We start from the raw sequence: 53,633 nt of genomic DNA, 5'->3' as shown, positions 1-53,633 counted from the left end.
GTTGCTCAGCTGCGCGGCCACCGCGGCCACCGCGGCCCAGACGATGCCGGCGGCGGCCAGCGCCGCACCCCAGGCCACCGACCCCGCGACCGGCAGGTCGGTGCCGAGCAGTGATGCGGTGCAGGCGATCCCGGCCACCGCCGACGCGCCGAAGGTCAGCAGCAGCGCACCGGTGAGCCCGGCGAACCGGCCGATGCTGGTGGCGCCCACGAGCTCCGCACGCCCGGTCTCCTCCTCGACCCTGGTGTGCCGGATGACCGTCAGCACGGCCGCGATGGCGATCATCGAATACATCGCCCCGGCCTTCCAGGTGCCGATGGATCCCAGCGAGGAGTTGAACACGGGGCCGTACATGGCCAGCAGCGCTGGACTTGCCGCGGTGGTCGCGGCGAAGCTGTCGAGCTGCTGCTGGGTGCTGTAGAGGTCCTTGATGGAGACGATCTGCAGCGCCGGCATCAGCCCGATCAGCAGCGACCACAGCGGTGCGATGATCCGGTCGCGACGCAGGTACAGCCGCAGCATCTGCCCGGTGCCCGCGAATTCCCCTGCGGTGCGGGTGGTTCCGAGGAACCCGGGGGAGGCGGCGATGGTGGTCATGCCCGCACCTTCTCTCCGGTGGCCGCGTCGTCGGCCTCGACGTGGTAGTGCCGCAGGAACAGGTCCTCGAGCGTCGGCGGTGCGCTGGTGAGGCTGCGCACGCCCGCGTCGCCCAGCACTTGGATCAGCCGGCCGAGGTGATCGGCGTCGACCTGGCAGCGCAGGGTCGACCCGTCGCGTTCCACGTCCTCGACGCCGGGCAGTGCGCCGACATCGCCCGGGTCGCCGATCAATTCGGCGGTGATCGCCGTGCGGCTCAGGTGCCGGAGCTGGTCGAGCGAACCGGATTCGACGGTGCGGCCGGCGCGGATGATGGTCACCCGATCGCAGAGATGCTCGACCTCGGACAGGATGTGACTCGACAGCAGTACCGTGGCCCCGCGGGCGGCGGCATCGCGGACGCAGCCCTGGAAGATCTGCTCCATCAGCGGGTCGAGGCCCGAGGTCGGCTCGTCGAGGATCAGCAGATCGGCATTCGCCGAAAAGGCCGACACCAGCGCGACTTTCTGCCGGTTGCCCTTGGAGTAGGTGCGGGCCTTCTTGGTCGGGTCCAGCTCGAACCGCTCGATCAGCTCGGCGCGGCGGGTCTCGTCGATGCCGCCGCGCATCCGGGCGAGCAGGTCGATCGTCTCGCCGCCCGACAGTGACGGCCAGAGCGTGACATCGCCTGGCACATAAGCGATCCGGTGGTGCAGGGCGACCGCGTCGGTCCACGGGTCGCGGCCGAACAGGGCCGCCTCGCCGCCGGAGGCGCGCAGGACGCCGAGCAGGACGCGAATGGTGGTGGATTTGCCCGCGCCGTTGGGGCCGAGGAAACCGTGGATCTCGCCGGGACCGACGTGCAGGTCCAGTCCGTCGAGCGCGGCGAATCGGCCGAAAGTCTTACGCAGGTCATGGACTTCGATGACCCGATCGGTGGTGGGGGAGGGCATCGTCTACTCCTCGATGAGGCTGTCGAGCAGAGTCGAATCGGTCAGCATGCCTTGGGTGTAGAGCTCGAGCGCCGGGAAGGTGGTCAGGTCCGACAGGTCCCGGATCGCCTTGCGGTAGTCGAGCTTTCCCTCGCGCTGCATTCGCATCTGCAGATAGAGGTTGGTGGCTCCGATGTGGCAGAGCACGACGTATCTGGCCCGGGCCGCGGGATCGCGGCTCGGTTTGAGCTGGCCCGCCTCGACGGCGGCCTGCATGTAGTCCTGCGCGTCGGCGACCATGTGTTCGAGCAGGGACTCGGCCAGCGCGCCGCCGGCTTGGAAGCTGCGCAGGATGTAGGCGAGCAGCGGGGCGTAGATCTCGATCTCGGCCAGGGCGCTGAGCATTCCGGCGGCACCCTGTGTGCGGATGACGCGCAGCTTCTCGTCGCGAATGAGCTCGAGCACGCGATCGTCGCAGGCGGCGCGCAGTCCGTCCTTGGAACCGAAGTGATGGTTCACCAGGCCGGGTGACACTCCGGCCGCCGCGGCGATCGCCCGGACGCCGACGCCGAAACCCTGTTCTCCGAACAGGTCGATCGCGGTGTCGCGAATGCGGGCCATGGTCGTCAGATCGGCGGAGGATCCTTGCGGTACGGGCTGTTGGCTGAACACATGTTCAATATACTAAACACTCGTTCAATCCACGAGCAAGGTTTCGCGGCGACCAGTTTTCCAATCAATGTTTGAAATAGTGATTGAAACGGTGATGGAAATCTGGTTGGCTGCCGGTATGGGATCACTCGGGACGAGGGCTCGCGACGCGCGCTCGGTGGAGACACGCGAGCGGCTGCTCGCCGCGGCGGAGGAACTGCTGCTGGCGCAGCCCTCGACGGAGGTCTCGGTGCGGGCGGTGTGCGCTGCGGCCGAGACCAATCCGGCGGCGGTGCACTATCACTTCGGGAGCAAGGACGCGCTGGTCGCCGCGTTGCTCGAGGCCCGGCTGGCGCCGCTGTGGACCGAACGACTCGGCGCGGCGGCCCAGCGCGAGGCCGAACTCGCCGAGGTGGTGGACGCGGTGATCGGACCGCTGACCGACCTGGCCGCCGATCCGCGCGGCCGGCTGTACCTGCGGCTGCTCGCGGAACTGGTGCTGGGCCGGCGCGACGTGGGCTGGACCGGGGACTGGTTCCAGCTCGACACCTGGGTGCGATTCCTTCCCGACCTCGACCCCGCCGAGGCGCAGCGGCGCTGGCTGCTCGCGTTCGAGGTGCTGATCATGCGCTTCGGCGCGGGACACCCACCGTCGCAGGGCAGCGTCGGCACCCTGCGCGATTTCGTGCTGGCCGGACTCGACGGGCCGGGTGCGCGATGACCGACATCTTCACCCCGGCGAAGCTGGGCCCGATCACCCTGCGCAACCGCGTGATCAAGGCCGCCACCTTCGAAGGCCGCACCCCGGACGCGCTGGTCACCGACGAACTGGTGGAATTTCATCGCCGCATCGCCGCGGGCGGTGTCGGCCTGTCCACGGTCGCCTACTGCGCGGTCGCGCCCGAGGGGCGCACCGACCGGCATCAGATCTGGATGCGACCCGACGCGGTGCCGGGACTGCGCCGGCTCACCGACGCGATCCACGCCGAGGGCGCCGCGGCGTCGGCCCAGATCGGGCACGCGGGGCCGGTGGCCAACGCCGCGTCCAATCGCTTGCCCGCGCTGTCGCCGAGCAGACTGTTCTCCCCCCTGGGGATGCGGATGACCCGGCGACCCGATGCCGAGGGCATCGCCGAACTGGTCGCCGCGCACGTGCGCAGCGCGCTGCTGGCCGAGGAGGCCGGGTTCGACGCCGTGGAAATCCATTTCGGCCACAACTATCTGGTGAGCGCCTTCCTGAGCCCGCTGCTCAACCGGCGCCGCGACGACTACGGCGGCAGCCTGGTCAACCGGGCACGGCTGGCCAGGCAGATCGCCGAGGGGGTGGCCGGCGCGGTCGGGGGCCGGCTGGCCGTGCTGGCCAAACTCAACATGGACGACGGGGTCGCCGGTGGGCTGCGCCCGGTCGAGTCCGTGCGGGTCGCACAGCTGCTGGAAGCCGACGGGACACTCGACGCGCTCGAACTGACCGCGGGCAGCTCGCTGCTCAACCCCATGCTCTACTTCCACGGCGACCCGCCCCGGCGGGCCTTCGCCCGCGCCTTCCGGCCGCCGCTGAGCTGGGGACTGCGCGTGGCCGGCCCGGTGTTCCTGCGCGAGTACCCCTACCGCAGTGCCTATCTGCTCGAGCGCGCCCGCCTGTTCCGGTCGGCCCTGCGCATGCCACTGGTCCTGCTCGGCGGCATCACCGACTACGACGGCATGCGCCTGGCCCGCACCGAGGGCTTCGAGTTCGTCGCGATGGGCCGCGCCCTGCTGTGCGAACCCGATCTCCCACGCCGGATCGCGGCCGAGACCACGACCACCGCCGCCTGCACCCACTGCAACGAGTGCATGCCGACCATCTTCACCGGCACCCGCTGTGTGCTGCCGATCGCCGAGGGAACCCTGTCGTGAGAATCGCCGTCACCGGTGGCACCGGGTATCTCGGCGCGCCCACGGTCGCCGCGCTGCTCGCGGACGGTCACGAGATCCAGCTGCTGGTCCACCCCGGCGAATCCCTGGACCGATGGTGGCCGGAATTCGCGCAGGACCGCGACCGCATCACCGTCCTGCGCGGCGACCTGCGCGACAGCGACACGATCACCACGCTGCTCGACGGCTGCGCGGCGGTGCTGCACGCGGCAGGCATCGTGGCCACCGACGACCGCCGCGAATCGCTGATGTGGCAGGTCAACGTCGATGCCACCGCGGAGATCCTGTGCCGCGCGGCCCTGGCCGGACTCGATCCCATCGTGCACGTGGCCAGCTACAGTGCGCTGTTCCCCTGCCCGGATCCGGTCATGACCCCGGACAGTCCCACCGCGACCGGGCGCAGCGCCTACGGTCGCACCAAGTCCGCCGCCGACCGGGTCGCGCGGGCACTCCAGCGCAGCGGTGCGCCGGTGGTGATCACCTACCCCTCGAGTGTGATCGGGCCGGGTTTGGCCGGCACCCGCGGCATCACCGAGCGCGGCTGGAACACCATGCTGCGCAGTGGATTCGCGCCCCGGCTCGACGGCGGAATGGCGATGATCGACGTCCGCGACGTAGCCGAGCTGCACGCGGTGGCGATGCTGCCGGGTCAGGGCCCGCGCCGGTATCTGTGTGGCGGGCACCAGGTCCCCTTCGACACGGCCATCGACCTGCTCGCCGCCGCGTCCGGACAGCGGATCCGCCGGATTCCGGTGCGCCCCGGCCTGTTCCGGGCGCTGGGCCGGGCCGCCGACGTCGCCTCGCGATTCGTCGAGGTCGACGCCGCGTTCGGCTACGAGGCGGCGTGGCTGCTCACCTCCGACACCCCGACCGACGACTCGGCCGCGCTGAGCGAGCTCGGCGTGAGCTGGCGGCCCACCGAAGTGTCGATGCGGGACATGTTCCTCGGCTGAGACGCGGCGTCGGCGCGATGTGAGGGAGAACGCGAATCCGTCGCCGGGCGCGATGCACGGATTATGGTCGAAGTATGGCTACCGGCATTTCGACGACGGCAGAACATCTCCGCGCAGCGCTGGACGGACCGTGGCGCGAGGTCAGAGACCAGGCGCGAGTCCAGCTCGCCGACGACCGCTTCACCGGCGATCCCGAACTCGACATCCACGCCGCGCGGGCCCGCGTGCTCGACCAGATGCGGGTCATCGCGACCATGGGCTATCCGGAGCGTGGCTTCCGCTCCGAGAACGGCGGCACCGGCGATCCGGGTGGTGCCGTGACCGGGTTGGAGATGCTGGCCTACGCCGATCTGTCCCTGTGGGTGAAATCCGGCGTGCAGTGGGGTCTGTTCGGTGGCGCCGTGGAGAACCTGGGCACCGAACGCCACCGCGAGTACATCAAGCGGCTGATCACCCTGGATCTACTCGGCTGCTTCGCGATGACCGAGTCCGGGCACGGCAGCGACGTCGCCAATCTCGAGACCACGGCCACCTACGACCCGGCCACCCAGGAATTCGTGATCCACACCCCGACCCCGTCGGCGCGCAAGGACTACATCGGCGGCGCGGCGGTACACGCGCGGATGGCCGCGGTGTTCGCCCAGCTGATCACGGGTGGCGAGAGCAAGGGCGTGCACTGCCTGCTCGTCCCGATCCGCGACGAGCTCGGCGCCGACCTGCCCGGCGTGACCACCTACGACGACGGGCTCAAGGGCGGCCTGCCCGGTGTGGACAACGGCCGCATCGTGTTCGACCACGTCCGGATCCCCCGGGAGAACCTGCTCAACCGCTACGCCGACGTCGAGCCCGACGGCACCTACACCTCCGAGATCGAGAACCCGAGCCGCCGCTTCTTCACCACCCTGGGCACCCTGGTGCGTGGCCGGGTGAGCGTCGGCGGCGCGGCCGCGGCGGGCGCGCGCGTGGCGCTGAGCATCGCGGTGCGCTACGCGCTGGCCCGGCGCCAGTTCGCCGATCCCGACACCGGCGCGGAAACGCTGCTGATGGATTACCGCAGCCACCAGCGCAGGCTGCTGCCGCTGGTCGCGAAGTCCTTCGCGCTGGCCTTCGCCCAGAACGACCTGGTGCGCCGGATGGACCTCGTACAGAGCGGCCGCGAGATCGAGCCGGGCGCCCAGCGCGCGCTGGAGAAGCGCGCCGCCGGCTTCAAGGTCGCCCAGACCCGGCACGCCACCCGGGCCATCCAGGAATGTCGCGAAGCCTGCGGCGGTGCGGGCTATCTCACCGAGAACCGGCTCGTCACCCTCAAGGCCGACACGGATGTGTTCACCACCTTCGAAGGCGACAATGTCGTCCTCACCCAGCTCGTCGCCAAGGAACTGCTCACCGCCTACTCCGACGAGGTCCGCGACCTCGACGCCATGGGCTGGGTGAAATTCGCCGCCACCATGGCCGGTGACGTGGTGCGCAAGCGATCCGGGGTGCGCCAGCTGATCCAGACCCTGCGCGATCGCTCCGACGAGTCCGTCGACGAGGGCGACCTGTCCAAGCGCTCGGTCCAGCTGCAGCTGTTTGCCGATCGCGAGGACTACCTGCTGCGGACAGCGGCGCACCGGCTGCGTGCCAGGGCGGCCGACACCGGCCCGTTCGAGGCGTTCAACAACGCCCAGGACCACATCCTCGCCGCCGGCGCCGCGCACATCGACCGGCTGGTGCTCGAGGAATTCGTCGACGGGATCGCCGAGATCGAGGACCCCGACGCCAAGGCGCTCGCCGAGACCGTCTGCGACCTCTACGTGTACTCGACGCTGGAGGAGAACCTGTCCTGGTACATCATGCACCGGTTCATGTCCGTGGAGCGGGCCAAGGCGGTGCGCCGCGGGGTGAACGAACTCGTCGACCGGCTGCGGCCGGACGCGCTGACCCTGGTCGAGGCGATGGGTGTGCCGGAGACCATGCTGCGCGCCGAGATGCTGCACGACGCCAGCGTTTTCGACCGGACCTAGCGCACCGCGGCGCGCAGCGCCTCGGCGAGCCAACACAGTGCCGCTACCAGCGCGGTCGCCGCGGCCGCCCCACCGAGGACATCGGTGGGGCGGTGATAGCCGAGGACGACCATGCCGGGCGTGATCGCGAGCAGGGCGAGCACGGTGAGCGCCGCGACCGTGATGCGCGCGGTGCGCGCTGTCACCAGACACGCGAACGTCGTTGCGACAGCGACCAAGTGGACCGTGTGGCCGCTCGGATAGGCGAGGTAGTCGTGCATCTGCCTGTCCCACAACGGTTTCAGCACCACCGTGTTGATCGCCAGGGCGAGCTCGGGCACCACGAGCATGGTCAGCGCCGCCCACCACCGGCGGCGCACCGCGAACCAGCCGACCGCCGCCAGCAGCACCGCGAGCACCACCGGGGCGTTGCTCGGCGCGACCAGCACCTCGGCCAGACCGGGGGAGACAGTCGCGGCGATCGGGTCGGCGACGGCCGCGTCCAGTCCGGACGGTCCGTCGTCGGCGGGGAAGGTCAGCGGGAGCGCGGCGGTGAGCGCGGTGCCCGCGCCGATGGCCGTCGCGCGGACGACGGTGGCGGTCCGGGCGGGAGCGGGGTCGATCACCGATGCGACGATAGCCGCCGCGCGGGGCTGTCTCAGGCGGGACCGTAGGTGAGCACCGCGGTCACCACGAACCACAGCACCCACACGATCGCCACGATCATGCCGATCGCCAGGGTGATCCGCAGGAACGCGCGGCCGAAGTCCAGGTCGCCGCCGACCCGCGGGTACAGCTTCCACGGGCTGTACCAGGGCGCCACCAACCCGCGCGAGGCCAGCTCCTGCTCGCGCTGGGCCTGTTCCTCGGCATACTGCTCGGCCTGGGCCTGGGTGGGGCCACCGTGCCACAGCGTGACGTCGATCGGGCCCAGGAAACCCTCGTTGAGCAGGTCCTGCGGGGCGGGCAGGAACGGCAGGATGCCCAGCCCGCGGAACGCGATGGCGATGTCGTTGGCCGTCCAGAGGTTGTGTTCCTTGGCGGCCAGCATCTCGAAGTACTGCTCGAGCCGGTGTGGATCGTCGGTGACGATGACATCGAAACTCGGATCGTTCCAGCCCTGGTGGATGTCGATCTGCGCGCCCGGCTGCGGCACGATCACGCCGAGCCCGTGCACCGCCCGCTGGCCGAGCCCGCGCGCGGCGAGATAGTCCTGCAGCGCGAAGGTGTGTTCCCGTGAGCGCTCCAGCGGCGTCGACTTCTCCCCGCCGGTGAACTGGGCGAGCTCGCCGGAGACCATCCACGGGCCGTTGAGCGGGATCTCCAGCACGCCGTCCTGCGCCACGGCGAAGGTCTCGGCCTCGATGATCACGCAGCTGGTCGGGGTCCACACCACCGCGTCGAGCTGGTGCAGCCGGTCGTTGTGGAACAGGCCGCAGTTGATCGTGGCGACGCCGTGCGGGCTGGACGGATCCTTCCACGTGCGCAGCCAATCGATCAGTGCCAGCTCGGCATCGGTGCCTGCCGCATTCTGCACGCGCACGAGCATGGAGTCCGCCCTTCTGGGTCGTTGGCGCCGCGGGCCGAGAACCGTTGGCGTACATCGTAGCTCGACAATCGATGGATGCCCGGCAGGATGCCGGTGGTGTTCAGCTCGGTTCGGCGGCGATCTTGCCCGCCGAAACGGCGGCGACCAGTTCGGCGTGATCGGCCTCGGTCCGGTCGGCATAACGTACCGCGTAGGCGGCCACCGCCTCGTCGAACGCCTCGCCGTCGTCGTCGAGATAGCCGGCCAGCGTGCGCGGGTCCAGCGACCGCGAGTGCGCCCTGGCCAGCAGCGCGCCCGCGAGCCTGCCGTAGTCGTCGAGATCGTCGGCCGAGAGCCCGGCCGGGTCGATGCTGCCCTTGAGATTGCGGAACTGACGGACGATGAACGGCAGCGGCTCGTCGAGCTCCACGGTGGTCCAGCCGAGCAGGATGTCGGTCTCGGACTGCACGCTGCGCGCGCCTGCGACGATCCGCTCGCCCTCGTGCCGCGGCGCGACCGGTGGCAGGAAGGGCGCCAGCGCGGACGGCCTGGCCTGCTTGACCTGCAGCACCAGCGACTCGCCGTCGTTACCGTGTAGCAGCGCCACGTAGCTGTGCAGGCCGACGCTGCCGGTGCCGACGATCCGGAAGGCCACATCCGAGACCGCGAAGCGCGCCAGCAGCGCACGCCGCGACTCGCGGATAGTGCCCGCGTAGCGCTGCAGCCCGTCGATCACGGCGTCGGCGACCGGCTCCTCGACCGGGGTCAGGATCGGCGGATCGCTGACGAAGCGGTGCTTGCTGATGCCGGTCTCGTGATCGTCGAGGTGCTCGGTCCACTTCGCCACCACCTTGGCACTGGTGTTCTTGCGGGCCTTCTTGGCGGCCTTCTTGAAGTCGTCGATCAGGTCGTCGGCCTTGGCCTTGCCCAGGATCGACTCGTCGGGCAGCGCGGTCCAGGACTGCATGAACGGCATCTCGGCGAGCTCGGCGGCGGTCTGCCGGTAGAAGCGGGCGGCGTCGCGCGCGGCGCGTACGCAGTCGTCCTCGTCGGCGCCGCTCTCCCGCCCGGCCAGCACCAGGCTGGCGGCCAGCCGCTCGAGATCCCACTCCCACGGGCCGAGCACGGTCTCGTCGAAATCGTTGATGTCCATCACGATCTCGCCGCGCTGGGTGCCGTAGAGGCCGAAGTTGGCGGCGTGGGCGTCACCGCAGATCTGGGCGGTCAGCCCGCTGTCGGGGCCTGCGGCCAGGTCGGCGGCCATCAACCCGGCGGCGCCGCGGAAGAAGGTGAACGGGGACGCGGTCATCCGGCCGATCCGCAGCGGGATCAGCCGCTCGATCCGGCCCTGGTTGCTCGCCTCGACGAACTCGAGCACCGTCGGCCGGTCGGGGCTTTCGACGGCCCGGTCGCGGGCGTCGACGGGCACGCGCTGCCGGGCTGCGCGGCCGCGCTCACGGGCGTCCTCGGCGGAGACGTAGGAGCGCAGATCTGGACCACTGTCGGACACAACTGCCCAGGCTAGCGGGTCGGCGGGCGGTGGGCATCGCGACCGCGCGGCAATCGGACACGCCCGACGATTTTCGGCGTGGCCGGATGGCGCGATCAGGGGTCGGTGCGGTATGCAGGGGCGTGGCAACCGAATCGGGAACGCCGGGCACCAACGACACCGAAACCGGTGGCGTGTTCAGCGACCGCATCCTGACCGTGCCCAATGTGCTCAGCCTGCTCCGGCTGATCGGAATCCCGATATTCCTGTGGTTGATGCTGGTCCGCCATGCCGACGGCTGGGCGTTCACATTGCTGATCGCCAGCGGTGTCACCGATTTCCTCGACGGCAAACTCGCCCGTCTGCTCGACCAGTCCTCCCGGCTGGGCGCGCTGCTCGATCCGCTCGTCGACCGGTTATACCTCGTGACGACACTCGTGGCGTTCGTCGCACGCGGGCTGATCCCGTGGTGGATCGCCGTGATCCTGATCGGTCGCGATCTGGTACTCACCGTGACCCTGTCGGTATACAAGCGCCGTGACCTGCCCGCGCCCGAGGTGATCTACCTGGGCAAGGCGGCGACCTTCGCGCTGATGTCGGCCCTGCCGTGGCTGCTCACGGGGGAGATGGACTGGGCAGGGGCGGGTTTCGGCTGGGCCTTCGGCTGGGCACTGCTGATCTGGGGCACCGCGCTCTACGTCTGGACGGGGGCGCTCTACGCGGGGCTGGCGGTCGCGGTCGCGCGATCGATACCGCCTGTGCCGCACCGTGGGAGCTAGTCGATACTGTTGCGTGCAACGTTGACGACGAAAGGACGTCCTGTGACCCGGACCCCTGAGGATCTGCGCTACACCGAAGAGCACGAGTGGGTGCGGCGGACCGGCCCCACGGCGGTTCGTGTGGGCATCACCGACTACGCCCAGTCACAGCTGGGTGACGTCGTGTTCGTCCAGCTGCCCGATGTCGACAAGGATGTGACCGCGGGGGAGAGCATCGCCGAGGTCGAGTCGACCAAGAGCGTCTCCGACATCTATGCCCCGCTGGGCGGGAAAGTCGTTGCGGTGAACGAGGATCTGGTCTCGGAGCCGGAGACGCTCAACAGCGATCCGTACGACGCGGGCTGGCTGTTCGAGCTCGCCTTCGACGATGCGGCAACCCTCGATTCCGCACTCGGTGAACTGCTGGATGCGGCGGGTTATCAAGGAGTTATCGGGGGCTGAGCAAGCCTTCACAGTTCTCCCTGCACGGGTACGCCCCGGCAGGGTACGGTCAAAGCCAAGCGGATACGTCGGGGAATCGACGCCGGGATCTTTTTTCCTGGCGATGTGATCGCGCCGGTCGTGTCGCCGAATACAGCACCTGCTTGCATGGATAATCAGGTTCGAGGAGGAGAGAAACGGTGAGCGAGAACAGGGACCCGGGTTACGGGGAGACCGCGGCCGAGACGACGTCGGTCTTCCGCGCGGACTTCCTCAACGAGGTCGACGCGTCGCGCTCCGGAGAGCCGACCGGCGAACAGCCGGTGCAGGGCGTCGAGGGCCTGCCGGTCGGCGCGGCCCTCCTGGTGGTCAAGCGCGGCCCGAACGCGGGCTCGCGTTTTCTGCTGGATCAGCCGACCACCTCGGCCGGTCGCCATCCCGACAGTGACATCTTTCTCGACGACGTCACCGTCAGCCGCCGGCACGCGGAGTTCCGTCAGGACGACGACTCGTTCCAGGTCGTCGATGTGGGCAGCCTCAACGGCACCTACGTCAACCGGGAGCCGGTGGACTCCTCGGAGCTGCAGAACGGCGACGAGGTCCAGATCGGCAAGTTCCGGCTGGTCTTCCTGACCGGTCCGCGCGCGCAGGCGAACGAGTCGGCGTCGGGCGCGGGGTCGCGATGACCCCTACGGTGCTGGTGTCCGTGAAGGGCGCAGTGCTGTGACGGGGGCGGCGCAGTGGGCGCGCGGAGGAATGTCGATCGGCTCCGTGCTCGACCTGCTGCGACCAGATTTTCCTGATATCACCATCTCGAAGATCCGGTTCCTCGAATCCGAGGGCCTGATCCGGCCGGAACGAACGCCGTCGGGTTACCGGCGGTTCTCGGTGGCCGATTACGAGCGGCTGCGTTTCGTGCTGACCGCGCAACGCGATCAGTACCTGCCGCTGAAGGTGATCAAGGAGCAGCTCGAAGCGATCGACAGTGGTGCGGCGACCCTGGGCGTGCGTGAAGCGCGTGCCAGGGCGCACTCCCACCACAGCGCCGCGGAGGCCGGGCAGTCGCTGTCCGGCGCCGCGCGTGCCGACGGCGAGGCCACGCCGGCGCCGCCGCGTCGGCTGGGCGTTGTTCCCGGCGAGATCACCCCCGACGAATTGCGCGTCGATGTCGGGGTCCGGCTCACCCGGGCAGATCTGCTCGCCAAGGCGGGCATCGACGACCGTTTCCTCGACGACCTGCTACGCGCCGGACTGATCGTCCCCGGTGCCGGCGGTTTCTTCGAATCCGACGCGGTGACGCTGGCGCACGCGGCAAAGTCGATGGCCGAGTTCGGTCTGGAAGCCCGGCACCTGCGCGCGTTCAAACTGGCCGCCGACCGCGAGGCGGCTCTGGTCGCCCAGATCGCCGCGCCGATCGCCAAGAGTCGCGACGCCGACGCGCGTGCCCGCGCCGAGGAGACCGTCCGCGAACTGGCGGCATTGTCGCTGAACTTGCACGCGGCACTGGTGAAGGCGGCCGTACGGGCCGCCCTCGGCAACTGACACACCCGACCGCCGGATCGGGTATCACCCCGGCAACACGCCGATTTCGGCTCGGGCGTCCTCGTTGCACCGCCCGGAATTCGCCTAGACTCATGGGTACGGCGAGCTGGGCAGCGGTCCTGCCGGCCGGCGGCGAGTATGGGAGGCAGACAACTCATGAGCGAGATGCGCGTCATCGGCATCCGTGTCGAGCAGCCACAGAACCAGCCCGTGCTGCTGCTGCGGGAAGCGGCGGGCGAGCGTTACCTGCCGATCTGGATCGGGCAGGCCGAGGCCACCGCGATCGTGCTCGAGCAGGAGGGCGTCACGCCGATCCGTCCGCTCACTCACGATTTGATCAAGATTCTGATCACCGAACTCGGCCACACCCTCAAGGAAGTGCGGATCGTCGATCTGCAGGAGGGCACCTTCTACGCCGATCTGGTCTTCGACGGCGACCTGCGGGTCTCGGCGCGGCCGTCGGATTCGGTGGCCATCGCGTTGCGGGTTGGCTGCCCGATCTTCGCCGAGGAACCGGTCCTGGCCGAGGCCGGGCTGGTGATGCCCGACGAGCGCGAGGACGAGGTGGAGAAGTTCAAGGAGTTCCTCGAGTCCGTCTCGCCCGACGACTTCAAGGCCACCGACAGCTGATTCACATCACGATCTTCTAGACCTGAAGTAGAGGTCGAGGGAATCGCCGCGCGCGGTGCTTGGTGCGACAACGGTGCAGGTCCGACAATGGCAGGAGTAACCTCGAAAGTCGGGCAACATCCGTCGTGACTCCGGTACGCGAGAACGTCGGCAGAGCAAGGAGTGGTCAGTGGAAGAGCAATCGCAGGATGTGGTGCAGCCTGGCTTGTTCCCGGACGACTCGGTTCCGGACGATCTGGTCGGTTACCGGGTGCCGAGCGCGTGTCAGGTCGCGGGCATCACCTACCGTCAGCTCGACTACTGGGCGCGCACCGGGCTGGTCGTGCCGTCGATCCGTGGCGCCGCCGGGTCGGGCAGTCAGCGGCTGTATTCGTTCAAGGACATCCTGGTCCTCAAGATCGTGAAGCGACTGCTGGACGCGGGCGTCTCTTTACAGAACATCCGGATCGCCGTCGATCATCTGCGCAGCCGCGGCGTGCAGGATCTGGCCGGGATCACGTTGTTCTCCGACGGGACCACGGTGTACGAGTGCACCTCGCCCGAGGAAGTCGTCGATTTACTGCAGGGCGGGCAGGGTGTCTTCGGGATCGCGGTCAGCGGCGCCATGCGGGAACTGACCGGGGCGATCGCCGACTTCCCGGCCGAACGGGCCACCGAGATCACCGATCGACCCGAGGACGAGCTGTCCTACCGCCGCAAGGTGCGGGAGAACCGTAAGACCGGGTAGTGACGAGCACTACACCCCCGGCGTGCCCCAGGTGGCGCGGCCGGGGGTTTGCTGCATCTAGACTTGATGACGCGTCGCCGCCGTGCGGGAGAGTCCTGGATTCGTGAGAGTCCGGGCGCCGAAGGAGCAGCACCTCCCCGTCAATCTCTCAGGCAACAGGGACCGCACGGTGATTCGACGCCTCTGGAAAGCGGTGGCTTCTGGCTGCCCGCCCACGGGGAAAGGGGCACGGCCGTCCGCGGTCGGGTCACCGAATCTCTCAGGCGCCACGACAGAGGGGGAGGGCTGGTACCCGTCGACCACCTGGTCGACCCGCCCGACCTTGGAGCTGCCGTGACCCGTTCGTTCGCCGACCGCCACATCGGACCCGATTCCGGCGAACTCGCCCGGATCCTCGCGACCGTCGGCGTCGAGTCCCTCGACGCGCTGGCGACCACGGCACTGCCCGCGACCATCCTCGACGAGTCCGGCCTGGGCGCGCTGCCCGCGCCCGGCACCGAGCACGAAGTGCTCGCCGAACTGGCCGCGCTGGCGCACTCCAACACCGTCGCCACCTCGATGATCGGCCTGGGCTACTACGACACGCTGACCCCGCCGGTGCTGGTGCGCAACCTGCTGGAGAACCCGGCCTGGTACACCGCCTACACCCCCTACCAGCCCGAGATCAGCCAGGGCCGCCTCGAAGCGCTGCTCAACTTCCAGACCATGGTCTCGGACCTGACCGGCATGGATGTCGCCAACGCCTCGATGCTCGACGAGGCCACCGCCGCCGCCGAGGCGATGACGCTGCTGCGCCGCGCGGGCAAGTCCCCGTCGAACCGGCTGCTGCTCGACGCCGACCTGTTCCCGCAGACCAAGACCATCATCGGCACCAGGGCCGAGCCGCTGGGAATCGAGATCATCGAGGCCGACCTGTCGACGGGCGTGCTGCCCGAGGGCGAGTTCTTCGGCGTCATCGTGCAGACCCCGGGCGCGTCCGGCCGGATCGTCGACTGGACCGCTTTGTTCGGCGCCGCGCACGAGCGCGGCGCGCTGGTCGCCGCCGGTGCCGATCTGCTGGCCCTGACCCTGATCACCCCGCCCGGTGAGCAGGGCGCCGACGTGTGCTTCGGCACCACCCAGCGTTTCGGCGTGCCGATGGGCTTCGGCGGCCCGCACGCCGGCTACCTCGCGGTGCGCACCGCCTTCGCCCGGCAGCTGCCCGGCCGGCTGGTCGGCGTGTCGGTCGACGCCGACGGCGCTGCCGCCTACCGCCTGGCCCTGCAGACCCGCGAGCAGCACATCCGCCGCGAGAAGGCCACCTCCAACATCTGTACCGCGCAGGTGCTGCTGGCCATTGTCGCCGCCATGTACGCCAGCTACCACGGTGCGAACGGACTGCGCGCCATCGCCCGCCGGGTGCACGCGCACGCGGCCGCGGTCGCGTCCGGGATCGGTGCCGCGCTGGTGCACAACACCTTCTTCGACACCGTGCTGGCGCATGTGCCCGGCGGCGCGGAAGCCGTTGTCGCCAAGGCGAAGTCGCAGGGGATCAACCTGCGCCTGGTCGACGCCGACCACGTCGCGATCGCCTGTGACGAGGCCACCACCGACGCGCACGTGGCCGCCGTCGTCGAATCCTTCGGCACCGCACAGGCTCCCGACGCGGGCGCCGGTGCCCAGCCCGCCGCGATCGAGACCCGAACCTCGGAGTACCTGACGCATCCGGCGTTCACCCGCCACCACACCGAGACCGCCATGCTGCGCTACCTGCGTTCGCTGTCGGACAAGGACATCGCGTTGGACCGCAGCATGATTCCGCTCGGTTCCTGCACCATGAAGCTCAACGCGACCGCCGAGATGGAGGCCATCACCTGGCCCGGCTTCGCGCGCCTGCACCCGTTCGCGCCCATCGAGGACGTGCCCGGCATCCTGAAACTGATCGGCGATCTCGAGCAGTGGCTGTCGGAGATCACCGGCTACGACGCGGTGAGCCTGCAGCCCAACGCCGGGAGCCAGGGCGAGTACGCGGGTCTGCTGGCGATTCGCCGCTACCACCTCGATCGCGGTGACGACCACCGCGACGCCTGCCTGATCCCCTCCAGCGCGCACGGCACCAACGCGGCGTCGGCGGCCATGGTCGGCATGCGGGTCGAGGTCGTGAAGTGCCGTGAGAACGGCGACGTCGACCTCGACGATCTGCGCGCCAAGATCGCCGACCACGCCGACCGGCTGGCCTGCATCATGATCACCTACCCGTCCACGCACGGCGTGTACGAGCACGAGGTGGCCGAGCTGTGCGCGCTCGTGCACGACGCCGGCGGTCAGGTCTACGTCGACGGCGCCAACCTCAACGCCCTGGTGGGCCTGGCCCGTCCGGGCCGGTTCGGCGGCGACGTCAGCCACCTGAACCTGCACAAGACCTTCTGCATCCCGCACGGTGGCGGCGGTCCCGGTGTCGGTCCGGTGGCGGTGCGCTCGCATCTGGCGCAGTACCTGCCCGGTGACCCGCGGGAGGCGGGCTCGCACGCGGTGTCGGCGGCGAACTACGGTTCGGCCTCGATCCTGCCGATCACCTGGGCCTACATCCGGATGATGGGCGCGCAGGGCCTGCGCGCGGCGACGCTGACCGCGATCGCCTCGGCCAACTACATCGCCCGCCGCCTCGACGCCTACTTCCCGGTGCTCTACACCGGCGAGAACGGTATGGTCGCCCACGAGTGCATCCTCGACCTGCGCGAGATCACCAAGCAGACCGGCGTCACCGTCGACGATGTGGCCAAGCGTCTGGCCGACTACGGCTTCCACGCTCCCACCATGAGCTTCCCGGTGGCGGGCACCCTGATGGTGGAGCCGACCGAGAGCGAGAACCTCGAGGAACTCGACGAGTTCATCGCGGCCATGATCGCCATCCGCGGGGAGATCGACCAGGTCGGCGCGGGCGTGTGGCCGGTGACCGACAACCCGCTGCGCGGCGCGCCGCACACCGCGGCGAGCCTGGTGGGCGAGTGGGACCACCCCTACAGCCGGGAGGTCGCGGTCTACCCGCGCGGCATCGGGCACACCCGTCCGAAGGTGTGGCCGCCGGTGCGTCGCATCGATGGTGCCTTCGGCGACCGCAATCTGGTCTGCTCGTGCCCGCCCATGGAGGATATTGCTGCGCTTAGTATCGAGGAGTGACGGCAGCTTCGATCCACGCCGCGGTCTACCTGCGGCAATCCCTCGATCGCGAACAGAACCTTCTCGCAATCGCCCGGCAGCGCGGGCCGTGCATCGATCTTTGCGCGGCCCGCAGCTGGGTGCCCGTGGAGTACGTCGACAACGACACCTCGGCGACCACCGGCAAACGCAAGGCCTACACCCAGATGCTCGCAGACATCGAGGCGGGCCTAATTCAGGCAATCGTGGTGTGGGATCTCGACCGGCTGTACCGGCGGCCGATCGAGCTCGAGCACCTGATCGATCTCGCTGACCGCTACGGGTTGCGACTCGCAACGGTCACCGGCGACGTAGACCTAGCGACCGACAACGGCAGGCTATTCGCCCGGATCAAAGGCGCCGTCGCGCGGGCTGAGGTGGAGCGGAAGAGCGCGCGGCAGAAGGCCGCGGCGCTGCAACGGGCGCAGTCCGGGAAGCGTCCGGTCGGGCAAACGCTGTTCGGATTCACCGCCGACGACGATCCGCACCCGGTGCACGGGCCAGCGGTCGCCGGCGCATACGCCGATGTGCTCGCTGGCATCAGCGTCCGCGCGATCTGCCGTGGCTGGGTGGCGGCCGGATATACGACCGCCCGCGGCAACCTGTGGACATCGCCCATTCTCAGCAGGGCACTGCGCAACCCGCGGTATGCCGGTCTGCGGGCCTACAACGGCGAGATCGTCGGGAAGTCCGAGAAGCCGGGCCTCGTCGACGAGAACACATGGTGGGCCGTGCAAACGCTGCTGTCGGACCCGGCACGTAGGCCGATGAACTACGGCCGCCGCTACCTCGGCACGGGGCTATTCCGTTGCGGACGGTGCCCCGATGCTCCGAAGATCGGCACAGGGACATCTGGGGGGTATCTCGCATACAAGTGCCGGCGGTGCGCATTGTCGCGAAACCAGCCAGGATTCGACGATCACATTCTTCGATTGACCGCCGCCCGGCTCGCGCAACCCGACGCCGCCGAATTGCTGGTGTCCCGCGACGTGGACAACGTCGATGAGATCCGCGCGCAGGTGACCGCTCATCAGGCCCGGCTCGATGCGCTGGCGGCCGACTTTGCAGAAGGCGAGCTGACATCGTCGCAATTGCGCACCGCGACAGCGCGACTGCGCGAGAAGATCGACGCGGCCGAGGCGCAGATCCTCGACGCCGCGCAGCGCCGTGTGTTCGAGGGCGTTATCGGCGCAGGTGACACGCTTGCCGCCCTGCTGGGACTGTCGATCGACCGTCAGCGCGCAATCGTAGATGCCCTGATGGAGGTCACGTTGCACCCCGGTCGCCACGGCGGCCGGGGCTTCCACTCCGACGGGATCGAGATCGCGTGGCGCTAGCGGTTGATTCCAGATTGAACTAACTGCGACGGGCCGTTTGAGTTCCGTTGCGGTAACTGGACTTTCGCGGAGACTCTTCCGGCAAACCATCAACGAATGTATGTTCGATGACTAGTGTCACGTTTTTCGGATGACGACCGGGGGTACCGGGATGCTCGATTCTGAGGAGATCGCCCGCAAGTTAGAGGTTTGTGCGCCTGCGAGGTTCAGGTCCGCGCTCGGCTTCGGTCCTGGTGAGGCGCGGGCGCGCATCGCGTCCCGCGCCGTCTGGCTCCCGGCCGAGGTGGTGGTGTTCGGGGGGCTACTCGGGATCCAGCCCTCCCGCCTTGTCGATCTGCTCGGCGACGAGATCCATCAGAGGTCCGACGGGGACCTCAAGTGCTCGACATAGTGCGATGAGCGTCGGCGCCTTGATCGCTGCGGTGCCGGCCTCCGCTCGGCGGATCGTCATCACGGGCACGCCGGAGAGGTCGGACAGCTCCTCGCGGCTGTAGTCGCGTTTCGCGCGAGCGGCGCGGAGTTCCGCGCCGATCGCCTTGTTGGCCTCGGCCACTGTCATCCCCATAGCCGGTAAGTATCGGCTTAGTTCCATCGGCGGCGCAAGCGGTCACGAACAGAAATTGTTCAAAACCGACCACCCGAAACGCTTGCCAAGTGTTCGCTTTCGAACCTAAAGTGTTCGCTATGGAACACATCGCCGCACGAGTCGGGGCATCCGTACTCGCCGCACTCGAGGATGCTGACGTATCTCTCAGGCGGGCCGCGGACGAGTCCGGTATTGCCCTTGTCACTCTCAGCCGCAAGTGCAACGGCCTCGGTACGAGGACGTTCGACGTGCTGGAGCTGTACCGGCTCGCGAAGGTGATCGGGCGCCCGGTGTCCGAGCTGCTCCCGGAAGACCTCCGCGCATGAGCGCCGCACGCACTGCCGAGGAGCGGGCCGAGCAGCGCCGCGCCGACTGGATCGCCGCGCGTCTCGCCGAGGCGCCGCCGCTCAGCGCTCAGCAGCAGCACGTCATTCGGCGCGCGTTCGCCGCCGCCCCGGCCGCACAGATCGGGAGGGCAGCAGCATGACCAGCGCCACCCGCCAAACGCTCGCGTTCACCACCGACCTTGCCCGCGCCAGCGTCCCGCTCGCCTCGGTCGTCCTGTTCTGGTGCGCGCTCGCCTGGAATTCGCCGCTGTACCTCGCGCTCACTCTTCTTGGTGTCGTCGCGTCCTGCGCGGCCGTCCGCCCCGATACGTCCCCGGGCTCCGATCCGGGGATCTCGCCGCCCGACGCGGGTGACTCGCTCCACGCGTCGGGCGGCCTGCCAGCCCAGTAACCCAGTGCGTCCGCCGAGCAGCCACTCGACGGACGCGGTCCCAGTAACCACCAGAACAAGGAGATCGTACCGATGTCCCAATTCATCCCCCGCATCGTGGGCAAGATTTTCGGCAGCGCGCCGCGGCACGCCCTTGGGTTCGGCGCGGTGCTGACCGTCGCCGTGATCGCCGCGCGGATCAACGCCGAGCGCAAGGCTGCCGCCGAGTACGGCCGCCACGCCGCCCCGGTGGAGTCGATCCCGTTCGCCGACCCGGCCGCCGCCGTCCGCGCGGCGCTCGTCACCACGGTCGACCCGGACCGGCCGAAGTATCCCGCCGCGCCCGCCGACCCGACTCCGACGTTGCCGCTGTCGCGCGCCGCGCTGGCCGAGGTGATCGAGGTGAGCGGCGGTCGACCGATGCACGACCTCGACCTCGTGCAGCGGGCATGCCGCCACGCTGACAGCCTGAACGGCCGGTGCGCCGACTGCGGCATGACCTGGGCGGCGCAGGCCGACGCGATGGGCGGTGCGCGATGACGAACCCCGACGAGTCCGCGCAGGTCTCCCACATCTACGACGTCACTCGGTGCTGCCTCCGCGACCTCGTCGAGGCGAACGCCCACAGCGGCGAGACCGACTCAGCGTTCGTAGCACTGGCGATCAGCCTGCACGGGTCGAACCCCGACAACCTCTCCCAGGTGCTCGCCGCCGCGGTGCTGCGCATCGCCACCGCAGAGCGCAACCGCGCCGACCAGTGCGACGAAATCGCCCGCCTGACTGCCGAGCTCGACATCGAGCGGGCGCGCGCCGCCCACACGAAAACGCGCCTGCGTCGCCGCATCCACCGCGCCAACCGGGGCCGCGCCGCCCTGCGCGCCCTCACACGATCGGAAATCCCGGCATGACCAGACACACCGACAGGACGACCAGCGGCGAGACCTGGGAGGCCGTTGCGGGCTCGCACGAAGCGGCCTCCGCGCAGCTCGACGAGCTGATCAAGGCCGTCACCACCTGTGAGTGCGGGCACGCCGCGGATTCGCTCAAGCACTACGACACCACCACCCTCATCGCGCTCCGCCGGTGGCCCGCTGACTGCCTGGCCGCTCTGGTCGCGGTGGCGGTTACCCGGCTCGCCGGGATGAAGGCAGGTGAGCAGCCGTGAGCACTCTCGCGCACGTCATCCAGGTCGCTATCTGCGGCGGTGCTGTCGCTGGCGCGCTCGTGTTCCTGGCGGCGCACTGGATTCACGACGCCCTGCATCCGGCGATGTCGGCGACGCTCGGCCTCGGCGGCGAGCAGCTGCCCGACGACGAGGCCTTGTGCGGCTGGTGTGGTGGCGGCGGCTGCGACGAATGCGACCCCGACGCCTTCCGTCCGGACCCCGGCGCCGAGCAGGACCGGGCCCGCGACCGCTGGATCGATGGACAGATGGGGGTCGTGTGATGGCGATCTACGAGAAGCGCGTCCGCATCGTCCGGCGGACCGAGTACGCGGTGCCCGGCGCACTGCCCGGGGGGCACGGCGTGCCGATCGCCGAGCTGTACAAGGCGATCGCCGCAGCCGAGGCCGACTACCGGGCTACGCACGGCACCGAGCCTCGGCATGACGACTGGCTGCGCCTGTTCGCCTACGACGAGGAGATCGTCGCGGTGCTCGAAGTCGAGAGCGTTCAGGGGGCGTGATGGCGACCGAGCACGTGATTCCAAGCTGGGAACACAAGGCAGCCTGCCGAGACGAGGACCCCGAGCTGTTCTTTCCGCTGCCGTCCGCGAGCGCCGTCGACGCCCGCAAGGTGTGCAAGCGGTGCCCGGTCCGTCGCAAGTGCGGCGAGGCTGCCAACCTCGCCGGTGACAGTGGCGTGCGGGCGGCGTTCCGGTTGCCCGAGGAGCGCGAGAAACTGCGCAAATACCTCGGCCTCGACGCCAGGGAGTGTGAGCGCTGCGGTGGCTCGATTGCCGCCGGTAACCGGATCTCGGTTTGCTACGACTGCACCGCTGCGGCGCGCAGTGATCGGGCCGACGCCACAGACGCCCGTCGGCACCTCCAATCGCTGCGTAATCAGGGTTTCCTGCTGGCTGAGATCGCCACAGCGACGGGCGTGAACACGACGACGCTGTCGAAGATCTCGCGTGGGGTATCCGCGCACGCGTCGCTCTACGTCATCGACCGGGTGCTCGACATCAACCCGGGCGCCATACGCCGGGCGGTGGACGCATGACGCTGGCACTGATCGAACCCCGGCCCTTGGCGCTGGTCGAGCCGGGTCTGTACCCGGACGTCCCGGACGAGGTGTACCACTCCGACCGCGACAGCCTGTCGAGCTCGGGCGCGAGAACGATCCTGTTCGACAGCCCGAGCGAGTTCCGCAATCAGCCGCGGGTCGAGAAGTCCGACTTCGACTTCGGGCACGCCGCGCACCTGTACGTGCTCGGCAAGGGCGCCGAGCTCACCGTCGTCGACGCGCCGGACTGGCGGTCGAAGGATGCCCGGCAGGCGCGCGAGGAGATCCGCGCTGCCGGGCGGGTGCCGATCCTGATCGGCGAGGACCGGCAGGCCCGCGACATGGCGAAGGTCGCGCTCGATCACGAGCTCGCCGGGGCCTACCTCGCCGAGGGTGACCCCGAGCTGTCCGGCTGGTGGATCGACGAGCCGACCGGCGCGCGGCTGCGGCTGCGCCTCGACTGGCTCACACGCCTGCCGGATGGCCGGTGGATCGTCGTCGACTACAAGACGTCGAAGGCGTCCGGTCGCCGGGCGTTCGCGAAATCCGCCGGCGAGTACGGCTATTTCATGCAGCAGCCGTTCTACGTCGACGGGCTGCTCGAGCTCGGCATCAAGGTGTCCGACTTCGTGTTCATCACGCAGCGCAAGACGCCGCCCTACCGGATCACGATCGCCCGCATCGACGCCGCCGACGTCGACCTCGGCCGCCGCTGCAACCGGCGCGCCATCGAGATCTTTGCCCGCTGTATGGCCGCCGACGAGTGGCCCGACGACAGCCACGAAATCCCAACCGTCTCTATCCCGAGATGGACCCGCGACCGCGCAGAGGAGCTGCTCGCATCATGACCCACCCCGACCGATACCAGCCGACCGACGCCGTTGCCCGGCAGTCGATCACCTCGCAGGCGACCGTCGTCGAGCAGTCCCGCGCTGTCGCCGAGGTGCAGGCCGCCGTGACCGTCGCTCAGCAGCGCCCACGCAACCGGGCCGCCGCGGTGCAGGAGATGCGCGACGCGACCGCGCAAATGAGCGTGGCGAGCCGCGCGTACTTCCGGTTCCGGCGCGGCGGCGAGAACGTCACCGGGCCGTCGATCCACCTCGCCCGCGAGCTGGCGCGCTCGTGGGGGAACATCGACTACGGCATCAAGGAGCTGCGGCGCGACGACGCCAAGGGCGAGTCCGAGATGCTGGCGCACGCATGGGATATGCAGACCAACGCGCGTGCGTCGACGACGTTCATCGTGCCGCACATCCGCGACACCCGCGACGGCGCGAAGAAGCTCACCGAGACGCGCGACATCTACGAGAACAACGCCAACGCTGGTGCTCGGAGACTCCGCGAGATGATCCTCGCTGTCCTGCCGTCCTGGTATGTCGAGGAGGCCAAGTCCAACTGCGACGCCACCCTCGAAGGCGGCGGCGGCAAGCCGATCGCGCAGCGCGTCGCCGACGCCATCCGCGTGTTCGAGGAGATCGGCGTCAGCGTCAGCCAGCTTGAGGCCAAGCTCGGCAGCTCGTCGAACGCGTGGACCGGGCACGACGTCGGGCAGCTCGGCGTCATCTACTCGTCGATCAAGCGCGGCGAGACCACCATCGGCGACGAGTTCACGCCCGCCGCTGGCGATCCCGAGACCGGGGTGTCGGCCGCCGAGATCACCAGCACCGGCCGTAAGAAGCGCACCACCCGGCGCGCGCCGGCGAACGAGCCGAAGCCCGAGGAGGCACCGGCCGAGCAGCCCGACAGCGCGCCCTCGGGCGATGTCGCGCCGCCCGACGACGGCCCGGCCAACGACTCCCAGTTGAAGCGCCTCGGCGAGCTGCTGGGCGAGGTCGGGCTGACCGACGACGCCGGAAACGAGACCGCCGGGGGTGCGCAGTGAGCACCGCCGACCAGCACCGTATTGCTGCCACTGCGGCGCTGAGCCGCATTGAGCGCGCCGATAGTGACCAGGCCGCAACGGCATTCGCCAGCGCGGCCATTGCCGCCGCCTTGCTCGCCATCGAGGCCCGTCTCGGCGAGCTCGTCGACGCGCAGCACACCGCGACCCTGCTCGCCGGATCTGCCTACGGGATGACCGATCCCGGCCTCGTGCATCGCCTGGTCTCCGACCTCGGCGACACCGTCAAGGCGACCGCGCAGCAGGCACGGGGCGGTGAGGACCAGTGAGAAAGGTGGTCATGGTCGGCACCGGGGACCTGCGGCAGGCCCTCACCGCGGTGCGGGTGCACGCCAGCGCCGACAAGGACGACCCTCGATACCACCGCGTGCGCCTGCAATTCGGATACCAGCACCTCACCGTGTCCGCGACGGACCGATACACCGGCGCGCTCGCGATCGTGTCGCTGTGGGGCGATCCGCCGCCCAGCGGGTACGGCCTGGCCGTGGTCGAGCTGCTGCCCGAGGACGTCGCCAAGATCCTCGCCATCTTCAAGGGCGGCAAGGAGGCCACCGGTGGCGGGGCCTCGCCCGAGAACCTGCTCCGACTCGAGGCGCTCGGCGATGCGCTCCGGATCACCGATTGCTCGGGGATGATCGACGGCCGTGTGCTGAAACTGCCTCGGCTGGCGGAAGATTCGTCGCTGATCGACGTCGTGAAGAACGTCGAGATGATGCAGCGATCCCGCGCGACCGCCATCGACGATATGGCGGTCGCGGGGGAGCTGATCGCGCGGTTCCGGGAGGCGGCGAAGGCCTACGGGGCGTCGCTGATCTTCCAGGGGTACGGCCGTGACGCGCTGTTCGTCCAGTGCGGCGACTCGGTCCTCGGGTACTGCACGACGCGCACCCTCGCCCATGACCGGCGCGCCCGGTCCGACGAGTGGTCGAAGGACTGGTCGTACCGGTTGCCCGGCCTGCTCGACGAGGCCCGCAAGATCGCCGGCGACCGCGAGACCGGCGAGGTGAGTGATGGATGAGAGGTGGTGGCTACGTCGTGGATCCGCTGACGGGCGCGCAGGTGCGCGAGCTGATGCCGTGCGACTCGTTCGAGTGGCAGCGGATCGTGCGCCGCATCAAGATGCAGACCACCACAAAGCTCGTCGCACTGGTGATGTCGACGTATGCGAACGCGGACGGCTCGCACATCGTCGTGGGCGTGGTCCGGCTGATGGCGGTCACGGATACGAGCAAGGCGACCGTGATCCGGCACCTCGAGTTCCTGCGCGAGATGGGTCTCATCAAGCGCGTGAAGCAGGGCAACCGGCACACGGGCGACTCGGACGAGTACCGGCTGACGGTGCCCTCGGATGTGCTCGATCTGCCGATGCTCGGACCCGACGAGGGCGGCAAGTCTGGGTCTCACCCATGAGCCCCGGAAAGCCCGTCCGGACAACGAGTCTGGGTCTCACCGGTGAGCCCGGGAGTTATCCACAGGCCGCGAGTCTGGGTCTCACCCATGAGACCTATGCGGGCCGGGCCGCGAAATGTCTAGGTCTCACCGGTGAAAAGTCTAGGTCTCACCGGTGGCGAGTCTGGGTCTCACCCATGAGACAACACCAACCCATACCAACCACTTACCAACCGAACCCGCGTGCTCACCTCCGAAACGCAACTCACTTCCGCGCCCCGGGGCTGTGGACAAAATGACCCTCGATCGCAGCGGAGATGAGCGCGACCCGGACGACGATCCGGACGCCGTCTGGCACGACCCCACATGCCGGAACGGATGGCTCTCCCCGCCCGACTCCGACGTCATGCGGGCCTGCCCGATTCACCGGCCACCGCCACCCGATTCCGGGATCCACGACTTCACCCACCGACCACCCAGCCAGCGAGCACAGCAGGCGATCGACGCCGCAGACCGCAAGGAGCAGAACCGATGACCGAGATCGACGGACAGACCACCATCGAATTCACCACCACCCGCGGCCGGACCGTCCGCGTCGGCGACCGCTACCACGACGCCCGCGAGCACAACCGTCGCGTTCTCAAAGTCGAATCGCTCGGCGTCTACCAGCCCGCCGAGTACGGCGGCGTCCAGAAGCCGCCCGTCTGCTCGGTCACCTGCTCAGTCACCCGGCCCCGCGGTGACGGCATCGAGCTCATGAAGCCCACCACGATGGACGCGAACCGCATCACGGGGCGCGACTTCGTGCTCATCGAGGACGAGCCGACGCGCGTCGACGTCACGATCAACGCGCCGGTGGCGAAGGGCGGTGCGCTGTGAGTACCCCCGAGCCGTTCTCCGCCGCGCTCCCCCGCGAGGCGCGCGACGCCATGCGCGACGTCGTCGCCATCGTCGAGGCCGCCCACCGAAACGACCGAGTCGCGATCGCCGCACTCGCGACGTACATCAACGTCACCGAGGTGCTGAACGCGTTCGCGCACCTCGTGATCAAGGTCGCCGACGCGTCGCAGCTCGAAGGCCTGCGCCGCCTCGTCGACGCCATGACCGCCGAGGAGGGTCACCGTGGCGAGTGACCGCGAAACCCTGACGAACCTGCTGCTCGACTGCCAGGAGACCGCCGCGTCGCCGCGCGAGACCGCCGACTTTCTGATCGAGCGCGGTGTGCGTCTGCCCGCCCGCAAGATCACCACGATGGAGGAACTGCTCGGCCTTCCTCGCGGGGTGGTGGTGCGGTCGCGGCACGGTTCGATCGGCTGTCGATTCGATGATGACTACGGCGTGGTGTTCGGCGACGATCGCCCGTTTGCCTGGACCGCCCTCGGCCTACCGGCCACGGTCCTGTTCACCCCCGCTGAGGGGGGCCGACGGTGATCGACGTCCTGATCCTGCCCGGCACCGGCTCGCCCCGCGGCGACGCCGTGTGCGCCGCGTTCGCGCAGTCTCTCGACCCCGACCGCTTCGCGCCCCGCATCGTCAGCTACCCGGCCACGTACGGCGGTATCCAGATGCCCTACGCCGAGTCCCGGGCCCTCGGCCGCAAGGCGCTCGCCGACGCCGTCCAGCGCACCGCGAACCCCGCCATCATCGCCGGATACTCCCAAGGCGCCGGGATCGCCGGGGACCTCGCCGCCGAGATCGGCGCCGGAGCACACCCCGACCTCGAGGTGTACGCGTGCGCGCTCATCGCCGACCCCGCGCGCCCGCCCGGCGCCGGGATGCCGCACCGGCCGCCCGCGCCCGGCTACGGCATCGCCGGAACCCGGGTCATCACCGGCCTGCCGACATGGTGGGCCGCCGCCGCCGGCGACCCGATCACCGCGCTGCCGCCCGGCAACCCGTTGCGGACGATCGCCGACGTGTCCGAGTGGTGGTCGCTGTCCGGGCCCGCCGCCGCGGCGCGGTGGGGGCAAGACCTCGTCGACAAGTGCCGCGCCGGGGCGTTCCAGCGGTGGTGGTCGCCGTCGAACTGGCAGACGTGGAACGGCGCCATGGCGTTCGCCCGCGGCTACCTCTGGGACGGCCGACACGGCGCCGCCTACATCACCGAGGGGCACGTGCAGGCCCTCGCCGAGACCATCGGAAAGGAGTTCGCCGGTGTCTGAGTGGCGATTCAAGACCCGCCAAGAAGAGCACGAGGAGCTCATCACCGAGGCAGTGCGCCGCGCCATCGAGGCGGGGCAGCTCGTCGCCGCCCCGATCACGCTGATCAAGCTCACGGCGTGGCACGGCAAACCCGTCTACCTCGACGCTCACGAGGTCGCCGTGATCGAGCCGGTCGAGCCCCCACCGATCGCGGTACCGGCCGAGTTCGAGGTCGCGGGAACCGTCGTGACCCTCGCCGCCGGGCGCTCGATCGTGGTCAGAGAGGAGTCGGACGAGGTGTACCGGCGGGTGCGGACAACACTCGCCGGCGAGGCGGTGACCGAGTGACCCGCTCACGCGCGAGCGCGAAGGCCGCCGGAACGCGGCACGAGTCCAGCATCGCCAACTACCTCGCCGAGCAGCTCGACGACGACCGGATCGAGCGGCGCGCCAAGACCGGCGCCAAGGACCGCGGCGACATTGCCGGGGTGCGCGCGCCCGGCGGCGGCCGGATCGTCATCGAGTGCAAGGACTACGGCGGGCAGCTCAAGGCCGGGCCGTGGCTCGGCGAGGCCGAGACCGAGCGGGGCCACGACGACGCCATCGCGGGCGTGGTCGTCGCCAAGCGGCGCGGTGTCGCCGACCCCGGCGCACAGATCGTGCTCATGACCGTGCGCGACCTCGTCGCGCTGCTCAGTGGACAACGACCCGAGGAGGCATAGGCCATGTCCGACACCGATCGCGACTACCTCGATCTCACCGCGGCTGTGCACCGCGCGGTGTCCGCACACGCCCACCGCACCGGCCACCCGATCGGCTACTGGGCGCGCGACCGCATCGCTTGCGAGGCGTGGCAGGAACTCCACCCGGGCAGCACCGCCCGGCGGCCATGGGACGCACCGAAACCGCCGACCCCGTCACCCGTCGTCGGCGTGGAGCTCCGGAACGGGCAACTCGTCATCGTCGACGACACGACCGACCCCGGACGGATCGAGGCCGCGCTCAACCGGATGGCCGAGCTCGTGCGGACGATCAAGGGCCTCGTGTGATCGGGCAGCGCGCCGAGGCGCTGACCTACGACGAGATCCTCGCGTACGCGGCGTGGGCGAACCCGTTCCTGCCCGCCGTCGAGGAGCTGACGGTCGAGCCGTGGGCGAGCCCCGGCCGGGTGAGCGTGGCGCCCGAACTGTCCAGCACAGACCGCCGCACATGGGACGAGGCGCTCACCCGCGCTCGCCCCACTGGACCGCGCACCCTGCCCGAGGTGCTGTGGTGCCACGTCGTCGCCCAGCAGCGTGAGCTGTGGCCGCTGCCCGACGGCCCGTTCGACACGCCCGAATGGATACGGCGGCAACGACTTCGGCCGTTCTCCGACTACGCCGGGCGCATAAACGATCCGGCCCTACGCCTACCGAGGTGCCTATGACCGAGACCGCCGAGCACCGCTACATCGAGCGCCACGACGTCAAGCTGCTGCGCGGCTACCTGCTCGATATCCCCGAGCTCGCCGAGGATCTCGCCGTCGCCGTCATGCGGCAGGACCGATACGAGCGCGGGGGAGGGCGACGCCGACGCCGCGGTGACGGGCAGCCGCTGCCGTACAACGTCGAGGCGCACGAGGTCGCCGAGCACCTGCACAACGTGCTCGGCGGATGGGTGCGCGTCGTGTGCGAGCACCAGGACCGGCGATACGACGGCCCAGACACCACGCCCGGGCTCGCCCGCTGGCTGCTGCGCCACCTCGAAACCCTCGCCGTGATCCCCGGGGCCGAGACCGCGCTCGGCGAGATCAAGGCGGCGAAGACGGCGGCCGAGCGGATCGCATGCCCGCCGCCGATGATCGTGCACATCGACGAGGAGCGGCTCACCGTGGCGCGGTCCGAGCGGCTCAACGCGGGCGGGATCGCGGCCCTCGCCCGCGAGCTCGGCGACGAGTGGCGCCACCTCACGCGGCGCCGCGTGCACGTGCTCGCCGAGGCCGGGCTGATCGCGCCGGTGCCCGGGCCGTGGCATCGGCACTGGCCCTCGCAGTGGATCGTCGGCGAGGTGCTCGACGCGCACCTGTTGCTGCCCATCCGGCGACGGCACACACGACGAGATGGGAGGGTGGAAGCGTGACGATCGAGGAGTTCATCGAGGCTCGGCTGACCGAGGATGAGACGATCGCGGGTGCGATCCCGCACGGGGTGTGGCGGGCTGAGGTCAAGCACGGGGCTGCTCTGGTTGTTGACTCCGACGCCGACACGGTGGTGATCGTCGGCGACGAGCGCGAGAACGCCCACATCGCCCGCCACGATCCTGCCCGGTCCCTGCGCCAGGTAGAAGCGCTGCGGGCCGTGGTCGGCCGCCGGGCCGGTGAGCACCGCGAGCAGTATGGCAATTGCGAGACGTGCCGCGACTACGACTTCCACAGCGAGTACCGGCCGGTGCCATGGCCGTGCCCCACCGCGCGGGCTATCGCCGCGATCTGGTCCGACCACCCCGACTACCGGACTGATTGGGACACTCGCGACCAGGGGTGATCGCTTACGGACACGGAAATTGCTACGCTCAGCGCGTAGCGTGACGTGTCGGTCCGGCACGGTCACGATCAAGAACCCACCTCATCCCCTCCGAGGTGGGTTCTGTCGTATCTGCCGGGATGTAGCTAACGGAAAGCATCGGCACCGCCGAGGAGCCCACGGGCAGACCCCGGTTCGACTCCGGGCATCCCGCCAACCGCCACAATCCGAGGAGCATCATGCTGTCTGCGCTGTCGTCCGCCGTGTCCGCTGCCGCTGGCGCTGTCGAGTGGGGCGAGGTCCTCGCTGCCGTCGCCGTCGCGCTCATCGGCGCCATCTTCTGATGAACGTCCTCGACCTGCTCGGGCTGCTGCTCGGCTGCTGGCGCACACCAGCACCGCGCACGCTCGAGCAGCCGATCTACACCATGCCGCTCGGCTACTGGGTGTGGTGAGATGGCCCAGCCGACCGAGTACACCGTGGATCCAGCCGACGATCCCCGGTGCCGACTGGTACATCGAGGGCAAGCGCTACCGCGAGGTACGACGGACCACCACATCGGACGGATACACGATCACCCTCGCGCCACACGAGCAACAGTGATGGCGCACACGCCCGAGGTGATCAAGATCGACGTACTGATGCGGGTGCACGGTGCCACCGAGGTGCACCAGGTTGCCACCGTGGACCTGCCGGTCACATACCAGGGCAACGCCAGCGCACAGCTCGACCCCGGCCCGATCGCCGACGCGGGCGACGCCATTGCCGACGCGATGCGCAAGGTGCTCGACGACCATGCCTGACTGGCTCGACCGCCTGATCGTCTGGGCCGTCGGCATCGTCATCACCGCGGCGAGGTGGAACCGATGGCCGTGAAGCGCAGCACCACCACACGAGACCGGCACCGCGCCCAGATCCGACGCACCAAGCCACCATGCGGGATCTGCGACGGACCGATCGACTACACGCTCCACTGGCGCAACCCTGGCGCATTCGTCGTCGACCACATCATCCCCCTCGCCCTCGGCGGCCCTGACACCATCGAGAACAAGCAGGCGGCCCATCGCCACTGCAACCAGCAGAAGGCGGACAAGGCGCCCGAGGAGATGGCCGCAGCGAGTGCACCTCGGGAGTTCGTTACCTGGCGAACGTGGTGAACCGCTCACCGCTCACCGCGATGAACCGCTCACGGCTGTAGTAGCTGACCCGCTCGCCCACACGGGCAGGCTGCTCGACGTCACGCACGAACACATGCAGGCCGACACCGCTCATGCTGCGCTCGACCCACAGTGCGTGCGTACCCACCTCGTGCAGGACCCTAGCCGCCTCGGGGTGAAGCTGGCCCTGGTCGTCGATCACGTCATCGAGATCCCAGCACGCCAGCCCATCGCCGAGCATCACACCGTGAGGGCGATCGGCCACTCGGTCGAAGGTGACCCACGTCGAAGGATCGGTCGAGGAGGCCGGCCGCCCGTCACGCTGGGTCGGGCGCTTGCCGTCGCGAGCTGTCCACCTCGGCAGGCTGGTCATCGACTCAGGGATCGACGAGGGCGCACGATGCAGACGCTGACGGCAGCGCGACCCGCACGTCTGAGGCCGAGGGCCGCGACCAGACCAGACGCGAGAGCGTCCGCACATCACGCATGAAATAGCCTGCATGCCAACGATTTTACCGTCTGACCTGCTGTTTGTCACAAGTAGCGCGAGGCTGGTCAGCAGACGCGACGGATACAGCTGAAACAGCGAAAATGCCCCCCAGCGGCCCAAATCCGCTCAGATCGGCCCACAGGCCCGGCAATGGGTGGGGGGCATACCCTCCCCCTGCCCGCCGGAGCACCCTCCGGCATAGGCGGTGACCCCCCACGCCCGAATTTTTCTCCCCGAGGAGGTGAGCGGGTGCCACCTCGTGAGCGCCGGACCCGCACCAGCCGGGCGGGCAAGCCGGATCTGACCGTCGTCGACTCGTCGGCCGAGGCCGCCGCGCCAGCGAAGCCCGAGCAGCCGCTGACGATCACCGAGGCGGCCGACGCGGGCAACCGCATCGAGGAGTTGCGGGCCACCCGCCGGCGGCTCGCGCGGGCGATGGACGACCCGAAGACCCCGGCCCGCGATCTGTCACCGCTGGCGCGCAACCTGTTGGCGATCGGCAAGGAGATCGAGGCCCTCGAGCTGCTCCACAAGGATGAGTCGTCCGTCGTCGCGGGCACCGAAGATGAAGCCTGGGACGGCACCGGCTACTGACCGGCGGCTCTCGACGCTGGCGCGCTACGTCATTGCGCCGACGGGCATCCGGTCGACCGGGTGGCCGAGCGTGCGGGACACATGCCATCGGCTCGGCTGGCGGTTCGATGAATGGCAGGACGGCGCCGGGAGGCTGATCCTGTCGAAGCGATCCGATGGGCTGTACGCCGCTGACGCGGTCGTGATGAGCATCCCTCGGCAGGTCGGCAAGACGTACTTGGTGGCGTGCATCATCTTCGCCCTGTGCCTGATCTTCCCGCGAATCACGGTGATCTGGACGGCGCACAGGACGAAGACCGCCGACGAGACATTCGAGACGTTCGACGGGATGGCGCAGCGGCGGCAAGTCGCCCCGCACGTCCGGCAGATCACCCGCGGCAAGAGCGACAAGGCGATCCGGTTCCGCAACGGATCGCGGATCCTGTTCGGCGCCAGAGAGAACGGGTTCGGCCGCGGCTTCACCGACGTCGACGTGCTCGTGTTCGACGAGGCGCAGATTCTCGGCGAGGCCACGCTCGAGGACATGGGCGCCGCCCAGAACGTCGCGAAGAACCCGCTCACGTTCTTCATGGGGACGCCACCTCGGCCGAAGGACCCCGGCGAAGCATTCACCCAGCTGCGGCAAGAGGCGATCGACGGTGACGACGACACCACGCTCTACGTCGAGTTCTCGGCCGACCGCAACACGGACCCGATGGACGTCGAGCAGCTGCGCAAGTGCAACCCGTCGTATCCGCACCGGACGACGCACCGTGCGCTGCTGCGCCTGCGAAAGCTGCTCAAGTCCGACGACTCGTGGAACAGGGAAGCCCGCGGGATCTGGGACGAGATCAACAAGCACGCCGCGGTGGTCAGCGCCCGCCGGTGGCGCGATATGGCCGCCGACGGGCCGCCCGATAGGACCAAGCCTGACGCGCTCGGCGTCGACATGTCACACGCTCGCGAGATCTCGATCTCGGCGTGCTGGCTCGATGGCGAGAACGCACATTGCGAGGAGGTGTGGGCGGGTGTCGATTCCGACGCTGCGATCGAGTGGCTCGTCGCCCGGGCCCGCCGGCGGACTCCGATCGTGATCGACGGCGTCGGCCCGGCGAACGCGATGATCCCGATACTGCGCGCGCGCAAGTGCCGGGTGATCCAGACCTCGAGCGTCGACATGGCGAAGGCCTGCGGGCAGTTCGTCAGCAAGGCCAAGTGGAAGCGGCTCACCCACGCCGCACAGCAGGCGGTGACGGACGCGCTCGCGGGCGCGCGCAAACGGCCGATCGGCACTGCTGGCGGCTGGGGCTGGGACCGCACCGACGAGACAGTGAATATCGCGCCGATCGTGAGTTTCACGCTCGCCCTTTTCGGCGCGCTGGCGACGGTCGGCAAACGACGGACTAGCAGCGGGAAGGCGGTGATCATGTGACGACGGATCTTGCCCTTTCGGTGATGCCGCAGATCGGCGATCTCGACCACCAGGAACAGAGCACGCTCAACGTGCTGATGCGGCAGATGGCGGCGAAGTGGCCGCGCAACGAGTTGCGTGCCCGCTACCACGACGGCAAGAACGTGCTGAGGTCCCTCGGTGTCGCGATCCCGCCCGAGATCGCAGAGAAGACCGAGACGGTTGTCGGCTGGCCGGAGAAGGCGGTCGAGGGTTTGGCACACCGCATCCGGCACGACGGGTTCGTGATCCCCGGCGAGTCGGCCGAAGACATGGGCATCAACGACATGTGGTCGGCGAACCGCATGGATCTCGAAGCCCCACAGGCGCAGATCTCGGCGTTCATCCACGCGTGCGCGTTCCTCGCTACCACGCAGGGGGACGTGCAGTCGGGCGAGCCGGATGTGTTGATCACGGCCCGGTCGGCGCTGTCGGGCACGGGGATCTGGGATCCTCGGCGGCGTCGGCTGTCGGCCGCGCTGTCGATCGTCGCGTTCGACGAGTCGTTCCCGGCCGACCAGCGGGTGACCGAACTGGTGATGTACCTGCCGGACAAGGTGGTCACCGTGCGCCGCGCTGCTGGCCGGTGGTGGACCGAGCGGCGCGCGCATTCGCTGGGCCGGGTGCCGGTGGAGCTGCTGCCGTATCGCCCGCGGCTCGACCGTCCGTTCGGCCAGTCGCGGATCTCGCGCGCCGTCATGTCGATCACCGACGAGGCGGTTCGGACCGTCCTGCGCACGGAGATCTCGGCCGAGTTCTTCGCCGGTCCGCAGCGCTACATTCTGGGCGCCGAGCCCGAAGCTTTCGAGGACGCGACCGGGCGACAGCGCACGGGCTGGGAATCGGTGATCGGCCGCATCCTGGCCATAGGCCGCGACGAGGACGGCGAGCTACCCACCGTCGGCACGTTCGCGCAGATGAGCTTTCAGCCTCACCTCGAGCACATGCGCAGCATCGCGATGCGGTTCGCCGGCGCGACGAATCTGTCGGTGGGGACGCTCGGCGTCGTGACCGACAACCCGTCGTCGGCCGAGGCGATCCACGCGAACAAAGAGGAATTGCTGATCGAGGCCGAGAACGCGGCATCAGTATTCGGCCATGCGTACTGCAACGCGATCAGGACCGGCGTGCAGATCCGGCAACGCCTCGACAAGGCCCCGCCGGAACTGGCGAAGCTGCGCGTGAAGTGGCGCGACCCAGCAACGCCTTCACGCCAGGCGGCATCCGATTCCGTCCTGAAAGTCGTGCAGGCGTTTCCGTGGATGGCAGATTCCGAGGTTGCGCTCGAGCAGCTCGGATGGGACGAGACGACGATCGCCCGCGCGATGGCGGACAAGCGCCGCGCTGCGGGCGCCGGCGTACTGGGCAAACTCACCGAGGCGGCAGCGCAGCGCGCGGAACAGGCCGCCCCGGCCGCCGCTCCACCCGCCGCCGCCGATCCTGCCGAGGAAGCGAACGCGCTCAAGGCGAAGTTCGACGCGCTCGGCGTCGCGATCAGGGCGGGCGTCAAGCCCGAGGACGCCGCGCGCAGGCTGGGCCTGGACGGTATCGAGTTCACCGGCGCGACACCGGCGAGCCTGCGCCTGCCCGAGTCGCAGGCTGCCGATCTCGAAGAGCGGTAGTGACCCCGTACGAGGCGTTTCGCCGCGCGATCCGCGACCTCGTCACCCTCGCCGAGTCCGACGTCCGCGACCTGTGGCGGCTCGTCCAGGATGGCGGCCCGGACGCGCTGTACGAGCTGCTGCCCGACATCGTCGATACCTACGGCGCCGCGGCCCAATCGGTCGCCGCGGACTACTACGAGGAGCTGCGCGAAACCTCCGGCGTCGCGGGCCGGTTCGCGCCGATCACCGAGGCCCCGGCGACCACGGGCACCGGCTCGCTTATCGGGTGGGCGACCGCCGAGGCCGTGAGCACCGAGTCGTTCCAATCGATGATCCTCGGCGGCGTGCAACAGCGCATCGTCAATCAGTCGCGCGATGTGGTGCGGCTGACCTCGATCGCAGATCCTCGCGCGTCCGGATGGATGCGCATCGGATCCGGTAAATGCGACTTCTGCACGATGCTGATCCGCCGTGGCGCGGTCTACACGGAGAAGTCGGTCGACTTCGCGAGCCATCCCAAATGCGGATGCAACGCCGCCCCGGCATTCAACCGCGAGCAGATCAGCGCGGTGCGATCCGAGTTCGTGGAATCCGCTCGACGCCGGTCAGAGGAAACGAAGGCCGCCGACAACGAGCGCGTTCGCGAGTGGATCGCCGCCAACCTCTAAACGTCCAGTGCCGCACGGCGCTGACCTATCCCGCATGGGAGCGATGAAGTGGAACCAGAGAGCCAGACCCCCGCAGCCCCGATCGAGCAGCCTGCACAGGCGCCCGTAGCGGCACCCTCGACGACCGAGCCCCCGGCCGCACCGCCGGAAACGGACTGGAAGGCCGAGGCCCGCAAGTGGGAGACCAGGGCGAAGGAAAACAAGTCGGCGGCCGATCGCCTCGCTGAGATCGAAGAGGCGAACAAGACCGACGCGCAGAAGCAGGCCGATCGAGTGGCGGAACTCGAAAAGAGTGCCACCGCAGCGAAGGTCGAGGCGCTGCGCTACAAGCACGCCGCCAAGCACGGCATCAGCGAAGAGGATGCCGAGCTGTTCCTCACGGCGTCCGACGAGGACACCATCGCCAAGCAGGCGGAACGGTTCGCCGCTCGCAACCCTGCAACCCCGCCGCCTCCGCCGACCGGCGCCTATGTGCCCGGCGAAGGCCGCACCCCGACAACTCCGAACCTCGACGATCAGATCGCCGAGGCGACGAAGAACCGGGACTTCGCCCGTGCGATCGCGCTCAAAGAGCAGCGCGCAGCGCAGCAACGACAAGCCCGATAGGAGGGCCAAACCATGGCTGGAATCACCGGTATCGGTACCACGTTCAACCTGCCCAACTTCCACGGTGAGCTGTTCGCGCTCACCCCCGCCGATACCCCGCTGCTGTCTGCGGCCGGCGGCATCGGCGGCGGTGCACAGACCGACAGCACCGCGTTCGAGTGGCAGACCTACGACCTTCGCGACGCCGCCTCGCGGCCGCGGCTGGAAGGCGCGGACGCGCCGACCGCTGAGGAGCGGGTGCGCGCCAACGTCGAGAACGTCGTGCAGATCTTCCACGAGGCGGTGTCGACCAGCTACACCAAGTCAGCGGCGGTCGGTCAGTACAACACCGTGACCGGCGCCCCGTTCTTCTCGAATGCGGGCGAGCCGAACCCGGTCGGCAACGAGCACTCGTGGCAGATCATGCAGTCGCTCAAGCAGATCGCCCGCGACGTGAACCATGTCTTCTGGCACGGCACGAAGGTCAAGCCCACGACCAACGCGACGGCCCGGCAGACTCAGGGCATTCTCGGCGCGGCCACCACGAACGCGCTGCTCGCCGACCAGGCCCTCACCACAGGCGCATCGGCCGCGACGGACACGATCACCGTGACGCACAACCTCGTGCCCGACGACAAGGTCGTGTTCACCGACGTCGGCGCGTCCACCACGATCGTGCCGGGTCGTGCCTACTGGGTGAAGTCGAACAGCACCACGGCGTCGTTCAAGATCGCGGCCACGAAGGGCGGCACCGCGATCACCGTCGGCACCGCGACCGTGTCGTTCTACGGCATCAAGGCCGCGACCGTGGTCACGCCCGACCGCATCGGCGAACTGCTCCAGAGCGTGTTCGACAACGGCGGCATCACCGAGCAGGGCACCGCGACCCTGTTCGTTCCGTCCGGGCAGAAGCGCGCGATCAGCAAGGCTTACGCCACCGCCTACAGCTCGACCGCCGGGATCATGGGCGGCACCCGCAACGTCGGCGGTGTCGTCATGGACACCATCGTCACCGACTTCGGCACCCTGAACATCACGGTCGACCGGGCGCTGCCCGCCGACGCGATCGCCGTCGTCAGCATGGAACAGATCACCCCGGTGTTCCTCAACGTCCCCGGCAAGGGCGTGCTTTTCGAGGAGGAGCTCGCGAAGACCGGCGCGTCGGACAAGACCCAGGTGTACGGCGAGATCGGCTTGAAGTACGGCAACGAGCGCGCGCACGGCGTCTACCGCGGTTTCTACGCCTGACAGGGAAGGGGCCGACTCATGCCATGGGCAGAAGCATCCGATGTCCGCGACCGCTGGGTCGGCCCCGGCGCCTTCCCTGCCGACGCCACCGATTCGAAACTGACGATCCTGATCGCCGATGTCGAGGACTCGATCGTGTCCGAGTTCCCCGACATTCAGCAGCGGATCGACGACTACGCGACGCCGCCGGATCCCGTGAACCCGCGGGCGATTCCGAAGGCGCGCGTGGTCAAGGTGGTGTGCCGGATCATCTTGCGCCACATCCGCAACCCGGAAGGGATGCGGTCGAAGACGATGGGCGCGGGCCCGTACTCCGTCGGCAACACGTTCGGCGGCGACGAGCCCGGCACGCTGGCACTGACCGAGGAAGACCGCAACGAGCTCGCCGGACTCGGCTCGCTCGGCGGTGGTCAGAAGGCGTACACGATCAACACGATCCCGGTGTCGTCGTGAGTTTCCCGCTGGCGCACACGGTCGGGCTGCACGTCTGGTCGGCTGGCGACGACGACGGGCACGGCAACACCGCCGATGTCTACACACCGCCGCTCGACGAGGACGGCACCCCGCATCCGGTGATCGGATGGGCGGTGCCGACTTCCACTGAGCCCGCGGTCGCGGGGCACGACCGCGTCGCCGTCGACGTCGAGTTGCTCACCCCGCCCGGATTCCCGGCCCGCCCGCATGACGTGATCGATCTGCCGTACGGGCCGTCCGGGCAATTCGAGGTGATCGGCGAAGTCGGTGGCACCGAGGGCACGCCGTTCGCGTGGATACCCGGCGGCACCTTGAATCTGCAAAGGGTGGACGGATGACCGACGCACAACCGGACTTCGCGCGCGGCGCGGTCCTCAACACCGACACCGGCGAGATCACCATCGGTGGCGCACCGCTGCCGTGGCTGTACAGCGAGGGCGAGCCTGCGCTCGTCGCCGGACAGAACGGCGAGGTTCTGCCTGCGATCCGGCTGTCGATCGCGTGCACCGATCTCACGGTGATCTCGCCGAGCAGGGCACTCGACGATGAGGAGTTCAGTGATGCGTCTCGTGATGAAGCGTGATGCGCTCTACGAGATCCGGCGTGCGCCTGGCGTGCAGCGAGATCTCGAACGTCGCGCGCGCAAGGTACTCGCGGCCGCCGGCGGCGAAGCGGCGGGCTACATGATGTCGACCACGCAGGGCGAGAAGAAGCCTCAGGGTCGTTGGCGGGCGGCGGTGTTCACCTCGAACTTCAAGGCGATCAAGGACAACGCGCGGAACAACACGCTCGTGCGAAACTTCGGCGCGGCTCGTGGCTGAGCCGGTCGCGCCGGCCGACGCCGAGGGCCTCGCTGTGGCCGCCGTCAAGGCCGGGCTTGCCGCACGAAGCGATACGGCCTACGTCGGCACGAGGGTGCCACGCGAGCGTCCGGCGCGTATGTGCCGGGTGTCGCTCGTTGGACAGGCGAAGGTGACACTGGTGCACTTTGCCGCGTCACTGCTCGTCGAGTGCTGGGACACCACCGAGGCCGCGGCGCTGCTGCTCGCCCAGCGCGCGTACGCGATCCTCGCGGCCACAGCCGATGAGGGCACGATCGTCGCCGTCGACGAGGTGGGCGGGATCGTGAACTTTCCCGATCCCGACATCAACAGTCCACGCTACCAATTCACCATGCAGCTCACCATTCACGGCGACCTGCTCTGAACTTCCCCCGGCAACGGGAGGAATCACGAAATCCATTTCGGGCCTGCGAATTCCGAAAGGATTGAACAATGGCCGGACCTACCGTTGCCAATATCGGTGTGGGCGCCCCGCTGGCGTCCGGCGGTATCTCGATCTTCGCGCCCGGCGCGAGCCTGCCCACCGATGTCACCCCGATCACCCCGGCAGGCGCGACCCGCCTCGGCTACGTCGCCGACGATGGGCTGCGGCCCAGCGGCGAACGCACCTCCTCGCCCATCTACGACTGGGCGGGCGACCTCATCTACAGCCCGCAGGACCAGCACAGCACGGCATTCCAGTTCAAGCTGTACAGCGCGTTCGACCCCGACACCCTCAAGGAGGCGTTCGGCTCGGAGAACGTCACCACGATCGGCGACCTGACGATCGTCGAAGAGACCGGCTCGCCGTTGGGGATCCATCCGTGGATGTTCGACATGCGGGACGGCAGCAAGCGCGCTCGCATCGTCCCGGCCGAGGCGCAGGTCACCGCGATCACCGAGGGCCCGTTCGTCCGCAACGGCTTGCAGAGTTTCGACTGCACGCTGACCTGCTACAAGGACGCCAACGGCGTGAAGGCGTACCGGTACTACAACGCCAACGCGGCGGCGGGCGCCGGCCTGCCCGTGGTTTCCAGCCGCACCCCGGCAGGCAACCTGCCGACCGCGGGCGGCGACCTGCTGATCCTGCGCGGCACCAACTTCACCGGCACCACCGGCGTCACGATCGGCGGCACCGCCGTCCTCGACCTCGAGGTCGTCGACAACCGGACGCTGACCGTCATCGTCCCGGCGAAGACCGCGGGCACGCACAACCTCGTCGTGACGAACGCGGCTGGCGCAGGCACCCCGCTCTCGGTCACCTACGCGTGACCCCCTGAACCCCGGCGGCGCGGTCTCCCTCGCAGGCCCGCCGCGCCGCCGGGCCCTTCTCTGCTCGGCCTGCGAATTCCGAAAGGGCTTGCGAGATGGCTGTATTCAACGTGCCCGCGCGCGCGGGTGACCTCAAGAAGAACCGCTTCGAGTTCAAGATTCCTGGCAGTACCGAGGTGCTGAGCCTGCCGTTCCAGGAGTTCATGCCCGCAGAGGGCGAGGAGTACATCGACGAGAACGTGCGCGACCCGAAGCTATCGCGCCGCCAATACATCCTCGGCCTGATGGCCGCGATCGATCCGGCGGTCGGCGAGAAGGTGGCCGCGGCCGCGCTGGACCGCAAGCAGCTCGGCGACCTGTTCGACGCGTGGCTCGCGGCGTCGGCGGTGGACCCGGGGAAATCCTCACGCTCCGCAGATTCATAGCGGAGCACGAAACCGAGGTGACCGCCGACCTTCTGGCGGCGGGCCACCACATCTGGGAGCTCGGCGAGTTTCTGAGCTGGCACGAATTTGCCTGCTGGCTCAAGCACCTCAAGCCCGGCACGGCGACCGTAGACAAGCTGCTCGCCCTCGCGGCCGAGGAAGCCAAGCCCGAGGACGAACGGGTCGTCGGCGGCAAGTCCGGCGATGCCCTCCCGATCGACGAGCTGAACGCGTGGCTCGGCTGGGACGACGACACGGAAGGCGGTGCCGATCTTGGCGACTGAGCTTGCGACCGGATACGTGTCGATCGTTGCGGACACCCGGCAGGTGCCCGGCCAGTTGGCCAACGCGTTCCAGTCCGCGGGCGCGTCGGCCGGGCGCAGCGGTGGCGAGGCGGCGAGCGGCGGCATGCTCGACAGCCTCAAGGGGATGGGCGCCGCGGGCGTGGCGGGGGCACTCGGCGCCGCGTTCGTCGGCGCCGGGGTCGTCGTGGCCAAGACGTTCTGGGGTGCGCTCGAAAACGGGATGCAGCAGCAGAAGACGCTGAACCTCAACCAGGCCAAGATCGGCGCCGACGATGCGACGATGGCCAAGATCGGCCGCGCTGCCGCGGACGCGTACGTCGGTGCGTTCGGCGACTCGGTTGAGGACAACATCGCGAACGCGTCGGCGGCGTTCTCGGCGGGCCTCTTCGATTCCGACTACACCCAGCAGCAGATCACCGAAGTTACGAAGCAGCTGCAAGCCGTTTCGACCGTGCTCGACACCGACGTGTCGGAGTCGATCAAGGCCACCTCGATCCTGATGAAGGCCGGGCTCGCCGACGACGCCACGCACGCCCTCGACCTGATCTCGGCCGCGGCCGCCAAGGGCAGCAACTTCGGCGGCGACCTGCTCGAGAACATCACCGAATACTCGGCGGGCTGGAAGCAAGCGGGCATCAACGCCGAGACCGCGCTGTCGCTGATCGCCCAGTCGGGCGAGGCGGGCGCCGATGTCGGCGACCGCGCCGCCGATGCGCTCAGGGAATTCGGTCGGCGCATGACCGAGGAGACGGACAAGATCGAGGAAGCGCTCGGCCAGCTCGAGGAGCTGGGCGGCCTGATCGATCCGGCGAAGATCTTCGAGGATCTCGGCAAGGGCGGCGAGGAGGGCGCGGCTGCATTCGACGCGATGTTCGATGCGATTCGACGCGTTGAGGATCCGGCGAAGCGGACCCAGATCACCGCGGAGATTCTCGGCGACACCGCGGGCGACTTCATCAAGGTGTTCCAGGAATGGGACCCTTCGGAGGCGGTCGCGAAGTTCGGCGCGACGGGCAATGCCGCTCAAGGCCTGGTCGACAAACTGGGCGCCGGGGGCGCGAACTCGCTGGAATCGGCAAAGCGCTCGATCGAGGTCAGCACCGACCAGATCAGCTTGGCGCTGGCGAACGCCTTCGGTCCGGAGTTGGCCAAGCTCGCCGACTGGGTGTCGCAGCACCAGCCCGAGATCCTCGGGTTCCTCGGCGCGACGGCCGACGCCGTGCTGCTCGGCACCGAGGCGTTCATGGGCATGGGGTACTGGGCGCTCAAGGCGGGCGAGTACATCCTGACCGGCATCGGGAATTCGATCGGCACCGTCACCGGTCCGCTCGGCACGATCGCTTCGACGATCGGCAACATGACCGGCAACCAGACGTTGAAGGATCTCGGTCAGGATCTGCGCGACGTCAAACAGACCATGCTCGACGCGGGCACCGCGGCCGGCGACATGGCGACCTGGGTCAGCGACACCGCGATCCCGAAGCTCGGCGACCTGCGCGAGAACGTCGCCGAGAACGTCGAGATGATGAAGAACCACGCGTCGGTCACGCGCGCGCTCGGGCAAGAGGTCGCGTTGCTGCCGTCCGAGAAGGACATCATCATCCGGTCGAACACCCCGGAGCAGCGCGCCGAGCTCGAGAAGCTCGGCCTTCGCCTCGTCGAACTCGACGACCAGCCCGGCGTGTTCAAGGTCGTCGGCAACACGGCCGAGGGTCAGAAGATCATCGACGATTTCGTGTCGACGAACAACGGCAAGAAGGTCTCGACGACCGTCACCGCGGACACCACGCAGGCACAGACCGCGCTCGACGCGTTCGTCACGAAGAACACGAACACGCGCGCCGTCAACGTCGGTGTGAACTCGCAGCTGCTCGGCCTGCCGACTGCCCCGAACGCGAACGGCAGCATCCGCACCTACGCGAACGGCAAGCTGCCCTCGGACGCGATCATCCAGCCTGGCAGCGGCCGGGGCCTGGTGCAGTGGGCAGAGGGCGAGACCGGCGGCGAGGCCCTGATTCCGCTGGCACCGGGGAAGCGCGAGCGGTCCCTTGCGATCTGGGCAGAGACCGGTCGTCGCCTCGGTGTGATCACGATGGCCGACGGTGGGATTGTGCCGGGCAAGGCCTTCGCCCAGAGCATGGACCCCGCCGTCTACGAGATGGGCGGATTCAGCACGAGCTCGATCGACTGCTCGGGCATGGTCTCGGCGACGATCAACGACGCGATGGGCCTCGACCCATTCAGCTCGCGGATGTCGACGATGTCCGAGGGAGATTGGCTCGCTGCTCGCGGTGGTAAGTCCGGTCTCGGTGGCGCGGGCGACATCTCGGTCGGCTGGTACGACAACGGGGGCGGGCCGTTCGGGCATACGGCGATGACGCTCGGAGACGGCACGAACGTCGAGAGCAACGGCAGTGAGGGCGTCGTCGTCGGCGGCCCGGTCGGTGCCGACGACCCGATGTTCACCAACAGGATGCACATCCCGGCGGCGTTGCTGCGCGGCGGCGNGAGAGCAACGGCAGTGAGGGCGTCGTCGTCGGCGGCCCGGTCGGTGCCGACGACCCGATGTTCACCAACAGGATGCACATCCCGGCGGCGTTGCTGCGCGGCGGCGACCTCGGCGGCGGCGCAGGCGGCACGGGCGCCGGCGGCACGGGCGCCGGCGGATCTGGCGCCGGCGGATCTGGCACGGGTGCGGGAGGCGGGGGAGCGCCTGGCGGCGGAAACGCTGGCGGTGGCAACGCTGGCGGCGGATCGACGGGCGGCGTGACGATCGGCGGTGTCGAGATCCCCTCGGGCGTAACGCCGGTGTGGATCGTCGGCACGAGCGGCAGCAGCACGAACGTGTCTGCCTCGGATACGTCGACGGTCGCGCCGGACGTCACCAGCTCGTCGTCGACGAGCAGCTCGTCGACGACGGGCGTGCAGACCCTCGAAGAGGCGTGGAACACCGGGCTCGGCCGCTTCGGTGACGTCGGCACCTCGTTCTTCGAGGGGCAGGTCGACGACGCGCTCGGCACGGTCGGGCTCTCCCGCTCGGGCGGCGCGATCCAGACGCTCGTCTCGACGATCTACGACAAGGTCACCGCGGCGATTCAGTCCGAGCTCGCCAAGCAGAACGTCAACCAGTCGTCGGCGATCAGCCAGTTCGGAGGGTCGCGATGATCGACCGCAGCTCGACCGGCCTGACGATCATTCTGCACGGCTGCGACGGGTCGACGTGGCACGTGCACGGCAAGGGCGCTGGCGCCGAAGGCGTGTACTGCGCCAAGGACCAAATGAAGGGGCTGTTCTCCCCGCCGGTCCGGACCGCATGGGCGTCGGGCGCGCGGCAGCGCGGCGGCAAGATGCGCGGGTTGTGGTTCGATCCGCGCGACACCGACCTCGGATTCCACCTCGTCCCCGACCGGGTGCGCGTGGACCCCGAGACGCTGATGTCGGCGTGGTGGAACGCGGTCGGATTCCGTGAGGACGAATACGACTGGGACTCGAAACTGGCTCGCATCGAAGCGATCTCGCCGAAGGGCGTGAGCCGGTTCCTCGATATTCAGCTGCGCGATGCCGTCGACTTCAACCCGGGGATTGACCCGCTGATGCGACGGCACGCGAACCCCGTGCTGCCGCTACGAAGCGGGCAACCGTTCTGGTACAGCGAGCCCGATGTTTCGACGTGGTCGACGAGTTCGACGTCCGGCAGCGGCGAGGTATTCGGGAGCAATCCATCGCCGATCCCGATGTTCCAGAAGTGGAACATCACTCGCGGCAACTGGACGTTGCCCGACCGGTCGATCGAAGGTCCACCGCGGCACCGGTTCCTCGGTCGGTCCAAGCGCACCGGCCGTGACGACAGCGCCCGCGACATCCTCATGCCGCCGATCACCGCGGTGCAGGGCGGCGCCACGGTCGACCTCGACCCCGACGCGCTGATGGTCCGTGACGCACACGGCACGAACCTTCTGGGCCAGATGCCCGTCCCCGGCCGGTACTTCGAGTATGAGATCCCGCCGTGGACACAGCGTCTCGCGCTGCCGGTGAGCGTGACTGGTGCGCCCGCCGGGGTGGGCGCGATGGTCCAGCTCGTGATGCCGCGGCTGTGGCCGATGCCGATCGGGGGGTGGTGAGATGCCCGCGCCGACGACACCCGTGACGGAGATCAATTTCGGGCTATCCCTCGAGGAGCAGTGCGAACAGATCTGGAAGGCCACGCGGGAGCAGGAGCGCAAGCAAGAGCGGATGCGCGCGGCCGACCCGGTGGTGAGGCTCTTCGACGCCGAGATGCGGCTACAGCACCTCGTGCAGAACGAGTACTCGCAGGCGCTCGTGCTGCCGTCGAACGACACCGGAACGATCAGCCTCCCTCTCCCATTCGATACCCCGGTCGGTCAATGGCTTTTCGACGAAAAGCAGCGGCTCGACAACGGCGAGGGTCGCAACGTCAACATCATCGTCACCTATTGCGGCAGCAAAATCGGCGGCCTCGTCGAGAGTATTGATCTCGACCTCGATCCGCAGACCGGCGATCAGATCATCACCGCAAATTTTTTGACGGATTACGAGCGGCTGAAATGGTATTCGTGCTGGTCAAACCCATGGTTCCCTGAGTGGATTCAGTGGCCCCAGGTATTCCTACTGCCCGGTCCGATTACGTGGATTCTGTCCGTCATGCTCGACCTCCAAATTCAGCGTGAAAAGAATTCGGGGTGGGCGGTCCCGTCGGACCCCATGGACCCGGACCAGCGCGGAGACCTCGACCAGTCCACGTATTCGATGGTCGTCAAGCCGATCAGCTTTATCGAGGCGATGGCGAGCGGCGTGCTGTGGGGAATTGCGATCTCGCGATTCAAGAATTTCCACGACATGGCGAAGCCGATCATGGACGACGGCGAAGTCTGCTGCCAGATCGACATCTACGAGGAGGGCGACCCCGAGCCGTGGCCCGGCGCGAACCTCCGGCCGGGCACCAGGATCGTCCGCTTCGAGGACCGGTCGGGCACGTACTCGGGTACCGCGCACGGCGGCACCATCTGGGACGGCCTGATCCGCACCGTCCGGGAGTTCGTCGGCGACATGATCGACTCGTCCGAGTCGCTGATCACCGACGGCACCATCCCGCCCGAGTACTACGACCCGGCGAAACCGCCACGGACACAGAAGATCTTGCCGTTCGTGGTGTGGCGCGACGGCGAGATCTCCGGCCTCGACCGGTACAAGTACCGGCGAACCCCGAGCAAGGGCATCCAGGTCGTCACCGGCGGCCACAGTATGCCAGGAGTTAACGAGGGCATCTCTGCGTTCATCCAGATGGTCGGCGATCTGATCGCCGCCGCCATCGTCGTACCCCCCATTGGGGGCACGGTGGACGCAATTCTGTCTCCTATATACACAGATGCGTTAATGGCATTTATGGTGGCGCGCAGTGCATCTCGCGCGGCCACCCAAGGATGGACGCGCTACTTCGAGCTGTTCCAGTCGAGCAGCGGCAAGGCCTACACGCTGTCGTCGCTGCTGGTGTTGCGGGCTGGTTTCTGGGCGACCCGGGCGTACGACACCGTGCAGTTCGGTGCCCGCGACGCGGCGCCGTTCGTCATCGGCGAGGCCGGGCATGTGTGGCTCGACGACCGGTGCGGCTTCACGATCCGGGGCGATCGCACTGGCCGGATCTACATGGACCGGGTGAGCAAGGTCGAGCTGCGCTGGGACCGCAATACGCGGCCGACGTGGTCGATCACGATCGGATCGTCTGCGGCTCTGCAAGATCCGGTCGCCCGCGCGTGGGAGCGCCTCGAGGAGTTCACCGACGCGATTCAACAGCTCGGCCTGTTTGGTTGAGCGGAAGGGCCTGCGATGCAAGAGAAGTTGACCCGGCAGCAGCGGCGCGCGAAGGAGCGCGCCGCCGCGTCGAAGAAGTCGAGCGAGGACAAACAGATCTCGCGGATCGTCGGCGGCCGCGTCGACGGAAAGACGTTCGACAAATGGCCCGGCTGGGAGGGGCGCGGCGTCCCGACCCGCGAGAACTGCGACCCGGCGAACCCGCGGCAGGCGTTCCTGTGGATGTTCACCGCGCCGCCCGGGCAGGCTGGTGCGCCGCTGATGATGCCCACCGAGTATTTCGAGCTGCTGTCGTGGCGTATGTGGGTGCTCGGTGCCCGGCCGGTCGCGGAGCCCACCCAGAAGTGGCAGGCGCCGGTCAACGCGACCGCCAATCCCTGGACAGCCTCAGGCAAGTGGGTCGACATCAATACGCCGGAGCCGGAGCGGAAGACAGTCGCGCAGCTGATGCGCGAACTGCCGGCCGCGGACCGGGCGGAAATCCGCAGCGCGGTGCTCGCCGAGATGGGTTTCGAGGGCGAGACGCTGCCGGACCGGGACCGGCCGGGCCCGCCCGCGATGACGTACACCGTCGCGACGCTGGCCGAGCGGCTCGGCTCGACCGTCGATGAGCTGCTCGAAGTGCTCGGCAATCTGGGCCTCACGAACCTCGTCGCGTCCAGCTCGGTCGGCCGCGACGTAGCCAACCGCATCGCCGCCCACCTGGAGGCGTGATGTTCGACCCGACCGCGCACACCGTCGCCGAGGTGCTGGCCTACCTCGCGGCCCGCCGACCCGGCCGAGGTCGGCCGCGTGCTCGCCGTCGAGCGCCGAGGCCTCGCCCGCGACGAGATCCTCACCCGCTTTCCGCCCTCGCTCGGAGGGCGACCCCCGACCCCGAAGGAGCCTGAACATGGCTGATCCCGTATGGCTGCCCGACGTGCTGCGGGCCGAAGGACTCGAGGTGCGTGAGTACCCCGGGTGGCGCGACCGCGGACACGGTGATTTCGGATCGATTTGGGGTGTCGTTGTCCACCACACCGGCAGCTTCGGCGCGACGCCGGCGAGCATCGCCGACCATCCCGAGCTCGGCCTGTGCTCACAGCTGTACCTCGGCAGCGATGGTGTCTACACCGTCGTCGGCGCTGGCATCGCCTGGCACGCCGGGCAAGGGGCGTACCCCGGTCTCCCGATCGGCAATGCGAACAGCGTCACGATCGGCATCGAGGCGGCGAACGACGGCGGCGGCGTGCCCGGTCGCCCGCACCGGTCGTCGTGGTCGGACGCGCAGTACACGGCGTACGTGCGCGGCGTGGCCGCCATCCTGCGGCGCCTCGGGCGCGACGCCTCGCACGTCATCGCACACCGGGAATGGGCCGGTGCGGCGCAAGGGAAGTGGGATCCCGGCGCGATCGACATGAACACCTTCCGCCGCGACGTGCAAGCCGTCATCGACGGCGGCTCACCGGGCGGCACCGACAACGAGGAGGATGACGTGAGCTGGCTCGAATCAGCGGTCAAGAATTTCAAGAACACCTCGCTGAAGTGGAAAGACGTGCTGTGGTTCATGGACCGCAACACCTCGCAGACTCGCGATCAGCTGCTCGGCGAGGACGACGGCAACGGCGGGTTCAAGGGCTGGAAAATCCTCGGCCGGTCGAAGATCGACCCGAAGCGGGACAACACGGCCGTCGAGGCACTGGCCGAGGTGAGGACCGATGTCGCCGAGATCAAGCGTCTGCTCGCCGAGCGGGAATCGTGATTACCCGGCTGCTCGAGCTGGCGGCGCGCGAGCCGGTCGCGGTGCGCTTGGCGCCGGTCCTGATCGCGGTCGTCGGGTACCTCGTCGCCCGCGGATGGATCGACAACCAGCTCGCCGAGCTGCTCGTCGCACTAGTCGTCGCGGTGCTCGGCGGCGGCGCGATCGTCGGCGCGCGCGCCCGAGTCGATCCCCGGCCGGGCGGGCGTCACGCTCGGCAGGAGCTCGACGAGTGACCGACCTATCGGCGCTTCCGTGGGATCAGGTCGGCACGGTGGGCTTGGCGCTCATCGTGATGGGCCTCGTCGTCACGGGGCGCTTGGTGCCGCGCGCGACTGTCGAGCGGCTGCTCGCCGACGCCGCCGCGCGCACAGCATTCCTCGAGCGACATATCGACGCTCAGCAGAGTGTGAAATCCGAACTCGCCTCGCAGAACACCGAGCTGTTGGGCACGGCCCGGCTCGCGACGACTCTGCTACGGGCGGTCGCCCCGAACAGCTTCACCCCACCGAGGGAGACGCCGCATGTGGTTCCGGACGAGGGCTGAGGAGTCGGCGCCGACGCGGGATGCCCGTGTCGGCGCCGAGCGTGCCGAGGCCGAGCTCGCCGAGGTAAAGAAGCGGCGCGCGGTGGTCGACCACCTGGCCGAGGTGATCGCGGTTGCGATCGACCGCAACCACTTCGGCGAGCAGATCGAGCGTTCGCTCTCACTACGACGGAGGAGCCTATGACGATCGCAATGAACCGCGCCGCCGTCGTCGTCGCGGCGCTGGCCGGGCTGATCGCGTTCCTGCTCGTGCCCGACCGTGAAGCGCTGGCGACGGGATTCCTCGGCGCTATCGGGGCGCTCGGCTGGGCGTTCGTCGCGGTCTACGGCATCCGCAGCAACTGGCGCAGCACGGCCGCCGGCCGCGGTGTGATGCGGCTCGTGCTGTGCCTGACCGTGATCTGCACACAGGGCATGGTGACGATCCTGACCGACTACAGCTACCCGGGTCGCGAGGTGATCCGGCCGCTGCTGCTGCTCGGGATCGCGCTGGCGATCCTCGACCTGCTGCTCACCCTCGTGCGCGTGCAGCGAGCCCGGGGAGGTGGTGACCAGTGACAGCACCCGACGGGGCATCACCCCCCGGCTCGATGGCCGTCGGCCTGTTCCATGGGCTACAGACAAAGTCGGTCGACGAGATGAAGTCGACGATGTCGGGCGGCGTGATGGGCGCGTTCAGCCACTTGCAGGACACCGCGCACGACACGTACAACGACCCGCTGGCCGAGAAGCCGAGTATTGAGCAGGTGCCGATCGATTCGACGATGTGGCACACGATGTCGCCGAAGGAACAGGCGACGTTCCCGCGCGCGCAGCTGGTCAAGCTCGTGCGGAACGCCACCAATTCCGGCGGGTCGGGGGACTCGGCGCACACGCACGGCATCCAGCAATTCGCGACCGTGCCGGACTATCAGCCGTCCGGTAACAACTCCGATTTCGCTGAGATCGGATTCATTCGGATCTCGAAAGACTGTGCGTTCAACAAGGCCGGGTTCATCACCGGTGACTCGGCGACGTTCCTCGACGTGACCGGCGCCTACCTCGGCGTCTACCGGATGCACCCGGATACCGGCGATCTCACTCTGCTGAACACCGGCACGTACACCGTCAACATCAAGTCGGCGATCACGCAGACGAACACCGAGACCCTGGTCGGGCTCGGCGGCACCTTCACCGCGGTGCAGAACGAGGTGATCGCCGTGGCCCTGGTGCAGGACACCAGCGTGGTGCAGACCGCGGCGTCGATCATGTGCACGCGCATCACCGATCTCAATCGCGAGGCCTCGTCAGCGCGGCCTCGCAAGGCCTACTGCTACGCGGGCCCGTACAACACCGGCCTGCTACCGACGTTCCTGCTGGAGTCCGACCAGAACTTCAGCGCCTCGACGAAGCTGCCGTTCTTCTACCTGCGGGAGGTGTGAGCGTGGCCGACAAGCTCGCGCACGTGAAGGAGTTCTTCTACAGCGTCGCGCTCGACGGGTTCGGCATCCGCCGGCACATCGGCATCGACGCGCTGCCCGAGGATGTGAAGGCGCTGCACAACCGGATCATCCCTGCGCTGTTCCACGCGATACAGGCCGACGATCCCGGCTACGACCCGCACGCCTTCCACTACCTGAGCAAGGCGGGCACCGAGGCGCGCGGCACCGCCGGGGTGCGGTGGTTCGTCGAGCTGCTGGAGGCGAACCGCGCGTTCATGGAGATCACGGGCGAGAAGTACGGGCCGCTGTACGAGCGTCTGTACGCGCCGGGGCAGCACGGGAGTTTTCTCGGCGACCTCACCGAGGCGCTGCGCCGCGACGATCCCGAGTGGAGAGGGCCGCTGTCATGACCGTCATCTCTGAGCCGATCGCGCACATCGGCGGCGCCGACGACCGGACCGGTTTCGAGTTCTCGTCGCCGGTCCTGCGGGCGTCCGACGACGGCGCGAGCACGATCACTCGCGCGCCGGTGCACCTCGTCGCCGTCGAGGGCGTGCTGACCACACCGGACCTCGACCCCGGACCGTGCACCGTCCGAATCGGGCAGACCGCCTATCAGATCGAGATCCCCGACAGCCCGACCTCGGTCCGGCTGTGGCCGCTGATCGAGGCCGGGCTACCGGTGCCGCCCGAAGAGGAGGCGGCCGCGGTGCGCAACGGCGGCGGGATCGCGCGCGCCCAGAGGATCACCGAAAGCGAGTACGCGGCATTGGTCACGCCGGACCCGGAAACGCTGTACCTCGTCGTCGAGGACTGATCGACCACCCCCATCAGGGCCTGCGAATCCTGAAGGGATACAAGACAAATGGCTGTAACAGCGAAGTGGTATTCAAAGGCGTTCGACGCCGCGTTCAAGAAGAAGATCGACGTCTCGGCGGACACCTTCAAGGGCATGCTGGTGACCTCGGCGTACACCTTCGATCAGGACGCGCACGACTTCAAGGACGACATCACCGGCGAGGTGACCGGCACCGGCTACACCGCGGGCGGCGCGACGCTTGCCTCGGTGACCTTCACCTACAACGCGAGCACGAACACGTTCAGCCTCGACGCTGCGGATCTCGCGTGGGGCAGCTCGACGATCACGGCGCGAGGTCTCGTCGTCTACGACTCGACGCCGGGCACCGACGCCACGCGCCCCCTGATGGTGTTCATCGACTTCGGCGCCGACGTCAGCACCACGGCCGGAACGCTGACGATCACCTTCGACAGCGCGGGCATCGCCACCGTCACCGTGGCGTGAGGCCGTGAGCATCTTCGCGCGGGGCACCGCGCCGAAGCTGCTGCGCCTCGGCGCCGGGCCGGGCGCCGAGGCTGTGTTGCGTGCATACCTCGGCGAGATCCTGGTATGGGACGGCACGGTGCCCGCGCAGGTGTCGGCGCCGCGCGCCCTGGCGGCCGTAGCCGCGCCGGCACCGGTCGTTTCGTCGACGCCGAACGCGATCATGGCCCCGGCCGCTGCCGCGTCGGCGGCGGTGATCGCGCCCACGGTGACGAACTCGTCGTCGATCGCGCTCGTTGCCGCGTCCGCGTCGGCGTCCGCGTCGGCGGCGGGGGTGTCGGCAGATGCCGGGGTGCTGGCGGTGGCGGCGACGTCGGCCGCCGCGGCGATCCCGATCCTCTCGGATACGAACGTGTCGGTGCCGACCGCCGCGGCGTCAGCGGCGGCGCCGGTGCCGACGGTCGAAACGACGGGGTCGACGATTGTCGTTCCGCCGGCCGCGGCCGCGAGCGCGGATGCGCCGATCCCGATCGTGTCGGCGGCGAAGTCGGTGGCAGCACCGGCGGCTACCGCGTCGGCGGCGGCCGTGGCGCCAGTCGTGAGCGGCGGCGCGTCGGTGGCAGCACCGGCGGCTACCGCCTCGGCGGACACCGTGGCGCCCGCGGTGGCCGCGGTCAACTTCGCGCCCTCCGGCATGACGAAGAACGGGACCGCCACGGCGGGGACTGGCTGGGCTGTCGTCCCAAACTGGTCGCCGAATACCGGCACCTACCCGGGCAGCTCGGTGGACGCGTCGCATCGGCTTGTCGTCCAGGGCAGCAAGACGAACGCGTCGCTGTCGGCATCGGTCCCGTACTCGGGGGCGATCTTCGGTACGACGCACCGTATCCGGCTCGTCGACCAGGCGGGCAACGTGCTCGTCACCGGTGCCAGTGTGGGGTCGGGCGCTACGTCGGGCACCTGCACGGCGTCGGCGTCCGGCGTCAACCTGACCGGCGTCACGGCGATCGGGATTCAGATGGACGGCTCGTCGGCGTCCGGCACGATCCCGTCGGGCGCCACCTGCAATTTCACGATCACCTGACCGACCCGGAAACACGAACGCGCCCCGCCGATCTGGCGGGGCGCGTTTCGTCGTTTCGGGCCTATTTGAATTCGGGGCAGTACGTTCCCTCCGCAGCGCCGACGATGTACGCCGAGTCGGTGAGCGACCATCCGCCCTTGTCGGCGATCGTGACAGCGATGACGGTGTCGGAGTTGCCCGCTCGTCGGCCGTCGCAGATGGATTGCGCGAGCTCTACCGCAGCGTCGCGCGACGAGTACCGGATGCCCTTGCTGTCGAGGGCCATGGTGAAGGCGAGCGCGTTGATCTCGTCGTCGGTGAAGGCGTTCGACGTCGGCCGGGCGGGGGCGGTGGTGCGCGCGGTCGTCACCGGCGGCGGCGCGGCCGCGTACGTCGTCGCCCTGGTCGTCGTGCTCTCGTCGTCGGCGCGGTCGTTGCTGCCGAGCATCGCGCCGCACCCGCCGCACAACGCGATGAGCAGCCCGACGATCGCGAGAATGATCCACACGCCCGCGTTGCTCTTGCGGGGCGGCTGCGGTCGCGCGGGGTAGGGCGGGCCCGGCGGCCCCGGCCGAGGCGGGT

Annotated in this window: 75 protein-coding genes, 1 pseudogene and 1 riboswitch; of the genes and pseudogenes, 67 read left to right on the top strand and 9 right to left on the bottom strand. The window is 68.9% G+C overall.

Features of this window, described 5'->3' with window-relative positions:
• The 3 genes and pseudogenes from V8688_RS14430 to V8688_RS14420 all read right to left on the bottom strand — a co-directional run.
• Window positions 1-597: pseudogene (locus V8688_RS14430) on the bottom strand (ABC transporter permease); the annotation flags it as partial.
• Window positions 594-1,529, bottom strand: coding sequence for an ABC transporter ATP-binding protein (locus tag V8688_RS14425; protein WP_218716397.1), 936 nt, complete (start codon window positions 1,527-1,529; stop codon window positions 594-596). The gene V8688_RS14425 and the pseudogene V8688_RS14430, both read right to left, overlap by 4 nt.
• A 3-nt stretch (window positions 1,530-1,532) precedes the next feature.
• The gene (locus tag V8688_RS14420; protein WP_308248356.1) at window positions 1,533-2,180 is read right to left on the bottom strand and encodes a TetR family transcriptional regulator; all 648 of its coding nucleotides are present in this window, start codon (window positions 2,178-2,180) and stop codon (window positions 1,533-1,535) included.
• A 118-nt stretch (window positions 2,181-2,298) separates the two neighbouring features.
• Here V8688_RS14420 and V8688_RS14415 point away from each other — a divergent pair, with 118 nt between their 5' ends.
• From V8688_RS14415 to V8688_RS14400, 4 genes are all read left to right on the top strand, one after another.
• Complete coding sequence (locus V8688_RS14415) at window positions 2,299-2,880, top strand: TetR/AcrR family transcriptional regulator (protein WP_218716396.1); 582 nt, start codon at window positions 2,299-2,301, stop codon at window positions 2,878-2,880.
• Window positions 2,877-4,055: an NADH:flavin oxidoreductase gene (locus tag V8688_RS14410; protein WP_218716395.1), complete on the top strand. Its 1,179-nt coding sequence runs from the start codon at window positions 2,877-2,879 to the stop codon at window positions 4,053-4,055. The genes V8688_RS14415 and V8688_RS14410 overlap by 4 nt, the downstream gene beginning before the upstream one ends.
• Complete coding sequence (locus V8688_RS14405; RefSeq protein ID WP_218716394.1) at window positions 4,052-5,026, top strand: NAD-dependent epimerase/dehydratase family protein; 975 nt, start codon at window positions 4,052-4,054, stop codon at window positions 5,024-5,026. Before V8688_RS14410 ends, V8688_RS14405 begins: the two co-directional genes overlap by 4 nt.
• A 74-nt stretch (window positions 5,027-5,100) precedes the next feature.
• Window positions 5,101-7,032, top strand: coding sequence for an acyl-CoA dehydrogenase (locus tag V8688_RS14400; protein WP_255586831.1), 1,932 nt, complete (start codon window positions 5,101-5,103; stop codon window positions 7,030-7,032).
• On the opposite strand, the gene V8688_RS14395 is transcribed toward V8688_RS14400, so the two are convergent.
• The 3 genes from V8688_RS14395 to V8688_RS14385 form a co-directional block, all read right to left on the bottom strand.
• The gene (locus V8688_RS14395; protein WP_342801014.1) at window positions 7,029-7,637 is read right to left on the bottom strand and encodes a phosphatase PAP2 family protein; all 609 of its coding nucleotides are present in this window, start codon (window positions 7,635-7,637) and stop codon (window positions 7,029-7,031) included. The genes V8688_RS14400 and V8688_RS14395 overlap by 4 nt on opposite strands.
• A 32-nt stretch (window positions 7,638-7,669) precedes the next feature.
• Window positions 7,670-8,548: a nuclease-related domain-containing protein gene (locus V8688_RS14390; RefSeq protein WP_308248354.1), complete on the bottom strand. Its 879-nt coding sequence runs from the start codon at window positions 8,546-8,548 to the stop codon at window positions 7,670-7,672.
• Window positions 8,549-8,660: 112 nt separating this feature from the next.
• Window positions 8,661-10,049: a DUF2252 domain-containing protein gene (locus tag V8688_RS14385; protein WP_218716392.1), complete on the bottom strand. Its 1,389-nt coding sequence runs from the start codon at window positions 10,047-10,049 to the stop codon at window positions 8,661-8,663.
• Between the two features lie 122 nt (window positions 10,050-10,171).
• Between V8688_RS14385 and V8688_RS14380 the strand changes: the two genes are divergently transcribed.
• The 8 genes from V8688_RS14380 (at window position 10,172) to V8688_RS14345 (ending at window position 18,640) form a co-directional block, all read left to right on the top strand.
• The gene (locus V8688_RS14380) at window positions 10,172-10,807 is read left to right on the top strand and encodes a CDP-alcohol phosphatidyltransferase family protein (RefSeq protein ID WP_218716391.1); all 636 of its coding nucleotides are present in this window, start codon (window positions 10,172-10,174) and stop codon (window positions 10,805-10,807) included.
• Window positions 10,808-10,849: 42 nt separating this feature from the next.
• Window positions 10,850-11,248 carry a glycine cleavage system protein GcvH gene (gcvH, locus tag V8688_RS14375; RefSeq protein ID WP_316574680.1) on the top strand — a complete coding sequence of 133 codons (399 nt, stop codon included), beginning with the start codon at window positions 10,850-10,852 and terminating at the stop codon, window positions 11,246-11,248.
• A 179-nt stretch (window positions 11,249-11,427) separates the two neighbouring features.
• Window positions 11,428-11,913 carry an FHA domain-containing protein gene (locus tag V8688_RS14370; RefSeq protein ID WP_110041099.1) on the top strand — a complete coding sequence of 162 codons (486 nt, stop codon included), beginning with the start codon at window positions 11,428-11,430 and terminating at the stop codon, window positions 11,911-11,913.
• Window positions 11,914-11,983: 70 nt separating this feature from the next.
• Window positions 11,984-12,769 (top strand): MerR family transcriptional regulator, encoded by a 786-nt coding sequence (locus V8688_RS14365; protein WP_218716389.1) that lies wholly within the window; start codon window positions 11,984-11,986, stop codon window positions 12,767-12,769.
• Between the two features lie 156 nt (window positions 12,770-12,925).
• On the top strand, window positions 12,926-13,399 hold the full coding sequence (locus tag V8688_RS14360; protein WP_019046780.1) for a bifunctional nuclease family protein: 474 nt from the start codon (window positions 12,926-12,928) through the stop codon (window positions 13,397-13,399).
• Window positions 13,400-13,568: 169 nt separating this feature from the next.
• Window positions 13,569-14,126: a MerR family transcriptional regulator gene (locus tag V8688_RS14355; protein WP_218716388.1), complete on the top strand. Its 558-nt coding sequence runs from the start codon at window positions 13,569-13,571 to the stop codon at window positions 14,124-14,126.
• Window positions 14,127-14,201: 75 nt separating this feature from the next.
• Window positions 14,202-14,301, top strand: a riboswitch (glycine riboswitch).
• 158 nt (window positions 14,302-14,459) lie between these two features.
• On the top strand, window positions 14,460-17,285 hold the full coding sequence (gcvP, locus tag V8688_RS14350; protein WP_342801013.1) for an aminomethyl-transferring glycine dehydrogenase: 2,826 nt from the start codon (window positions 14,460-14,462) through the stop codon (window positions 17,283-17,285).
• Window positions 17,282-18,640 carry a recombinase family protein gene (locus V8688_RS14345; protein WP_342801012.1) on the top strand — a complete coding sequence of 453 codons (1,359 nt, stop codon included), beginning with the start codon at window positions 17,282-17,284 and terminating at the stop codon, window positions 18,638-18,640. The genes gcvP and V8688_RS14345 overlap by 4 nt, the downstream gene beginning before the upstream one ends.
• Before the next feature lie 301 nt (window positions 18,641-18,941).
• On the opposite strand, the gene V8688_RS14340 is transcribed toward V8688_RS14345, so the two are convergent.
• Complete coding sequence (locus V8688_RS14340) at window positions 18,942-19,205, bottom strand: helix-turn-helix transcriptional regulator (protein ID WP_342801011.1); 264 nt, start codon at window positions 19,203-19,205, stop codon at window positions 18,942-18,944.
• A 119-nt stretch (window positions 19,206-19,324) separates the two neighbouring features.
• On the opposite strand from V8688_RS14340, the gene V8688_RS14335 reads away from it, so the two are divergent.
• From V8688_RS14335 to V8688_RS14210, 26 genes are all read left to right on the top strand, one after another.
• Window positions 19,325-19,552, top strand: coding sequence for a hypothetical protein (locus tag V8688_RS14335; RefSeq protein WP_342801010.1), 228 nt, complete (start codon window positions 19,325-19,327; stop codon window positions 19,550-19,552).
• Window positions 19,549-19,713, top strand: coding sequence for a hypothetical protein (locus tag V8688_RS14330; protein ID WP_342801009.1), 165 nt, complete (start codon window positions 19,549-19,551; stop codon window positions 19,711-19,713). Before V8688_RS14335 ends, V8688_RS14330 begins: the two co-directional genes overlap by 4 nt.
• Entirely contained in the window at window positions 19,710-19,964 is a 255-nt protein-coding gene (locus V8688_RS14325) for a hypothetical protein (RefSeq protein WP_342801008.1), read from the top strand. The genes V8688_RS14330 and V8688_RS14325 overlap by 4 nt, the downstream gene beginning before the upstream one ends.
• Before the next feature lie 72 nt (window positions 19,965-20,036).
• Entirely contained in the window at window positions 20,037-20,483 is a 447-nt protein-coding gene (locus V8688_RS14320) for a hypothetical protein (RefSeq protein WP_342801007.1), read from the top strand.
• A complete protein-coding gene (locus V8688_RS14315; protein WP_342801006.1) occupies window positions 20,480-20,851 on the top strand; it encodes a hypothetical protein in 372 nt (123 codons plus the stop codon). Before V8688_RS14320 ends, V8688_RS14315 begins: the two co-directional genes overlap by 4 nt.
• The gene (locus V8688_RS14310; protein ID WP_342801005.1) at window positions 20,848-21,108 is read left to right on the top strand and encodes a hypothetical protein; all 261 of its coding nucleotides are present in this window, start codon (window positions 20,848-20,850) and stop codon (window positions 21,106-21,108) included. The genes V8688_RS14315 and V8688_RS14310 overlap by 4 nt, the downstream gene beginning before the upstream one ends.
• A complete protein-coding gene (locus V8688_RS14305) occupies window positions 21,105-21,389 on the top strand; it encodes a hypothetical protein (RefSeq protein ID WP_342801004.1) in 285 nt (94 codons plus the stop codon). Before V8688_RS14310 ends, V8688_RS14305 begins: the two co-directional genes overlap by 4 nt.
• Window positions 21,389-21,628 carry a hypothetical protein gene (locus V8688_RS14300; RefSeq protein ID WP_342801003.1) on the top strand — a complete coding sequence of 80 codons (240 nt, stop codon included), beginning with the start codon at window positions 21,389-21,391 and terminating at the stop codon, window positions 21,626-21,628. The genes V8688_RS14305 and V8688_RS14300 overlap by 1 nt, the downstream gene beginning before the upstream one ends.
• The gene (locus V8688_RS14295; RefSeq protein ID WP_342801002.1) at window positions 21,628-22,164 is read left to right on the top strand and encodes a WhiB family transcriptional regulator; all 537 of its coding nucleotides are present in this window, start codon (window positions 21,628-21,630) and stop codon (window positions 22,162-22,164) included. The genes V8688_RS14300 and V8688_RS14295 overlap by 1 nt, the downstream gene beginning before the upstream one ends.
• A complete protein-coding gene (locus V8688_RS14290) occupies window positions 22,161-23,015 on the top strand; it encodes a PD-(D/E)XK nuclease-like domain-containing protein (RefSeq protein ID WP_342801001.1) in 855 nt (284 codons plus the stop codon). The genes V8688_RS14295 and V8688_RS14290 overlap by 4 nt, the downstream gene beginning before the upstream one ends.
• A complete protein-coding gene (locus V8688_RS14285) occupies window positions 23,012-24,049 on the top strand; it encodes a hypothetical protein (protein WP_342801000.1) in 1,038 nt (345 codons plus the stop codon). The genes V8688_RS14290 and V8688_RS14285 overlap by 4 nt, the downstream gene beginning before the upstream one ends.
• Complete coding sequence (locus V8688_RS14280; protein ID WP_342800999.1) at window positions 24,046-24,336, top strand: hypothetical protein; 291 nt, start codon at window positions 24,046-24,048, stop codon at window positions 24,334-24,336. Before V8688_RS14285 ends, V8688_RS14280 begins: the two co-directional genes overlap by 4 nt.
• Before the next feature lie 11 nt (window positions 24,337-24,347).
• Window positions 24,348-25,085: a hypothetical protein gene (locus V8688_RS14275; RefSeq protein ID WP_342800998.1), complete on the top strand. Its 738-nt coding sequence runs from the start codon at window positions 24,348-24,350 to the stop codon at window positions 25,083-25,085.
• A 17-nt stretch (window positions 25,086-25,102) separates the two neighbouring features.
• Complete coding sequence (locus V8688_RS14270) at window positions 25,103-25,477, top strand: helix-turn-helix domain-containing protein (RefSeq protein WP_342800997.1); 375 nt, start codon at window positions 25,103-25,105, stop codon at window positions 25,475-25,477.
• Between the two features lie 510 nt (window positions 25,478-25,987).
• Window positions 25,988-26,335: a hypothetical protein gene (locus V8688_RS14265; RefSeq protein WP_342800996.1), complete on the top strand. Its 348-nt coding sequence runs from the start codon at window positions 25,988-25,990 to the stop codon at window positions 26,333-26,335.
• Window positions 26,332-26,589: a hypothetical protein gene (locus tag V8688_RS14260; RefSeq protein WP_342800995.1), complete on the top strand. Its 258-nt coding sequence runs from the start codon at window positions 26,332-26,334 to the stop codon at window positions 26,587-26,589. The genes V8688_RS14265 and V8688_RS14260 overlap by 4 nt, the downstream gene beginning before the upstream one ends.
• Window positions 26,579-26,887 (top strand): hypothetical protein, encoded by a 309-nt coding sequence (locus V8688_RS14255; protein ID WP_342800994.1) that lies wholly within the window; start codon window positions 26,579-26,581, stop codon window positions 26,885-26,887. Before V8688_RS14260 ends, V8688_RS14255 begins: the two co-directional genes overlap by 11 nt.
• On the top strand, window positions 26,884-27,618 hold the full coding sequence (locus V8688_RS14250) for a PE-PPE domain-containing protein (protein ID WP_342800993.1): 735 nt from the start codon (window positions 26,884-26,886) through the stop codon (window positions 27,616-27,618). The genes V8688_RS14255 and V8688_RS14250 overlap by 4 nt, the downstream gene beginning before the upstream one ends.
• Window positions 27,611-27,946 carry a hypothetical protein gene (locus V8688_RS14245; protein ID WP_342800992.1) on the top strand — a complete coding sequence of 112 codons (336 nt, stop codon included), beginning with the start codon at window positions 27,611-27,613 and terminating at the stop codon, window positions 27,944-27,946. The genes V8688_RS14250 and V8688_RS14245 overlap by 8 nt, the downstream gene beginning before the upstream one ends.
• On the top strand, window positions 27,943-28,320 hold the full coding sequence (locus V8688_RS14240; protein ID WP_342800991.1) for a hypothetical protein: 378 nt from the start codon (window positions 27,943-27,945) through the stop codon (window positions 28,318-28,320). Before V8688_RS14245 ends, V8688_RS14240 begins: the two co-directional genes overlap by 4 nt.
• Window positions 28,321-28,323: 3 nt before the next feature.
• Window positions 28,324-28,647: a hypothetical protein gene (locus V8688_RS14235; RefSeq protein ID WP_342800990.1), complete on the top strand. Its 324-nt coding sequence runs from the start codon at window positions 28,324-28,326 to the stop codon at window positions 28,645-28,647.
• Entirely contained in the window at window positions 28,644-29,024 is a 381-nt protein-coding gene (locus V8688_RS14230; RefSeq protein ID WP_342800989.1) for a hypothetical protein, read from the top strand. Before V8688_RS14235 ends, V8688_RS14230 begins: the two co-directional genes overlap by 4 nt.
• Complete coding sequence (locus tag V8688_RS14225) at window positions 29,021-29,716, top strand: hypothetical protein (RefSeq protein ID WP_342800988.1); 696 nt, start codon at window positions 29,021-29,023, stop codon at window positions 29,714-29,716. The genes V8688_RS14230 and V8688_RS14225 overlap by 4 nt, the downstream gene beginning before the upstream one ends.
• The gene (locus V8688_RS14220) at window positions 29,713-30,120 is read left to right on the top strand and encodes a DUF6221 family protein (protein ID WP_342800987.1); all 408 of its coding nucleotides are present in this window, start codon (window positions 29,713-29,715) and stop codon (window positions 30,118-30,120) included. Before V8688_RS14225 ends, V8688_RS14220 begins: the two co-directional genes overlap by 4 nt.
• A 581-nt stretch (window positions 30,121-30,701) precedes the next feature.
• The gene (locus V8688_RS14215) at window positions 30,702-30,902 is read left to right on the top strand and encodes a hypothetical protein (RefSeq protein WP_342800986.1); all 201 of its coding nucleotides are present in this window, start codon (window positions 30,702-30,704) and stop codon (window positions 30,900-30,902) included.
• A 63-nt stretch (window positions 30,903-30,965) separates the two neighbouring features.
• On the top strand, window positions 30,966-31,256 hold the full coding sequence (locus V8688_RS14210; protein ID WP_342800985.1) for an HNH endonuclease signature motif containing protein: 291 nt from the start codon (window positions 30,966-30,968) through the stop codon (window positions 31,254-31,256).
• Here V8688_RS14210 and V8688_RS14205 read toward each other — a convergent pair.
• Complete coding sequence (locus tag V8688_RS14205; protein WP_342800984.1) at window positions 31,237-31,521, bottom strand: hypothetical protein; 285 nt, start codon at window positions 31,519-31,521, stop codon at window positions 31,237-31,239. The genes V8688_RS14210 and V8688_RS14205 overlap by 20 nt on opposite strands.
• Window positions 31,522-31,995: 474 nt before the next feature.
• Between V8688_RS14205 and V8688_RS14200 the strand changes: the two genes are divergently transcribed.
• From V8688_RS14200 to V8688_RS14060, 29 genes are all read left to right on the top strand, one after another.
• On the top strand, window positions 31,996-32,340 hold the full coding sequence (locus V8688_RS14200) for a hypothetical protein (protein ID WP_342800983.1): 345 nt from the start codon (window positions 31,996-31,998) through the stop codon (window positions 32,338-32,340).
• Complete coding sequence (locus tag V8688_RS14195; RefSeq protein WP_342800982.1) at window positions 32,312-33,751, top strand: terminase; 1,440 nt, start codon at window positions 32,312-32,314, stop codon at window positions 33,749-33,751. The genes V8688_RS14200 and V8688_RS14195 overlap by 29 nt, the downstream gene beginning before the upstream one ends.
• A complete protein-coding gene (locus tag V8688_RS14190; RefSeq protein ID WP_342800981.1) occupies window positions 33,748-35,391 on the top strand; it encodes a phage portal protein in 1,644 nt (547 codons plus the stop codon). Before V8688_RS14195 ends, V8688_RS14190 begins: the two co-directional genes overlap by 4 nt.
• On the top strand, window positions 35,391-36,041 hold the full coding sequence (locus V8688_RS14185; RefSeq protein ID WP_342800980.1) for a hypothetical protein: 651 nt from the start codon (window positions 35,391-35,393) through the stop codon (window positions 36,039-36,041). Before V8688_RS14190 ends, V8688_RS14185 begins: the two co-directional genes overlap by 1 nt.
• 48 nt (window positions 36,042-36,089) lie before the next feature.
• Complete coding sequence (locus V8688_RS14180) at window positions 36,090-36,647, top strand: hypothetical protein (protein ID WP_342800979.1); 558 nt, start codon at window positions 36,090-36,092, stop codon at window positions 36,645-36,647.
• A 12-nt stretch (window positions 36,648-36,659) separates the two neighbouring features.
• Window positions 36,660-37,874, top strand: coding sequence for a DUF5309 family protein (locus V8688_RS14175; protein WP_342800978.1), 1,215 nt, complete (start codon window positions 36,660-36,662; stop codon window positions 37,872-37,874).
• Window positions 37,875-37,892: 18 nt separating this feature from the next.
• Window positions 37,893-38,327 (top strand): hypothetical protein, encoded by a 435-nt coding sequence (locus tag V8688_RS14170; RefSeq protein ID WP_342800977.1) that lies wholly within the window; start codon window positions 37,893-37,895, stop codon window positions 38,325-38,327.
• Window positions 38,324-38,686 (top strand): hypothetical protein, encoded by a 363-nt coding sequence (locus V8688_RS14165; RefSeq protein WP_342800976.1) that lies wholly within the window; start codon window positions 38,324-38,326, stop codon window positions 38,684-38,686. Before V8688_RS14170 ends, V8688_RS14165 begins: the two co-directional genes overlap by 4 nt.
• Window positions 38,683-38,931, top strand: coding sequence for a hypothetical protein (locus tag V8688_RS14160; protein WP_342800975.1), 249 nt, complete (start codon window positions 38,683-38,685; stop codon window positions 38,929-38,931). The genes V8688_RS14165 and V8688_RS14160 overlap by 4 nt, the downstream gene beginning before the upstream one ends.
• Window positions 38,909-39,169, top strand: coding sequence for a hypothetical protein (locus V8688_RS14155; RefSeq protein ID WP_342800974.1), 261 nt, complete (start codon window positions 38,909-38,911; stop codon window positions 39,167-39,169). The genes V8688_RS14160 and V8688_RS14155 overlap by 23 nt, the downstream gene beginning before the upstream one ends.
• Window positions 39,162-39,554: a hypothetical protein gene (locus V8688_RS14150; RefSeq protein ID WP_342800973.1), complete on the top strand. Its 393-nt coding sequence runs from the start codon at window positions 39,162-39,164 to the stop codon at window positions 39,552-39,554. The genes V8688_RS14155 and V8688_RS14150 overlap by 8 nt, the downstream gene beginning before the upstream one ends.
• A gap of 68 nt (window positions 39,555-39,622) precedes the next feature.
• On the top strand, window positions 39,623-40,441 hold the full coding sequence (locus tag V8688_RS14145) for an IPT/TIG domain-containing protein (RefSeq protein ID WP_342800972.1): 819 nt from the start codon (window positions 39,623-39,625) through the stop codon (window positions 40,439-40,441).
• A gap of 95 nt (window positions 40,442-40,536) precedes the next feature.
• Window positions 40,537-40,866 carry a hypothetical protein gene (locus tag V8688_RS14140; RefSeq protein WP_342800971.1) on the top strand — a complete coding sequence of 110 codons (330 nt, stop codon included), beginning with the start codon at window positions 40,537-40,539 and terminating at the stop codon, window positions 40,864-40,866.
• 17 nt (window positions 40,867-40,883) lie between these two features.
• The gene (locus V8688_RS14135; protein WP_342800970.1) at window positions 40,884-41,150 is read left to right on the top strand and encodes a hypothetical protein; all 267 of its coding nucleotides are present in this window, start codon (window positions 40,884-40,886) and stop codon (window positions 41,148-41,150) included.
• A gap of 16 nt (window positions 41,151-41,166) precedes the next feature.
• Window positions 41,167-43,941 carry a phage tail tape measure protein gene (locus V8688_RS14130; protein ID WP_342800969.1) on the top strand — a complete coding sequence of 925 codons (2,775 nt, stop codon included), beginning with the start codon at window positions 41,167-41,169 and terminating at the stop codon, window positions 43,939-43,941.
• Entirely contained in the window at window positions 43,938-44,336 is a 399-nt protein-coding gene (locus V8688_RS14125) for a hypothetical protein (protein ID WP_342800968.1), read from the top strand. Before V8688_RS14130 ends, V8688_RS14125 begins: the two co-directional genes overlap by 4 nt.
• Before the next feature lie 62 nt (window positions 44,337-44,398).
• Window positions 44,399-45,292, top strand: coding sequence for a hypothetical protein (locus V8688_RS14120; protein WP_342800967.1), 894 nt, complete (start codon window positions 44,399-44,401; stop codon window positions 45,290-45,292).
• A 1-nt stretch (window position 45,293) separates the two neighbouring features.
• Window positions 45,294-47,000: a hypothetical protein gene (locus V8688_RS14115; RefSeq protein ID WP_342800966.1), complete on the top strand. Its 1,707-nt coding sequence runs from the start codon at window positions 45,294-45,296 to the stop codon at window positions 46,998-47,000.
• 27 nt (window positions 47,001-47,027) lie between these two features.
• Entirely contained in the window at window positions 47,028-47,714 is a 687-nt protein-coding gene (locus V8688_RS14110; RefSeq protein WP_342800965.1) for a DUF2744 domain-containing protein, read from the top strand.
• Between the two features lie 178 nt (window positions 47,715-47,892).
• Window positions 47,893-48,741: an N-acetylmuramoyl-L-alanine amidase gene (locus tag V8688_RS14105; protein WP_342800964.1), complete on the top strand. Its 849-nt coding sequence runs from the start codon at window positions 47,893-47,895 to the stop codon at window positions 48,739-48,741.
• Window positions 48,738-48,974 (top strand): hypothetical protein, encoded by a 237-nt coding sequence (locus tag V8688_RS14100; protein ID WP_342800963.1) that lies wholly within the window; start codon window positions 48,738-48,740, stop codon window positions 48,972-48,974. Before V8688_RS14105 ends, V8688_RS14100 begins: the two co-directional genes overlap by 4 nt.
• The gene (locus V8688_RS14095; RefSeq protein WP_342800962.1) at window positions 48,971-49,285 is read left to right on the top strand and encodes a hypothetical protein; all 315 of its coding nucleotides are present in this window, start codon (window positions 48,971-48,973) and stop codon (window positions 49,283-49,285) included. Before V8688_RS14100 ends, V8688_RS14095 begins: the two co-directional genes overlap by 4 nt.
• A complete protein-coding gene (locus tag V8688_RS14090; protein ID WP_342800961.1) occupies window positions 49,263-49,469 on the top strand; it encodes a hypothetical protein in 207 nt (68 codons plus the stop codon). The genes V8688_RS14095 and V8688_RS14090 overlap by 23 nt, the downstream gene beginning before the upstream one ends.
• Window positions 49,466-49,843, top strand: a complete 378-nt coding sequence (locus tag V8688_RS14085) for a hypothetical protein (RefSeq protein ID WP_342800960.1) — start codon at window positions 49,466-49,468, stop codon at window positions 49,841-49,843. The genes V8688_RS14090 and V8688_RS14085 overlap by 4 nt, the downstream gene beginning before the upstream one ends.
• Window positions 49,840-50,706 carry a hypothetical protein gene (locus V8688_RS14080; protein WP_342800959.1) on the top strand — a complete coding sequence of 289 codons (867 nt, stop codon included), beginning with the start codon at window positions 49,840-49,842 and terminating at the stop codon, window positions 50,704-50,706. The genes V8688_RS14085 and V8688_RS14080 overlap by 4 nt, the downstream gene beginning before the upstream one ends.
• Window positions 50,707-50,708: 2 nt before the next feature.
• Window positions 50,709-51,116, top strand: coding sequence for a hypothetical protein (locus V8688_RS14075; protein WP_342800958.1), 408 nt, complete (start codon window positions 50,709-50,711; stop codon window positions 51,114-51,116).
• Window positions 51,113-51,523, top strand: coding sequence for a hypothetical protein (locus V8688_RS14070; RefSeq protein ID WP_342800957.1), 411 nt, complete (start codon window positions 51,113-51,115; stop codon window positions 51,521-51,523). Before V8688_RS14075 ends, V8688_RS14070 begins: the two co-directional genes overlap by 4 nt.
• A 48-nt stretch (window positions 51,524-51,571) precedes the next feature.
• Entirely contained in the window at window positions 51,572-52,009 is a 438-nt protein-coding gene (locus V8688_RS14065) for a hypothetical protein (protein ID WP_342800956.1), read from the top strand.
• Window positions 52,010-52,013: 4 nt separating this feature from the next.
• The gene (locus tag V8688_RS14060) at window positions 52,014-53,072 is read left to right on the top strand and encodes a hypothetical protein (protein ID WP_342800955.1); all 1,059 of its coding nucleotides are present in this window, start codon (window positions 52,014-52,016) and stop codon (window positions 53,070-53,072) included.
• Between the two features lie 61 nt (window positions 53,073-53,133).
• Here V8688_RS14060 and V8688_RS14055 read toward each other — a convergent pair.
• Window positions 53,134-53,633 (bottom strand): DUF732 domain-containing protein (locus V8688_RS14055; RefSeq protein WP_342800954.1); only part of this gene is annotated, 500 nt, incomplete at its 5' end.

It is taken from the genome of Nocardia sp. No.11 (genome assembly GCF_038752175.1).
In the GTDB taxonomy this organism is placed as follows: domain Bacteria; phylum Actinomycetota; class Actinomycetes; order Mycobacteriales; family Mycobacteriaceae; genus Nocardia; species Nocardia canadensis.
The sequence above is the reverse complement of the archived record's forward strand: the minus strand, read 5'-3'. Positions and strand labels throughout refer to the sequence as shown.

Coding starts and splice junctions, on each gene's coding strand:
- V8688_RS14295 (WP_342801002.1), top strand. CDS start 21,628: ATGGCGACCGAGCACGTGATTCCAAGCTGGGAACACAAGGCAGCCTGC.
- V8688_RS14335 (WP_342801010.1), top strand. CDS start 19,325: ATGGAACACATCGCCGCACGAGTCGGGGCATCCGTACTCGCCGCACTC.
- V8688_RS14310 (WP_342801005.1), top strand. CDS start 20,848: ATGACCAGACACACCGACAGGACGACCAGCGGCGAGACCTGGGAGGCC.
- V8688_RS14300 (WP_342801003.1), top strand. CDS start 21,389: ATGGCGATCTACGAGAAGCGCGTCCGCATCGTCCGGCGGACCGAGTAC.
- V8688_RS14225 (WP_342800988.1), top strand. CDS start 29,021: ATGACCGAGACCGCCGAGCACCGCTACATCGAGCGCCACGACGTCAAG.
- V8688_RS14145 (WP_342800972.1), top strand. CDS start 39,623: ATGGCCGGACCTACCGTTGCCAATATCGGTGTGGGCGCCCCGCTGGCG.
- V8688_RS14140 (WP_342800971.1), top strand. CDS start 40,537: ATGGCTGTATTCAACGTGCCCGCGCGCGCGGGTGACCTCAAGAAGAAC.
- V8688_RS14170 (WP_342800977.1), top strand. CDS start 37,893: ATGCCATGGGCAGAAGCATCCGATGTCCGCGACCGCTGGGTCGGCCCC.
- V8688_RS14175 (WP_342800978.1), top strand. CDS start 36,660: ATGGCTGGAATCACCGGTATCGGTACCACGTTCAACCTGCCCAACTTC.
- V8688_RS14090 (WP_342800961.1), top strand. CDS start 49,263: ATGTGGTTCCGGACGAGGGCTGAGGAGTCGGCGCCGACGCGGGATGCC.
- V8688_RS14235 (WP_342800990.1), top strand. CDS start 28,324: ATGTCCGACACCGATCGCGACTACCTCGATCTCACCGCGGCTGTGCAC.
- V8688_RS14115 (WP_342800966.1), top strand. CDS start 45,294: ATGCCCGCGCCGACGACACCCGTGACGGAGATCAATTTCGGGCTATCC.
- V8688_RS14425 (WP_218716397.1), bottom strand. CDS start 1,529: ATGCCCTCCCCCACCACCGATCGGGTCATCGAAGTCCATGACCTGCGT.
- V8688_RS14330 (WP_342801009.1), top strand. CDS start 19,549: ATGAGCGCCGCACGCACTGCCGAGGAGCGGGCCGAGCAGCGCCGCGCC.
- V8688_RS14410 (WP_218716395.1), top strand. CDS start 2,877: ATGACCGACATCTTCACCCCGGCGAAGCTGGGCCCGATCACCCTGCGC.
- V8688_RS14155 (WP_342800974.1), top strand. CDS start 38,909: ATGCGTCTCGTGATGAAGCGTGATGCGCTCTACGAGATCCGGCGTGCG.
- V8688_RS14400 (WP_255586831.1), top strand. CDS start 5,101: ATGGCTACCGGCATTTCGACGACGGCAGAACATCTCCGCGCAGCGCTG.
- V8688_RS14065 (WP_342800956.1), top strand. CDS start 51,572: ATGGCTGTAACAGCGAAGTGGTATTCAAAGGCGTTCGACGCCGCGTTC.
- V8688_RS14325 (WP_342801008.1), top strand. CDS start 19,710: ATGACCAGCGCCACCCGCCAAACGCTCGCGTTCACCACCGACCTTGCC.
- V8688_RS14285 (WP_342801000.1), top strand. CDS start 23,012: ATGACCCACCCCGACCGATACCAGCCGACCGACGCCGTTGCCCGGCAG.
- V8688_RS14290 (WP_342801001.1), top strand. CDS start 22,161: ATGACGCTGGCACTGATCGAACCCCGGCCCTTGGCGCTGGTCGAGCCG.
- V8688_RS14105 (WP_342800964.1), top strand. CDS start 47,893: ATGGCTGATCCCGTATGGCTGCCCGACGTGCTGCGGGCCGAAGGACTC.
- V8688_RS14070 (WP_342800957.1), top strand. CDS start 51,113: ATGACCGTCATCTCTGAGCCGATCGCGCACATCGGCGGCGCCGACGAC.
- V8688_RS14215 (WP_342800986.1), top strand. CDS start 30,702: ATGGCGCACACGCCCGAGGTGATCAAGATCGACGTACTGATGCGGGTG.
- V8688_RS14360 (WP_019046780.1), top strand. CDS start 12,926: ATGAGCGAGATGCGCGTCATCGGCATCCGTGTCGAGCAGCCACAGAAC.
- V8688_RS14085 (WP_342800960.1), top strand. CDS start 49,466: ATGACGATCGCAATGAACCGCGCCGCCGTCGTCGTCGCGGCGCTGGCC.
- V8688_RS14365 (WP_218716389.1), top strand. CDS start 11,984: ATGTCGATCGGCTCCGTGCTCGACCTGCTGCGACCAGATTTTCCTGAT.
- V8688_RS14415 (WP_218716396.1), top strand. CDS start 2,299: ATGGGATCACTCGGGACGAGGGCTCGCGACGCGCGCTCGGTGGAGACA.
- V8688_RS14320 (WP_342801007.1), top strand. CDS start 20,037: ATGTCCCAATTCATCCCCCGCATCGTGGGCAAGATTTTCGGCAGCGCG.
- V8688_RS14265 (WP_342800996.1), top strand. CDS start 25,988: ATGACCGAGATCGACGGACAGACCACCATCGAATTCACCACCACCCGC.
- V8688_RS14340 (WP_342801011.1), bottom strand. CDS start 19,205: ATGGGGATGACAGTGGCCGAGGCCAACAAGGCGATCGGCGCGGAACTC.
- V8688_RS14315 (WP_342801006.1), top strand. CDS start 20,480: ATGACGAACCCCGACGAGTCCGCGCAGGTCTCCCACATCTACGACGTC.
- V8688_RS14160 (WP_342800975.1), top strand. CDS start 38,683: ATGACCGACGCACAACCGGACTTCGCGCGCGGCGCGGTCCTCAACACC.
- V8688_RS14210 (WP_342800985.1), top strand. CDS start 30,966: ATGGCCGTGAAGCGCAGCACCACCACACGAGACCGGCACCGCGCCCAG.
- V8688_RS14195 (WP_342800982.1), top strand. CDS start 32,312: ATGAAGCCTGGGACGGCACCGGCTACTGACCGGCGGCTCTCGACGCTG.
- V8688_RS14275 (WP_342800998.1), top strand. CDS start 24,348: ATGGTCGGCACCGGGGACCTGCGGCAGGCCCTCACCGCGGTGCGGGTG.